Raw genomic sequence first — 55843 nt, 5'->3', positions numbered from 1 at the left:
GTCGGAACACCTGACGCAACTGTTCGGTTAAGGGGTTAACCGAACAGGTAAAAGGTTAACCGAACAGGCAAAGGGCTAACCGAACAGGTAAAGGGTCAACCGAAGAGGTTGATCCCGCCGGAGGTGTAGTAGACGCTGCCGAACGGCGCATCGAGGCGGATCCACCGCCCGGCGGTAGAGATGCGCAGGTGGCGCGGGATCTCCACGGGAGCGGCAGGCCCCGGAATGAGGCCGAGCGAGGTGCACGTGAAGATCATGCGCATCGGCACGTCGACGGGGCTGCCGGCGGTCTTTTCAGTGTCGGCGGTAAGAACGATCTGCTCGAGCAGCGAGCGCGGCGGGCCCATCGGCCCCGAGAACTGTCGGGCAAGGCGGCGGCCCTGGTCGGCGAGGTCGCGTACGACATTGACTGGCACGATATCGCGTTGTACATAGCCTGTTTTCGGGGGCAGTGCGCCGAGCCAATTCGCGTCGCGGGCAGGGCCGATCTCCAGCGTTCCGTTGCTGGAGCCGGAACGGATGTCGGGCACACCGGCGAGCGCATCACGCAGATCCTGCAGCGACACCACTGCCCCGTCGCGGGAGGCCTGCCCCGCCACCCGGCGCGAGGCCACACAACTGAACGGAGTGGTCACGTATACGTCGACGGAGGGGGTGGGGGTGGCAGTAAGCGTCGATAAGCGTGCTGAACCTGTTGCTTCGAGATGAAGCGCACGCTCGACGAGCGCCTTGAGCCCGGCGGCCCCCGACTCGATCGTGAGCGTCTCGGTGGCCACTAGTTGTCGGACTCGCCGGAGCCAGCGTTCAAAATGCCGCGCTCTGCCTGCGTGATCTCGCGCGGGGATGCTGTGGTCAGATCCACGGCGACCAGCACCGTGTTGACCACGCCGCACACGCGGCCCTGGCGGTCCTTGAGATCCTGGCGCGTCTTGAACGACGTGTTGCCGATCTCCGTCACCGTCGTCTCCACCTCGACCGCGGTGGTGTCCGCCATGACCGGGCGCAGGTAATCGATCTCCACGTGGCGGACGAACACCCCGAATTCCTGGTCGCGGTCTGCGAAATTCTCACGCATGAACGCGATGCGCGCCTCCTGGGAAATATCCAGGAACTTGCAGTTATTCAGGTGGTCGTAGCGGTCGAAATCATTCCAGCGCAGCGTGATGTGCTGGATATTGTTCGGGGCGTTGTCAGCCATGAGTCCGTGGATCCTTTCTCTCAAAGCGAGTCCACCCGCGCGATCGTGGGTGCGCGGGTGGGTGAGCTGCGTGGATTAGCGCGTCAGCTTGCGGTGCGTGACGCGGGACGGCTTGGCGGCTTCTTCGCCGAGACGCTCCACCTTGTTGGCCTCGTAGTCGCCGAAGTTACCTTCGAACCAGAACCACTTGCCTTCCTCAATATTGCCCTCCCAGGCGAGGATGTGTGTGCAAGTTCGGTCAAGGAACCAGCGATCGTGCGAAATGACCACGGCGCAACCCGGGAATTTCTGCAGCGCATTCTCCAAAGAGCCCAGGGTTTCGACATCGAGGTCGTTGGTCGGCTCGTCGAGGAGGATCAGGTTTCCGCCCTGCTTGAGTGTCAGAGCCAGGTTCAGGCGGTTGCGCTCACCACCGGAGAGAACCTTGGACGGCTTCTGCTGGTCCGGACCCTTGAAGCCGAACGCGGACAGGTACGCGCGGGACGGCATCTCGTTCTGGCCAACGTGAATGTAATCCAGGCCGTCGGAGACGACCTCCCACACAGTCTGTTCCGGATCGATGTTCTCGCGGTTCTGGTCCACATAGGAGATCTGGACGGTCTCGCCGACCTCGACCGAGCCGGAATCCGGCTCCTCGAAGCCCACGATCGTCTTGAACAGCGTCGACTTACCCACACCGTTCGGACCGATGACGCCGACGATGCCGTTGCGCGGCAGCGTGAACGACAGGTCCTTGATCAGGGTGCGACCGTCGAAGCCCTTGTTCAGGTCCTTGACCTCGACGACCTTGTTGCCCAAACGCGGCGGGGTCGGGATCTGGATTTCCTCGAAGTCGAGCTTGCGGTACTGCTCCGCCTCGGCTGCCATCTCCTCGTAGCGCTCCAGACGCGCCTTATTCTTCGCCTGGCGTGCCTTCGGCGAGGAGCGGACCCACTCCAGCTCGCCCTTCAGGCGCTTCTGCAGCTTCTGGTCCTTCTTGCCGGCGATCTCCAGACGCTCGGCCTTCTTCTCCAGGTAGGTGGAGTAGTTGCCCTCGTACGGGTAGAGCTTGCCACGGTCGACCTCGCAGATCCACTCCGCGACGTGGTCGAGGAAGTAGCGGTCGTGTGTCACGGCCAGGACAGCACCCGGGTAGTCCTGCAGGTGCTTCTCCAGCCACAGGACGGATTCGGCGTCGAGGTGGTTCGTCGGCTCGTCGAGAAGCAGCAGGTCCGGCTGCGTAAGGAGCAGCTTGGCCAAGGCCACGCGGCGGCGCTCACCACCGGAGAGGTTGGTTACCGGCGAGTCCGACGGCGGGCAGCGGAGCGCTTCCATCGCCTGCTCGATCTTGGAATCGACCTCCCACGCGTCAGCCGCATCGAGCTCCTCCTGCAGCTTGCCCATTTCCTCCATGAGCTCGTCGGAGTAATTCGTGGCCATCTCGGTGGCGATCTCCTCGAAGCGCTGCTTCTTCTCGAAGATGTCGCCCAGGCCCTCTTCGACATTCTCGCGGACCGTCTTCTCCTCGTTCAACGGCGGCTCCTGGAGCAGGATGCCTACAGTCGCGCCCGGGTCGAGGAATGCCTCGCCGTTATTCGGCTGGTCAATACCCGCCATGATCTTCAGCAGCGAGGACTTACCCGCGCCGTTCGGACCGACGACACCGATCTTGGCGCCCGGGTAGAAAGCCATCGTGACATTGTCCAAAATGACCTTGTCACCGACGGCCCTGCGAACATTTTTCATCGTGTAGATGAACTCGGCCACTTAAGACCCCTTTACATCCGTGTAGGTGGAACAACGTAAATCACCACAAAGGGTACATCACACAGCCAGCCCCGGAACCGCTCAGTGACAGCGCAGTCACACAGCACCGCGCAGCGCAGCGCGCACCCCGCGCCGAGGCGTGGAAGTGCGCGCGTGAAAGCGACAGTGCTTCTGTGGCGGTGGGTTCGCCTGGGGTTTCATTGCGATTTCGCGGCGGTTTCAATGCGGTTTCGGGCGGTTTCGGGCCCGCCCACTCGATCCGGTTAGTCCCGTTTGAGTTTCGGATCCCACCAGAAACATGAGCAACATTTCACCTGCGGTTTTGCAAGGTGGTTTCAAACGCGACTAACCGGGGCGGCTCCACGCCGGTTCTGCCTTAACCGACGGGCACGGGCGGCGCCTCCTGCTTCGCCTGCTCCTCCTGGGCCGATTCGCGCTGGCGGTCGACGAAGCTCATCTCTTCGGCCGTGCCCTCCCGCTCAATGACGCCGTTGGCAGCCGCAGCCGTCGCTGGCGCCGAGGATGCCGGAGTCTGGCCGGCATTGGTCTTGGTGGTGCCCTGCGCTTCGACGATGTCGTCGCGAGTGGTCTCCTCGACGTCATTCATGCCGTCGACGGTGTGCTTGTGCACGCTGGTGGAGCGGGACGACGCCTGGAAGCGGGTTAGCTCGAGCGCGATCTGGTTGGCCTTGATGATGTGCTTGTAGCGGGAGTTGCCCTCGGCATCGGTCCACTTATCGGACACGAGACGGCCGATCACGACTACAGGCATGCCCTTGGTGAGAGAAACGTGGGTGTTCACCGCGAGCTGCCCCCAACACTCGACATCGATGTAGAGCAGGTCGGTGTCCGCCCACTGGGCGTTGCCGTTGGCATCTTCGGTCTCGGTGCGGACGCGACGGCTAGTAGCCAAGCGCATGCGCGTGAGCGTGGAACCGGTGTCGAAAGTCTTGATCACCGGGTCGTCGGTGAGATTGCCGGACAGGGTAATGGGAAGTTGGGACATGTCGGTTCGAACCTTTCGCTGGTGTGTCAGTGGTGAGAATTGTCCAATTGTCTCGGTGTGTTCTAAACGCCACCTGCCTGCGATAAGGCGGTGACGCTTCAAGCTTTTCCCACTTTTCGCACGAGCGCGAGCACGCAAAAAAGAACCTGTGGATAACTGAAAGTTATCCACAGGCAGAAGGTTCCGTCCCTCCCCTAGCGGGCCCCGTTTGAGCCCTGCTGGGAGCGCGCCGAATACTGCGCGAGCATCTCGTTGTACGCGCGCCATTCTTCGTCGTCGGACTCGTCTTCGCGGCGGTCGATATCCCTGGCATCAGCGCGATCGTCGCGAAGCCAGCCCAGAAGGAGGATGACGAAGACGAGCGCCATCGGGAAACCGCCGGCCGCCCAGCCGATGCCGCCGCCGACCTTTTGGTCGCGCAGCAGATCCGGGTTCCATGGAAGTTCGAGTTCCGTGTAAAAGGTCTCCGCCAAAATGAAATTGAGCTGCATCAGGTACACACCCATGAACAAGTGGATGGGCATGGAGAACACGAACCACGCGAAACGGATCACGGTGGAGCGCCGGTTGGGCACATAGTCCGGCCCGATGAGATCCCAGAAGTAGAAGTAGCCGGACAGCAGGAACACTATGTTCATAATGAGGTGGCCGGCGTGCTCGGAGACCGCGAATTCGTAGAACGACGGGAAGACGTAGAGCACGTAGAAGACCACGAGGAATTGCAGCGTGGACACCGGCGGGTACGTCATCACCTTGAGCAAGGTGGATTCCTCAAACGCTTCGACCCAGGCGCGGGCATTGAATTCGCCTTCCGGGTACGCCTCTTTGACCAAGGTCAGCGGCGCGCCGAGCACGAGGAAGACGGGCACCACCATCGAGAGAATCATGTGCACGACCATGTGCACGGAGAAGCTAGCCGGCATGTACATACCGATGCCCGACGACATGGTCACGACCGTCGTCGCACAACCGGCCAGCCACCATGCGGTGCGCGAGTGCTTCCAGCCATCCACGCGGCGCACGAGGTGCAGGTAGTAGGCGGCGAGCAGAATCGCGATGACGCTGAAGAAGACCTCAAAACGCCACATGCCGAACACGTTGGTCACCGTCGGCGCGACTTGGAGGTTGTAGCCCATCTGGATCTGCATCGGCGTCAGGTCCGGCTCCAACGGGGCCGGCGGCGGGGTGCGGCCCATCGAGACAGCCACGCCCGTGACCGCACCCATTACGAGCGTCTCGACGACCGCGAGGCGGACAAACAGCCCCGGCTTCTTCCCCAGTTGCGGGATAGTGAGTTGGCGGTGAGCGAAACCGAGCAGACCGAGTACGGCCAGCCCGACCACTTTAAGCAGCACTGTCCAGCCGTAGGCGGTGGACGTCAGGTCAGAGAACTGCACGCGGATCAGGGCGTTGACCACACCGGAGACCATCAGCGCGATGAATGCGAACAACGCCACAGACGAATACCGGCGCACCGCACGCGGCATCTCCGGACCAAGCCTGCGGCCATGGGCGATCAGCGCCAAGAGACCGCCGACCCACAGCAGCATGAACACCAGGTGCCACAGGTAGGAGTTCGTGCCGTAATCGTGGTTGCCGCCCGAGGCGGAGTGGCCAGACAAGCCCAGCGGGATCACGGTGATGATCGACCCGATGAATAGCGCGACCTGCGAGGCCCACGACCTGCACGCGAAACCGAAACCCGCCACGACGGCAGCGATCAGCCCCACGATCAGCCAGATCTTCGCTTCCGCGACCCGCTCCAGCGCGGTCGCCCACATCTGCGGGGAGAACATGACGTCGGGCAGCGGGGTGCCTGAGACATCGGAGAGCACCAGCGGAATCATCACCACGGCGATGAGCGCCACACCGGCGCTCGCCCACGACGCGGTGCGGGCGGCGATATGGCCGTCGACGGTGAGGGTGGCGTCGATAAGCTTTGCGCGGTCCGGCGCGATCATGAAGCCCGAGAACATGAACGAGCCCGCCGCCAGCGCGGCGAGCAACCACGCCACCCCACGCAACGCCGGCAGCCCCACCGTCGTCAGCGGACCCGGGTCCGGGATGCCCAGCGCCGCGAGCGAACCGCCCACGAAACTGAACGACAACGCACCGGCCACCACGGCGCCGACCGCCAGCACCGCGAGGTAGACCGGCCACGCCGACTTCACTGCTTGCTTATCCGACATGGCAATCACCCTACTTTCGATGGAGGGCAATATGGAAAGCCGTCCCCCGTACGTTACGATGAGATCCGCCCAAAACGCACGCCACCGTGTGCGAAAGAAGGGCAAGCCTCCATAGCTCAGTGGATTAGAGCATCCGGTTTCTACCCGGCTGGTCGCGGGTTCGAGTCCTGCTGGGGGCGCGTTTGTCATCAGTCGGGACATCGTTGACAGATCAGTCGCGACATGGTGGACAAACCGGTGTCTTGGTTTTTATTTTTCCAAGGCGCCGGTTTTGGTTTTTAGGTCAGTGGGGGTTGGCCTTTTCGCCAGTAGGCTTTTTGGTAATTGCGGGATGTGTCGATGTAGTGCTCGGCGATGGGTTCGCCGGTTTCTTTTAGTGATGTTGTGATGTGGTTGTCGGTGATGATCATCAGGACTTCTTCACCGCTGTAGGCGCGTCCGATTCCTAGGCTGTAGAGCCTGCCGGCGTACGGCTTTGACGATGGCGAGGTTGCGGTTCGGGCTGTTCATTTGTCAACGATGTCCCGACTGATCCCCGCATCGGCACCAGACGCGCGGGGGTAGCGGAAGGTGTCAACGATGTCGCGACTGAGGTGTCAACCATCACCCCAGAATGTTTCCGTCCCCTAAGTGTCAACCATGTCGCGACTGACCTGTCAACCATCAGGAATGATGTCCCAGGCACGCCGTGTCAACTATGTCATGACTTCAGACACTGCTTGGGGGCGCGCTTTGTCATCGGTCGCGATTGCGCACTGCAATGTACATTTGACGTGCGCCAACTACGCCCCGTGAAATTACGATGAGGGCCATGAACAGCATTTTCACAATCACTGCGACTCTCAACGAACTCGAATTTCTCATGGGCACGATCTACCCGCCGGCGTTCATGGCTTTAGGCGACGGGATGGCGCTCGCCGATATCCAGCGCACGGTGAACGCGTACTCACCGGTGCTGGGCAAAGCCGGGGTAGATTTCCCTCCCGAGCTGGTGGAGCTGTACCACTGGCACAACGGCTCGAACGGCGAAGACATCATCGGCCCAGTCCAGCTACTCAGCCTCGAGGAAGCACTAGAGACATGGCGCGCGCTTATCGACGCAATGGCCACCGAATTCCCCTCCGACGACTGGTACTACCCGAGCTGGATCCCCTTCGCTAGATCATGGTCCGACTGTTATCTCTGCATCGACGTCAAAGGCGTGGCCGGCGGCAACCGCGGCCAGATCGTGGAAGTCGACCGCAACCACCCGACACGGACCATTCAGGCGCTCTACATGCGGGATTGGTTCCAATGTGTGGTGGATGATTACTCACTGGAGGAATACACCCGAACCCATGGAATCCCCGCTGGCGAGGAGGGCGAAGACGGGCTCTACGACTACGACCCAGAGGAGCCGCCGGAGGGGCCGAACTGCCACATCAACCACTTCAAGGCGGGAGCATAGCCCCGAGTTACGTGTGGAGTAGCCTTTTTAACCGTGTTCCGCACCATGTTGAAGTCCAAGATCCACCGCGCCACGGTCACCCAGGCAGATCTCCACTACGTCGGGTCCTGCACGATCGACGCCGACCTCATGAAGGCAGCCGACCTCCTCGAAGGCGAGCAGATCGACATCGTCGACATTGACAACGGCAACCGTTTGACCACCTACGCCATCACGGGCGAGGCAGGTACCGGCGTGATCGGGATCAACGGTGCGGCCGCGCACCTGATCAGCCCGGGCGACCTGGTGATCATCATCGGCTACGCCCAGTACTCCGAGGAGGAACTGGGCGACTACAACCCGCGCATCGTCTTCGTCGACGAGAACAACGCACAGGTCGAATACGGCCACGACCCGGCCCACGCCCCGGACGGTTCGGGCCTGAGAGATCCCCGGCACCCCGAGGGGAACTAATTTCGCCGAAATTTTTCGACCCAGCTTTCACCAGCACAAACACTGCCGCCCGCGCTTCTGTGGGACGGCATTTTTCGTGCGCGGTCTTGACGGCTTATCGAATAGCGATATTATCGAATTACGACAACATCGAAAGTCGATAAGAAAGGTCGAAGCCATGAACACACAAGAAACGAACCCGACCAACTCCCCCACCCCGGCACCACAGCCGCGCCCGCCGAAAAAGGACAAGAGCACGAATATTTCGTGGGCCGATGTGCTCACCGTCGCCATCACATTGGCATGGATCCTCCCCGAGATCGTCGCGCTGGCATCGCACGGCATCATCTCCACCCGCCTCTCCCCTGCAGTCGCGGGCGGACTGCACTTCGCCGATCTCGATTCGGGTCCGCAGACCCTCTACACCGTCGCGCTCACACTGAAGTTCATTGGCATACTCGCCGCAGTGTTCTTGGTCACCAACACATTCAGCGACATGTCGAAAGGAGAGTTCTTCACAGAGAAGAATTCGCGTCGCCTCACAGCCGCATGGATCAGCATCCTCGTCTTCTTCATTGCACGCCTCGGCCTGGAGGGCATGGCCAATAACTGGGCCGCAACGCAGCTGGGAATCGACTGGTGGCAGGATCCGGGCACCACGACCCCGCTCTCCGACTTGGCCCCGGCGCTTGTTTTGGCCTGCGTCCTCGCCGCACTGGCAACCGCCCTGCGCCGCGGTGCCAAGCTCGAAGAGGACGTGGACGGCCTTGTCTAATCCGAATACCGAACCCACGGTGGTCTGCCACCTCGACGAACTAATGGCCGAACGCGGAATCACCGGCGCGGCTCTCGCCGAACAAGTGGGCATCACCCCCGTCAACCTCTCCGTTCTGAAAAATAACCGCGCGAAAGCCGTCCGGTTCACCACCCTCGCCGCGATCTGCCGGGCACTCGACTGCCAGCCAGGCGACGTATTCTCAGTCAAATAATCCGGGAGCAGCCCGCAGCGCACCTGTAGGCTCGCAGGCATGACTTTCCCCTCCCCCGCACGAGATTCCTACGCACTGGTCACCGGAGCGAGCCAAGGCATCGGCGAGGCCATGGCCCGCGATTTCGCCGCCGAAGGCCACAACCTCATCATCGTCGCACGCCGCGAAGACGTCCTGACACAGCTCGCAGAGGAGCTTAAGAAGGACTACGGCGTCGATGTCGTCGTGGCGGCGCACGATCTGTCGGTAGCAGGCGACGTCGATAAGCTCCTTTCGCTTATCGACGAAAAGCGCATCTCCATCTGCGTCAACTCCGCCGGAATTGCCTCCTTCGGGCCGTTTTTGGACCAGGACTGGACCTATGAGACGAACCAGTTCAACCTCAATGCCACGGCCGTCTTCCGCATCACTAAAGCTGTGCTCGACCAGATGGTCCCGCGCGGGGAGGGTGCGCTGTGCAATGTCGGTTCGGCGGCCGGCAATGTGCCGATCCCGAATAACGCCACGTACGTGCTCACAAAGGCCGGCGTCAACGCGTTCACTGAGGCCCTGCACTATGAGCTGAAGAAGACCGGCGTCCACTGCACCCTGCTCGCGCCGGGCCCGGTGCGCGATGCTGTCATTCCGGAAGAGGAGCAATCCATCGTGGACAAAGTCGTCCCCGATTTCCTCTGGACCACCTACGAGTCCTGCTCCCGCGAGACCATCGACGCGATGAAGAAGAACCGCCGCCGCATCACGCCCGGCCCGCTGTCCAAGGCTATGGACTTCGTCTCCTCATATGCGCCCCGCGGTGCGCTTGCACCAGTGATGGGCTGGTTCTACGCCAAGATGGGCTAGCGTGGGCCCCATGAGTGAAGCACTGGCAGAAAAAGACGACCGCATTGTCTGGGTCGATTTGGAAATGACGGGGCTGGACCCCGACCGCCACGTCATCGTGGAGGTCGCTACCCTCGTCACCGATGCTGAGCTGAATATTCTCGACGACGGCATCGACCTTGTCGTCCACGCCACCGACGCTGAGCTCGCCGAGATGGACGACTTCGTCACCGAGATGCACGGCTCCTCCGGGCTTACCGAGCAGATCAAGGCCTCCACCGTCACGATTGAGGAGGCGGAGGAAGCGGTGCTGGGGCTCGTCGAAAAGCACTGCGGCGAGCACCGTCCCCCGCTGGCCGGCAATTCCATCGCCACGGACCGCATGTTCATCCGCGCGCAGATGCCGCGCCTGGATGCGGCGCTGCACTACCGCATGATCGATGTCTCCACCGTCAAGGAGCTCACCCGCCGCTGGTTCCCGAAGGCCTACTACAACCAGCCGGACAAGGGCATGGCGCACCGCGCCCTGGCCGACATCGTCGAATCCATTCGCGAGCTCGACTACTACCGCCGCAGCGTGTTCGTCCCCGCCCCGGGCCCCTCCTCCTCTGAAGCGAGCGAGAGCACCAAGGCCGCGACCGCCGCGTACCAGCAGTTTTTGTAAAACCGATTCCGTGAACTAATGTAGAAACCCGCTGCAATTCGCAGCGATGGTGGCTGTAGTTCAGCTGGTAGAGCACCAGGTTGTGATCCTGGGTGTCGCGGGTTCGAGCCCCGTCAGCCACCCCAAAATGTCATCAGTCGCGACATCGTTGACATTTAAGTCGCGACATGGTGAACAAACCGGCGTCTTGGTTTTCATTTTTCCAAGGCGCCGGTTTTTGTCACTTAACCCGATTAGTCGCAATGGGCGCAGGAGGTTGGGCGTCTGGCCCTGAGGATTTAGGAGCGGACGAGGCGGGCGATGGCGTCGGCGGCTTCGGCGAGTTTTTCTTCAGCTTCCGGCCCGTCGGTTTGAGCTGCACGGACGACGCAGTGGCGCATATGGTCATCGAGAAGGCTCAGCGCGACGTTGTTCAGAGCTGAGGTGATGGAACTGATTTGGGTGAGGATATCTATGCAGTAATTCTCTTCATCGATCATGCGATGAATCCCGCGGGCTTGGCCTTCAATGCGCTTCAATCGGGCCAGGTAGCGGTCTTTGTCACTGATATATCCCTGATCGGCGGGTTCAGCATGTGGGGTGGTGGTCATGGGCCTGCTTTCTTCGTGCACCAGCGTTGTCACAATATTTTCTCATGCTAGGCGTCTACGGTTTCGGGTGTTCGGTCCAGGGACCTAGCAACACTGGCAGCCGGGGTCAGATCCAAGCGGCGCAGCAGCTGGGCATTGAGGGCGACTACCACGGTGGAGGCCGACATCAGAATTGCACCCACGCTCATCGGCAGCATGAACCCGATCGGAGCCAGCACTCCAGCGGCCAGGGGGACGGCTGCGATATTGTAGCCAGCAGCCCACCACAGGTTCTGTTTCATTTTCCGGTAACTGGCCTCGGAGAGCTCAATTACGGATAAGACCGAGCGGGGATCCGAGGAAGCCAGAATGACCCCGGCCGAGCCGATGGCCACATCGGTGCCGGCACCAATGGCGATGCCCACATCGGCCTGAGCCAGAGCTGGCGCGTCATTGACCCCGTCACCGACCATGGCCACTTTGCGGCCTTCAGCTTGAAGTTCTGCGACCTTGGCGGCCTTATCTTCGGGCCGGACCCCAGCAAAGACTCGGTCAATACCCAGCTCTTCGGCCACGGTCTCGGCCACGGCTTGGGCATCACCGGTGATCATCACGACCTGGACGCCGTGGGCATGCAGGGCATCCACGGTGTCACGGGATTCGGGTCGGATTTCATCGGCTAGACGCAACGCGCCAATAACTTGGCCATCGGCCAGCACGTGAAGAATGATCGCGCCTTCGTCGCGCCACCGCTCAGCAATCGCTATCTCATCTTGGGAGTGTTGTTCTAACAGGTAAGGGCCACCGACTTCAATGACCGTGCCATTGACCGTTGCTTTGACGCCCACAGCTGGGGAAGATGAAAAATCACTGGTGCCAGGTACGTCGAGGTTGCGGGCCCGGGCCGCGCCGACAATGGCCTGCGCTAAGGGGTGTTCGCTGTCGGTTTCAGCAGCAGCGGCCAAGGCTAACACCTCATCTTTGGTCCGATCACCCACAGGGTGGATAGCGGTGACGGTGGGCTCACCTTTGGTCAGGGTGCCGGTTTTATCGAATAGTACCGAATCCACGTTGCGCATCGATTCCAGTGCCAAGCGATCTTTGATCAACACCCCACCACGAGCCGCACGCTCGGTGGCAATCGATACCACCAACGGAATTGCGAGGCCCAAGGCGTGAGGGCAGGCAATGACCAGCACCGTAATGGTGCGTACTACGGCGGCGTCGGGCATACCCAGTATGGACCACACCAGCGCAGTAATTACCGCAGCCCCGAAGGCGAACCAGAACAACCAACCGGCGGCGGTGTCGGCAATGCGTTGGGCTTTGGACGAGGAGGATTGGGCATCGGCGACCAGTTTCTGGATCCCCGCCAGCGCGGTGTCATCTCCAATGGCGGTGACTTTGACCCGCAGCCCGGAATCCGTGGCCACAGTACCGGCCACGACGTGGTCGTCCGGGCCGCGTCGGACGGTTTTGGATTCCCCGGTGACCATGGATTCATCCATGGAGGCACTACCATCGACGATCTGGCCATCGGCCGGGACCGCAGATCCAGGACGGACAATGACGACATCTCCAACGACCAGCTCCGCCGGAGCGACGGTGACAACGTCATCGCCGTCGACCTTCTCGGCTTCATCCGGCAGCAAGGCGGCCAGGGAGTCTAAGGCGGAAGTGGTTTGGGCCAAGGACCGCATTTCAATCCAGTGGCCTAACAACATAATGACCACCAGTAGCGCCAGTTCCCACCAGAAGTTCAGCTCGTAATCCAAGATGCCCAGGGTCGCACCCCAGGAGGCAATGAAGGCCACCGTGATTGCTAACCCGATAAGCAGCATCATGCCGGGTTGTCGGGACCGGATCTCGGAGACGGCCCCCGTCAAGAAAGGCCGGCCACCCCAGAAATAGATGATTGTGCCCAGGATCGGCGACACCCACCGCACCCAGGCCGTGTCAGGTAATTGATAGCTCAACAGGTCGGCGAACATCGGGTTGAACGCGACCACTGGAATTGCCAGCACCAACATGATCCAAAACAACCGCCGGAACTGTCCGACATGATCCCCATGGTCCCCGTGGCCATGTCCGGCATGGCCGCCGTGTATCTCGTGGCCGGAATGGTGTTGGCCCTCCTGGCCGTGCCCGCCCGCGCCGTGTTCGTGATGCTCATGCCCGTCGTGCCCCATGGCGCCAGCTTGGATGGCTTGATGATCCCCATGGTGGACGGCGGTTTCAGTAGCGCGCGCCTGTTGATGCGCAATGTGGTGTTGGGGGTGATGGTGGTCGCGTTCAACCATGTCAGAAGCCTTTCCGAGGAGGTGATTGTGAAATATTTCCGCGTCCGAAGAGCTGGGCGATATCCATCGAGCGTGTAGCGCCTCGCGAGAACTTGCGGGCTCATGCACTCGTCGGACTGGGTGGTGGTTTCGCACTAGACACGCGACGCACGTTAACCCGCCGCCTCGACAGCCCATCTTAGTCCGCTTGCTATATACCCTATACCCCTATAGGGTTCGGTTTCAATGGGTGGCATCCCCGTCCACCCCGGAATGCCAGGAGCACTGATGAACAAACTGACCCAGATAACTCGACTTACTCTCGTAGCTGCAATAGGTACCTTGGCTCTGACGAGCTGTGCCGGAGCCGGTGACGACGAGGTCGCCACCGACCCCACAACCACCAAGAAGCAAGCGCAGACCGATGCCGCTAGCCCCCACACGCAAGCCCACGATCATGACGCAGATGGCGGCCTACCACCATCGGGAATCGAGGAAGCCACCGATCCCACATATGCCGTCGGCGACTCTGTGATCCTCGACGCCGACCATATGCCAGGTATGGATAATGCTGAAGCCACTATCTCTGGCGCATTTGATACGACCACTTATTCTGTGAGCTACACGCCCACTGATGGCGGCACCCCTGTGACGGACCACAAGTGGGTCGTCCACGAAGAACTCGAAGGCCACGGCGAAGCGCCGCTTGAAGCAGGCAGTCAAGTCATTTTGAACGCCGATCACATGCCTGGAATGAAGGGAGCAGAAGCCACCATAGATAGCTCCACCGACGAAACCGTCTACATGGTCGATTTCGAGATGGACGGCATGGAGATGACCAATCACAAATGGGTCGTGGAAAGCGAAATCCAACCCCGCAACTAAGACACCGATATAAAAGCACCTGTGATAAAAGCACCCTGTGCAGTTCCTCTCCGCGAGGATCCGCACAGGGTGTTTGCGTTGGCCTGGCGGCGCTAGCCTTCGTCGACGTTGCCGGCCTTGATCGTCTCCCAATCGAGGTTCCAGTAACCGAGGCCATCCAGGCCCGACAGCGTTTCACCGGAAGTGTTGACCACCTCGACCGGGTCGCCCTGCTTGACGTAGTTCATGAACCACTGTGCGTCCTCCGGCGTGGCGTTGATGCAGCCGTGGGACTGGTTGTAGCTGCCCAGCGCACCGATCGCCCACGGCGCCGAGTGGACGTAGATGCCGGACCAGGACAACTGCGTGGCGTAGTTGACGTTCGTGCGGTACCCGCCGCTGTCGAGGGACAAGCCGAACGTGGTGGAATCCATCGTCATGGACTCGTTCCGGTCACCGACGACGTACATGCCGTTCGGGGTAGCGAATTCGCCGTCGCGGCCGAGGGAGACCGGGAAGGACTTCACCTCTTCGCCGTTGCGGTAGACAGTCAGCGTCTTCGTGTTGTCGTCCACGAGCGTTTCCACCAGGTCGCCGACGGTGAAGGTGGACGAGGCGTCCTCCGCGCCGTAGATGCCGCCGCCGAGGTCCTTGCCGTAGATATCGGACTTCACGGTCACCTCAGTGCCGGGCTCCCAGTATTCCTTCGGACGCCACACCAAGTGATCCGGGTCGATCCAGTAGAACGCGCCCTCAGTATCGTTCGACGTCTCGATGGTGATGGCGTCCTGCGCCGCCTGGCGGTCGCTCGGCGCGATATCGAAGTAGAAGTTGACCGCGTGGGCAACACCGACCTCAGTCCCGTCCATCGGCCCGATATAGGAGTGGGTCTGTCCGTCCGGCACGACGGTGGTGAACACCGACTGCGAGGTCTCCCCATGCGCAGTGACAGCCTCCACCGTGTATTCGCGGCCGTAGCCGAGCGGCTCCGTCGTGGTCCACTCCGTCTTATCCTCGTTGAGTTCGGCCTCGACTTCTTTGCCTTCCTCATTCGTCATCGTCACGGATTCCAGGCCGTCCGGCGCACTCACTGTCACCGACTCACCCGGCTGCACACCCTCTGCGCCGTCTTCGACGGAGATGACCGCCGGGTCATGCTGCTCCGGCTCCTGCTCCGTCGTTTCCACAGACTCCGCAGCGGTTCCCGGACGGTCGATCGTGCACGCGGCCAACGCCCCGCCTGCTAGTACGACAACCGCCCCAGCAGCGATGATCCGACGCACCCGCGCCACCGTGTTCTCAGTCATTGTGCAACCACGCAACCCTTGAATCCGCTATGAAGATGCCATATTCCCCAACGCAATGTGTTCTCACCCTATAGGTCGCACTGACCCTAAAGCCAGTTACACACGCCGAGGTCGGGGGCAAGATTAAGCACCCCTGCGCCCCACTGCAACGCACATTGCGCCATGGGTGTTCCATTACGCTATACCCCACCATGAACCAGCCCTATGACCAGGCGATTTCACCCATTAGAAACAAGCTGCTATATTTTCTTCTCGTTGCCTTCCACGGCAAGGCGCCATTAGCTCAATTGGCAGAGCAACTGACTCTTAATCAGTGGGTTCGGGGTTCGATTCCCTGATGGCGCACAGTACAGCCAGGTCATACGGTGAAAACCGGGACCTGGCTTTTAGTTTGCGCGCATGTCTCCGACGGCTACATTGGAAAAGCGTGATCACTACGCCGCACTCCCCCATTACCGCAGTCACGGTCTTCGCCGGCGCGCGCGAGGGCGTAGACGACTCCATGACCACGGCCGCGTACGGCTTCGGTACGACGCTGGCACGCCACCGGATTGCGCTTGTCTACGGTGGCGGCAGGCTGGGCATGATGGGCGCGGTCGCCCAGGGGGCGATCGATGCGGGCGGAGAGACCATCGGCATTATGCCGGAGCATCTGTCGCAGCACGAGATCGCGCACACGGGCCTTTCAGAGCTCGTCATCGTGGACACTCTCGCGGAGCGCAAACGCCTCATGAACCAGCGCTGCGACGCATTCGTCGCGCTTCCCGGTGGTGCGGGCACGCTCGACGAGCTTTTCGACGAATGGACCAACCAGCAACTCGGCCTCCACCAAAAACCGATCGGGCTTCTTGGGGCAGACTTCTGGAAACCGCTGACGGCGATGATCGACCACATGGTCGCGGCGGGCTTCATCCGGCAGGCCGACCGGGACAGCCTGATCGTCGCCGACGATCCGGATGAGCTCATCAGCGCGCTGGGACAGTGGACCCCGCAACCGCCCCGCTGGGGCTAGAAAACGCTGTACGCTGGGATTTATGGATACAGAGAACCCAGCTGACACCGATGACAGCACCAACGAGAACAGAGCGCTCGTCGTCGTCGACGTGCAGAACGATTTCTGCCCCGGTGGTGCACTCGGCACCGCCCGCGGCGATGAAGTCGCCTCCAAGATTGCGGCGCTCATCGCTGAGGGTGACAACCGCGGCTGCGACTACAGCCACATCGTGGCAACGCAGGACTGGCACATCGACCCGGGCGCGCATTTCTCCGATGACCCCGATTTCGTGGACTCATGGCCAGTCCACTGCGTCGCTGAGTCGGAGGGCGCGGCGCTGCGCGGACCGATCGCGGACATCGCCTTCGACGAGTTCTTCCGCAAAGGCGAGTACGAGGCGGCATACAGCGGGTTCGAGGGCGCGTCGATAAGCGAAAAAGCTCTTCTCGCGGATTGGCTACGTGCGCGCGGTGTCAGCGACATCGATGTCGTCGGTATCGCGACCGACCACTGCGTGCGCGCGACTGTTCTCGACGCGCTGAAGGAAGGCTTCGGTGTACGCGTGCTGCGCGGCATGTGCTCGCCTGTCGACGACGCGCGTGGCTCCGCCGCTCTCGACGAGATACAGTCCGCCGGCGCTGAACTGGTGTAAAACGAAACGCGCTGCCCCTTTACCCGGGAACAGCGCGCACATCCGCGGGCCGCTTAGCGCTGCGACAGCAGACGCTGCAGCTCCTTGAGCTCCTTCTTCTTCTTGCGCTTATTCGCAGAGCTGATCACGATGAGCGCCGCGATGGCGACACCCACGCCCGCGAGAATCTTCTGCACGTTGTCATCCTGCAGCTTCGCGGTAGCCTGCTTCTTCGCGTCATTGACCAGATTCTCCGGACGGGTGCGGTCCGCCAACTCGTCGATGGTGGCGGCGAGGTTGCCGCGGGTGCGCTCAATATCGCGCTGAATGTCGTTGATGTCTCGTGCCACTTTTACTCCCAGATCGAACTGTTTGAACGGTAATGAAGCTGATAAAGCTTTTGTCTCGCTCCCACAGTACTTGATGTCGCTACAGTGGCGTGCATGACCGAAGCAACACGTTTGAACGAAGGCGACAAAGCCCCCGCATTCTCCCTGCCCAACGACAAAGGCGACACCGTTTCGCTGGCGGACTATGCCGGCAAGCGCGTCATCGTGTACTTCTACCCCAAGGCCAACACCCCGGGCTGCACCACAGAGGCATGCGATTTCACGGAGAACCTCTCTGAATTCGAGGACGCTTCCGTCTCCGTGGTGGGCATCAGCCCCGATTCGCCCGAGAAGCTGGCCGCATTCCGCGCTGACCACGATCTGACCATTGAGCTGCTCAGTGACGAGTCCAAGGAAGTCATGACCGCCTACGGCGCCTTCGGCGCGAAGAAGAATTACGGCAAGATCGTCCAGGGTGTCATCCGCTCGACCTTCCTCGTCGGTGCCGACGGCACCATTGAGTCGGCCCAATACAACGTCAAGGCCACGGGCCACGTCGGGCGCCTTCTGCGCGACCTCGACCTCTAGTTCGCGCAGTCTGTTTTTCTGCGCTGGCGGGCAAGCGGTACACTGTGAACCGCTTTAAGCGCCCGTGGCGGAATTGGCAGACGCGCTGGATTTAGGTTCCAGTGCCGTAAGGCGTGTGAGTTCAAGTCTCACCGGGCGCACCAATCAAACTTTTGGGGGATTCGGCGCGCTTGCTAGAATGCGGAGCGTGAGCAACGCAGCGGCAGACCCCCACGGCGGGGAGACGACCAGCGGCGCCGACACCTTGCACGACGCCCCGAAACGGGAGCGCCGGCGGGTCCGCGCCTGGCATGTTCTGCTGCTCGTCGCCGCCGTCATCACCACCCTGCTGCTCGCCCGCTGGCAGTGGATGCGGTTCCAATCCGGCACCGGGTCGCTCCAGAACCTCGGCTACGCGATGCAGTGGCCGTTCTTCGGTGCCTTCCTCGTCTTCATCTACCGCGCCGGTATGCGGATGGAAAACGAGAAGATCGACGCGGAGAATTCCGGCGACAAGATGCAGGCGCTCTACGAGGCTGACAAGGCTGCATTCGGCGACCCCGGCGAAGTGACCGAGATCGACGAGGATTTCCTGCCCAGCCGGCCCACGATGGACATTGACGAATACAACGCACGCTTCGCTCCGCGGCGCGGCACGACAGATCCGGACGGATCAGAGAGAGGACACGCACTATGACTGATAAGCCCGCAAGCGCCTCGGCACCGACGAGTGCTCCCGGGGGTGCAGCTTCACCGCGCGTCCACCCGGAGCGTCAGCGCCGCGTGCGCACCGCCCTGCGGCTGTTCTCCGTCGCGGCGTGGGTGACGGGTGTGCTTCTGCTTCTGCTGTGCACCCGCATGATCATGGAGTACGGCTTCCACATGGATGTGAGCCTGCTCAGTTGGGTGGCAATCCTTCACGGCTGGGTCTACGCCCTGTTCCTGCTGGCCACGCTCAACCTGGGCATGAAGGCCCGCTGGTCTACCAGCCAGTGGATCATCACCGCCATCGCCGGTGTCGTGCCGTTCCTCTCCTTCTTCGTCGAGGCGTGGCGCCGCAAGGAAGTCACCGAGGAATTCGACCTCTAGGGAGGAGTGCCGGCCTGCTCTATGCCGAGTCCCCTATGCGATGTTGAAACTCAGTCGACTGCGACCTGGGCTTTTCTACATCGCATAGTGCCTAGCGCATAGTGCCTACCGCATAGGGGACCCAGCCGCCAGCAGCCACCGGCCACCACCACCGCCCCAGCGCGGTTACTCGGATACGCGGGTGAGAACGAGGATGTCCTTGGCGTCGCCGCCATCCGGGGTCAGGGTGAGCGACTCATCGGTCTGCTCCATGTCGTACTTCAGGTCCTTGCCCGTGTCGACATCCGCGAGCTTGATGGAATCGCCGCTTTCTTCACAGCGCGCGGTCTTGGTCTCGCCAGTCGCGGTGTCGGTCACCGACCACTTGCAGTCGCCGCCATCAATCTCCAGGGAGACATTGCCTGCAGCCGCACCGGTCTCGGAGTCCTGACCAGTGCCCTCCCACGTACCATCGAGGGAATTGCCGCAAGCGGTCAGCAGACCAGCGGACATGACGGCGGTAGCAGCAAGGACGAGTTTCTTATTCATATTCGGTAGGGCTCCTTCTAAGCACGCTTATCGACGTTTACGTTCAGCCCTACCGACCCTACCCCTATTCCGTCTGCGCCAGTTCTGCGATGCGCGGTGCCAGCTCACGCAGAGCTTTCCCGCGGTGGGAGCGGAAGTTCTTCTCCTCCGGGGTGAGCTGCGCAGCGGAACGTCCCGGTGCATCAGCGGGCGCGAAGAGCGGATCGTAGCCGAAGCCGCCTTCGCCGCGTGGTTCGCGAAGCAGTGTGCCTTCCCAGCGTCCCTCCGCGGTGAATTCTTCGCCGTCGGGTGTGACGAGGGCGCAGCAAGACACAAAAGCCGCACCGCGGTGCTCATCGCCGATATCGCTCGTCTGGGCGAGCAGCAGCTCGTTATTGGCGTCGTCGTCGCCATGACATCCGCACCAGCGAGCGGAGAGAATCCCCGGCATGCCGTTCAACGCGTCGACGGCGAGGCCAGAATCATCAGCCACGCACACCAGTCCTGTCTGCTGCGCGCCTTCACGGGCCTTGATGAGGGCGTTTTCCGCGAAGGTCAGACCGTTTTCCACCGGCTCGTCATAAGAAGGAACATCCTTGAGGGAGACGAGCTCGACACCGGAGACCCCGAGCTCGCTCAGGACGGTCTCGAGCTCTTTCAGCTTCTTCGCATTGCCGGAGGCGACAAGGACTTTCAGCCTGCCAGCTACCATCCCAGCGCCGCCTTCTGCGCCGCGATCAATTCGCTGCAGCCCTTCTCCGCCGCATCCAGCATGGCGTTCAGCTGCTCCCGTCCGAACAGGCCGTGCTCGCCCGTGCCCTGCACTTCGACGAAATTGCCGGGTTCATTCATGACCACGTTCAGGTCGACTTCGGCACGGGAGTCTTCCTCGTAGGGCAGGTCGAGGCTCACGCGGCCGTCGACAATGCCCACGGAGACCGCCGCTACGGGCGGCAGCAGTGGCTTGCCGGGGACGAGGTCACGCTCCTTCAGGTGCGCGATCGCATCCGCCAGCGCGACGTAGGCGCCGGTGATGGACGCAGTGCGGGTTCCTCCGTCAGCCTGCAGCACGTCGCAGTCGAGCTGAATCGTGTTCTCCCCCAGCTGCGACAGGTCCACCGCGGCGCGCAGGGAACGGCCCACCAGGCGGGAGATCTCGTGCGTACGTCCTTTGACCTTGCCCTTCATCGACTCACGCGGCATGCGCTCATGGGTCGCGGAAGGCAGCATGGCGTATTCGGCGGTGAGCCAGCCTTCACCCGAATCCTTCTTGAAGCGGGGCACGCCCTCCTCCGCGCTCGCGGTGCACATGACGCGGGTGTTGCCGAATTCGACGAGCACACTGCCCGCCGGGTTCGAGGTGAAACCGCGGGTGATGCGCACCGGGCGCATCTCGTCGAGGGCGCGGCCGTCCGCGCGGACAAAAGGTTCTTGCGGGGTATTCGCTTCAGTCATGGAACCGAGCCTACCGCCCCCGCTACTTAGACCTCGTAGACGTCCTTCGCGTCACCGATCACGATCTCGCCGTCGAATTCCTCGGCGGCGGCGTGCATTGTCGCTTCCTTGTCGCTCCACGGCTGGATGTGGACGAGCACCAGCTTTTTCACCCCTGCTTCGTGGGCGATGCGGCCGGCTTCGCGGCCGGACATGTGCATCCCGGCAGGAGTGTTCTCAGTCGTCTCCGGTCCCCAGGCGGCTTCGCAGAGGAAGAGGTCGGCGCCGCGTGCTGCGTCGATAAGCGTCGGCGTGAACGCGGAATCGCCGGAGAAAGCGATGATCTTGCCCGACTCCTTGTGCTCGACACGCAGCGCCTGCGACTCCGCGGCCGGGTGGACCACGGGGAACGGGGTGACGGTCACCGCATCGATCTCGAGGGGCTGACCGGTCCACGCGTGGACATCAAAAGTGTCCGAAATATCATCGACATCGTCTGGGCCATTCGAACCCAAGCGGCCGAGGTGCTCCGCCGCATAGCTCGGGCCAGCGAGAATGTGGCGACGGCGAGCTGGAGCCGTGGGGTGAAAACGGCGCCAAATGATCAGCGACGCCGTGTCAGAGCAGTGATCGGCATGCAGATGGCTAAACACCAGATGCGCATCCGACGGGTCCGCGACCTCCTGGAGGGCAGCCAGCGCGCCCGGGCCGAAGTCCATCAGAATGCCAGGCTGTCCTTCTTCCGCGTTGATCAAGTAGGACGAGCCGGGATTGCCAGGGGCAGCGAGCGACCCTGTGCAGCCGAGAACTGTCAACTTCATGGCCTTACTCTGCCACGAAAACGGGGGAAAATCGAAACAAAAGTGAGGATTTAGATACCGTGTCGGGCGTGGTGTTTCTCACCACTTATTGGGCGTCATGCGTGACGGCGGACATCTGCGGGCCGAGGAAACGGGAGGCGAGACGCTCGAATGTCTCCGGGTCGCCGGTGGACTCGAATGTGCGCGTCGGCGTGTGGTCCGGGTCGGCGAACATGTCCTTTTCCGTGAGCACGCGCAGCACATCCTTCGCGGTCTCCTCCGCGGACGAGACGAGCGTGACGCCGTCGCCTATCGCCAGCTGGATCACGCCAGACAACAGCGGGTAGTGGGTACAGCCGAGCACGAGCGTATCGACGCCCGCTGCCTGCAACGGCTCCAAATACCCCTGCGCCACCCCGAGGATCTGGCGCCCCGAGGTGATGCCACGCTCCACGAATTCGACGAAAGCCGGGCAGGCAGCGGCACTCACTTCGATGCCGGATGCGATGGAAAACAAGTCTTGGTATGCGTGGGAGCGGATCGTGGCCTGGGTGCCGATGACCCCGACCTTGCCATTGCGCGTTGTGGCGATCGCACGGCGCACAGCCGGCTGAATCACCTCAATAACGGGGACGTCATAACGCTCGCGCGCATCGTGTAAAAACGCGGCGGACGCGGTGTTGCACGCGATGACGATCATCTTGCAGCCGCGCTCCACCAGCTCATCCGCAATGGCGGTGGCATGCTGCCTGACATCCGCGATCGGCTTCGGGCCGTACGGTCCGTTCGCGCCGTCGCCGATATACATGATGGACTCGCCGCCCAGCTGGTCCATCACCGCGCGCGCCACCGTCAGGCCCCCGAAGCCTGAATCGAAAATGCCGATGGGCGCGTTATTGTACTCACTGTTCAACTCAACCACGGTGAGGAATTCTACCGCGGCAGCCAACCAGTGGCGAGGCCCCTAGGCTGCGCCCGTGGCGGTCAGCTCAGCGCGATTGCGAGCACTCGGCGTGGTCTCTCCCGCCAGTGCGGCGTTAATGCGCTCGAGCGCGGACGAGAAAACCTCAAGCTCACTGTCGGTCAAGTTGTCGAAGAAAATGCGGCGCAGCTCCTCGATATAACCCGGGTGGCCCGCCTGGACAGCACGCTGGCCGGCCGGGGTGAGCGCCGCGAAGGTGGCACGGCCGTCATTCGGGTCCGGGATACGAGCGACGAAACCCTTCTTCTCCAGGCGCGTGATCACACGCGACAGGTGGGACAGAGACATCGCCGTTGCCTCAGACAGGTCCGTCATGCGGCGGGACGCATTCGGGCTTTCGCTAATCTTCAGCATCGCCTGGAATTCGAAGTAGGTGACGTCCGCGTCGCGCTTCAACGTGGCGTCCAGAGTGATCGGCAGCTGCATATGGCACGCCCACATGCGCGCCCAGGTATCCGCCTCGCGGGCAGTGAGAGTCTCCATGTTTTCCATGGAACTTAGATTAACTTAAGGTTTAAGAATTTCCTAACGCAACACGGAGAAGTACCCCAAGCACCCCCGCTGACCCGTACTGACTCGATTCAGATCACACCCGTGGCATTAAGGAATCACTTAGGTTGCCCGGAAAGTGATAGCGGTAGTTTTATTTCTCCTGGAAGCGAGACGCACAGAAAAGGGGGGCGCTGGCGACTTCTCCACGCACCAGCGCCCCCTTGGCTCGTTACTGTTACGAGCCTGGCGGGCCGTAGAACGGCCCCGGCTGAGAGCCGGACCCCGGCGGGTTGAAGGACGACTGCGACTGCGACCCAAACTGGACACCGGTGGAATGCGTCCCGGGCTGCGGTGCGGACTGCTGTGGCGAGCCCGGTTGAGGCTGGGACTGCGGCTGCGGCTGTGCCGTCTGAGCAGCCTTGGCCTTGGCTGCCTTCTTTGCCTCGCGCTTGGCGCGCAGGTGTGGCGGATCATCGGAGGTGATAATCATGCCCGAGGCGATTCCGCCGATGGCACCGAAGAGGTGGGCCTGCCAGCTGATGCCTTCATCGATGGGCAGTACGCCCCACACCAGACCCGAATACATCAGACCCAGCACCACACCAATGGCGATCTGGCCGCCGGAACGGTTGAAGATGCCGCGGACCAACAGGTATGCCAGCCACCCGTAGACCAGCATCGATGCACCGACGTGATTCGTGCCGGGGCCGCCGAAGAGCCATGTGCCCAATCCGCCGATCATCACTACGAAAGCGGTGACCTCCCAGAACACGCGGTGCCCCGAGCAGCCGATCAGGAACGCGAAGATCGCACCCGGCAGTGTATTGGAGATCAGGTGCTCGAAATTCACGTGCAGGATCGGCGACGAGAAGATGTACGGCAGGCTTGCCGGTTCGAGCGGGTGAATACCGAAGTAGACGAGGTTGCCGCCGAAGATGACCAGGCTGATCAAGTGGACGAGCCAGATGACTCCGACGTACCCTACCGCGTACAACAAGCCGCGCTTCAACTGCGCGCGACGCGTGTGTTGCGACGGGCGCGGCTGGGTGGCCGTGCTGAAGCCACCGGGCTGCCCCGGTTGGCCGAACGACCCGAACTGGCTGGACTGGCCGGGCATACCGGATTGACCAGCCTGCGCGTAGGGATTGTGCGACGGTTGCTGGTTCGAGGAGTTCTGCGATGAGGAATACGGGTTGTAGCTCATGGTTCCGTTCAGCTTAATTGGCTCCAGCGGCAATGTCGCTCCACGCCGCGATATCGTGCCCGGGTGAAGCGGCGGCGACGGCATCGACGATGGCGCCCTCCACGCAGCGTGCAGAGGCGTCGCACAAAGCGTAATACAGGTCGGGGTCGCGATCAGCGGGACTCATGGCGGAGTATTTCTCGGCCACGGCTGTCGACACCGCGAAAAGCGTGTCGCCGTCTAGGGGCGAATGCGACGGCCGCACTGCCCGGGCAATACCGTCGTGCCCGGTCATGGCCAAGCGTTCTAACTGTGCCTGCGGGAGCGGACAGTCAGTGGCGATGAGGCCGATCGTGGTGTTCAGCTTCGGCTTCGGACGCTCCAGGACAGTGAACCGCTCCAGATCCACCGGCGGGCGGGACGGGTCGCCATAGAAACACCCGTTCACCGGATCAATGACGCTGCCGAGCGGATTCGCCACCACGAGCGCCGCGACTGTGTATTCAGTCCCGTCTTCACCAGCAACTGCCATCTGCGCAGTGCCCACTCCCCCACGCAACACGCCGGCTGTCGCGCCGCACCCGGCGCCGACACTGCCGGATTGGGCTGCCTGCTCACCGTCGAGCGCCGCACGCACAGCCGCAGCACCGTCTTCCGGGCCGGGCCGGTGATGAGGATCGCCGACCACCAGGTCGAAGATCACGGCGGCGGGAACGATCGGCACGCGCGGGCCAGGCTGGTCGTCCCCGAAGACGGCGAAGCCGAGGCCGCGCGATTCCAGTTCACGCATCGCGCCGTCGGCCGCCGCGAGACCGAATGCGGAACCGCCGGAAAGCACCACGGCGTGAATGCGCTGAACGGTGTTGTGCGGATCGAGCAGGTCCGTCTCCCGCGTGCCGGGACCGCCGCCGCGCACGTCCACGGCACCCACCATTCCAGCACCATCAGCGGAGACGAGGGCTGTCACGCCAGTGTCGTCCAGGGAGACATGCCCGACACGGAGACCGGGGATGTCGAACACTCCGTGAGCCAGTGGCGCTGGTTTCTCCGCCACGTTATTCCCCCATCAGGGCTTGCAGCAGAGAGTCTTGGCAAAACGCCAGCCATTCGACGAGGTTGTCGCGGTCCTGTTCCGCAGCCTCGTTCTTCGCTTCAGCAGATGCAACGAAGAGGCGCATGTCGTTGAGCGCGGCGATAACGCGGTGGGCATCTTCTTCCTCAATGGTGACAGCGACGCCGCCAGTGGGGCCCAAGGCTTCGTTGATCACCTGGAGGTTGGTCAGCTTCGCCTTGATGATGTCGTTTTCGTGCAGGCTGCGCAGCAAAGAATTATCGCCGTCGAATTCCTCGTCGCCTTCCCGCTCGAAATCGGGCAGCAGGCGCGCCAGGGAGGGATCCTCCGGTGCCTCACTGTGGCCGGCCGGCATGTCCATCATCGCGGCCAGCTCGTCCTTCGGTGCGGACTGCGCGCGCTGGATCAGGGTCTCGGAGACCGTGGCAGTTAGGTCGCCAATGACTTCGCGCTCCATCGGGTCGAACACGGTGCTGTAACGCGGGCCGCGCATGAGCCCTTTCTTCCGCCGCCACGGCTGCATTTATTCGCCTCTTCCTCGAACCAAATCGTTGTCTCTTGCCAGGTGCCGTTCCTAAGCCGGGAGCTAGCCGGCCTGCTGCATCGTGGCCCACAGGCCTGCGGTGTGCAGCTTCTTCACGTCGCCTTCGACTTTGTCTTTTTCGCCGGAGGAGACGACGGCCTTGCCTTCGGTGTGCACCTGCATCATCAGCTCTTGGGCGCGCTTGCGGCCATAACCGAGCACAGTCTGGAAGACGTAGGTGACGTAGCTCTGCAGGTTCACCGGGTCATCCCACACAATGCACATCCACGGCAGGTTCTCGGCGACATCGACATCGACGTCGATATCCTCGTCGAGCTCAGGCGTTGCCATTGGGGAGCCCATCCGAATCTCGCGTGTGACACCAGTCATAAGCCCAAGGGTACTAGACTTCCGCAGCCCGCTGCACCGACTAGTGTTGTCCCCATGACTACGCCCGAGTCGGATATCACGTCCACCGACCACCAGACCTCGACCGCCTTTTTGACGGATATGTACGAGCTGACCATGCTCGACGCCTCGATGAAGGACGGCACCTATTCACGGGACTGTGTCTTCGAGGTCTTCGGCCGCAAACTGCCGAATGAGCGGCGCTATGGCGTCGTCGCCGGCACAGGCCGCTTGATCGAGGCCGTGCGCAAATTCCGCTTCACAGAGGAGCAGATCGCCACGGCGGATTTCTTGAGCGAGGAGACGAAGGACTTCCTGCGCAATTACCGCTTCAGCGGACAGATCGACGGCTACCGGGAAGGCGAACTCTATTTCCCGTACTCCCCCATCCTGACGGTGCGTGGCACCTTCGCGGAGTGCTGCATTCTCGAGACGGTGATCTTGTCCATCCTCAACTCCGACTCGGCGATCGCCACGGCGGCCTCCCGCATGGTCACCGCAGCAGATGGACGTCCCATCATGGAGATGGGTTCGCGCCGCACGAACGAGCAGTCGGCGGTGACGTCCGCTCGCGCCGCCTACATCGCGGGATTCGACTCCACGTCCAATATGGAAGCCAGCCTGCGCTACGGCATCCCTGCCGCGGGCACTGCGGCGCACGCATGGACGCTGCTCCACACTGACCCGGACGGCACGCCGAATGAAAAGGCCGCGTTCAAAGCGCAGATCGATTCGCTCGGCGTGGGCACGACGCTGCTCGTGGACACCTACGACATCACCCAGGGCGTGGCCAACGCGATCGAGGTCGCCGGTCCAGAGCTCGGCGGCGTGCGCCTCGATTCGGGTGATCTGGGCATCATGTCCCGGCGCGTACGCGCACAGCTCGACGGCCTGGGTGCGTACAACACCAAGATCATCGTCTCGAGCGACCTCGATGAATTCGCCATCGCGGGTCTGCGCGGCGACCCGGTCGACGGCTTCGGCGTGGGCACTTCCGTGGTCACGGGCTCGGGCACCCCGACCGCGGGCTTGGTGTACAAGCTCGTCGAGGTCGACGGCGTTCCTGTGGCCAAGCGTTCTTCCGGCAAGCAGATGAAGGGCGGCGCGAAGAGCGCCGTGCGCACGTACCGCAGCACGGGCGTCGCTGTGGACGAGATCATCTACCCGCAGTCGAATCCGCCGGAGAACCCGACGGCCCTCGACTACCGGGAGCTTGTCATCCCGCTCATGCGCGACGGCGAGATCGTCGACGGCCAGGAAGATTTGGAAGCTTCCCGCGAGCACCTGGCCAAGCAGCGCGAGACTCTGCCGTGGGAGGGCTTGTCCCTGTCCCGCGATGAACCGGCGGTGCGCACCCGACTCATCGGTTTCCCTGAAGAGTGACGGGCGCAGAGGCAAACAGCGGGAAGGAACAGGACGCGGACCAGCCGCTGTCGCTGTCCACCGAGGAGCTTCTCGACGCCGCCGTTGACGCCCTCGGCGGTTCCCGCCGGCCCGGCCAGATGGCGATGGCGCAGGCGGTGTCGACCGCGCTTGATTCGGAGCAGCACCTCGCTGTGCAGGCGGGCACAGGCACCGGTAAATCGCTTGCCTACCTCGTTCCGGCGATCCGCCACGCCCAGGCGACGGATTCGACGGTGATCGTCTCCACCGCGACTCTCGCACTGCAGCGCCAGCTCGTGGAGCGCGACCTCCCCCGCCTCGTCGAGGCGCTCGAACCGAAACTGCCGCGCACGCCGACCTTCGCCATCCAAAAGGGCCGCTCCAATTATCTGTGCCTGAATAAGCTCACGGTCGAGCAAGAAGCGCCGGAAGCACTCATGGATACCGACGAAGTCTCCTGGCTCGGCGGGCACATCAAACGCGTCCACGAATGGGCCGACGAAACGGAAACGGGCGACCGCGACGAGCTCGAGCCGGGCGTGCCGGACATAGCGTGGCGCCAGGTGTCCGTCACCGCGAACGAGTGTCTGGGAGCCACGCGGTGCCCGCACGGCGAGGAGTGTTTCGCCGAGGCGGCACGTCGTCGCACGCAGGACGTCGATATCGTGGTCACCAACCACGCGCTGCTCGCCATCGACGCGATGTCGGACGTGAATATCCTCCCCGAGCACGACGTGGTCATCATCGACGAGGCGCACGAGCTCGATGGCCGCGTCACCTCCGTGGCCACCAACGAACTCTCCGCACGCGCACTCACGCTCGCCGCACGCCGCGCCGGGAAGCTCAAGGCCACGGCCGAGCAGAAGAAGCTAGAAGAGCTTATCGACGACTTCTCCGCCGTCCTCGACCTTGAGACCCCCGGCCGCTGGGAGACGATTTCCGATCCTGCCCGCGCCTCCTTCGCCGCCGTGCGCGATGCCCTGTGGCGCACCCGCGAAGCGATTGCCCGTGCGCCCGAAGGCGAATCGACGAATGACCCTGAGACCTTCGCCGAGCGGGAAAACCTGAAGAACCACCTGCAGGAGCAGCACGATTCGCTCGTGCGCATTCTCGAGGTCTTCGACGAAGAAGACCCGGCGGAGCATTTCGACGTGGTGTGGCTGACCCGCTCGGAGCGCTACGGCGATTCTGTGGCCGTCGCTCCCCTGTCGGTCGCAGGTTTGCTGCGCGAGCGACTCTTCACCGAGCAGACCGTCGTGCTCGCCTCCGCGACACTGGCGGTGGGCGGCAATTTCCGCGCTATGGCAGCCAATTGGGGCTTGCCCGACGGCAGTTGGGACAGCCTCGATGCCGGAACGCCTTTCGATCCGCGCACCAGCGGCATTCTCTACACCGCGAAACACTTGCCGCCGCCGGGCCGCGACGGCCTGCATAAAGAGACGTTGGACGAAATGGCTGAGCTCATCACCGCTGCCGGCGGGCGTACCTTGGGGCTGTTCTCGTCGAAACGCGCTGCGGTCGAAGCCGCCGATGCGCTCCGTGCCCGCCTGCCTTTCGATATTTACGTCCAGGGCGACGACTCCATCGGTGCATTGGTCAAGGAGTTCACCAACAGCGAGAACTCGTGTCTGTTCGGCACGCTGACCTTGTGGCAGGGCGTGGATGTGCCGGGCAGCTCGCTGTCCCAGGTGATCATCGACCGCATTCCCTTCCCCCGCCCCGACGACCCGCTGCTACAGGCACGCAGCAATGCCGCCGATGCCGCCGGGCGCTCGGGTTTCATGGAGGTCTCCGCCACGCACGCTGCCCTTCTCCTCGCGCAAGGCACCGGGCGTTTGCTGCGCAGCACCACTGACCGTGGAGTCGTGTCTGTTCTGGACAGCCGCTTGGTGACGAAGCGCTACGGCCAGTTCCTCCGCGCGTCCCTGCCTGATTTCTGGCAGACCACCGACCCCGAAGTCGTCCGCGGCGCATTGAGGCGGCTGACCGCCCCGCAAAAGGGCGCGAAGTAGAAGGCCCTAGGCGTATTTCCCCGGCAGTGCCACGACGGTGACCGAGCCGGGTGCGACCTCAGTGAAGCCGCTGTCCTGCACCGCAACAGCTGCCGGATCAGAAGCGAGCTGCGCGAACTTCTCGTGAGAGACCTCACGCACCTGCAGCGGGAAACCGTCCGTGGCCCACGCAGTTACGCTCTCCGAGGTCATTGCCGCAGCGAGCAGCATCGAGCCATGCCCGGCCTGCGCCGCCGCTTTGCCCGCGGACATCTCCAAGGAAGCATCGATGGCGATGAGAGGAAGTGAGGCATCGAGTACTTCCGGTTCATCGAAAGGTAGGTCCGTGCCGCGGATCTGCAGCTTGGAGATCAGGTGCGGCACTTCGGCCACGGCCGAGGGGATGAATGCGCGCGCGGACGCCGTGCCGACGGTCGCTGTGCAGCCGGGCAACGCCTGCACGTTCTCCCACCCGGCACCACGTGCCCGGCGGGCGATCTTCCGGATGCGGTGGCCGTACCACTGCCCCAGCGCGTCGTGCCACGCACCGTCTTTTCCCGCGCGCGGGTCAAGACACACAGCCACGACCGCCTGCGCAGCTGCGGCGAGCAGGTCTGTCCGCCGCGGGGGCTCCGCTTTCGGCACGTGCAGCGCGATCTGCATCGCCTGCACCGTCTGCGGGTCATCAGGGTCCTCCCCGCCGCGCCCCGGGGAGGAAAGGGAGTGGGAGAGGAACGAGTGGGCGTCGATAAGCTCGCTGCCCATCAATCGAGCGCGACCTTGCCGTCGATCCCCTGCTCTTCATTGAGCACGTCGATCTCGTGGCGCGGAACGCCCATGATGTAAAGCACCGAATCGAGGAACGGGTGCGTCACCGCGGTGTCCGCGACCTCGCGCAGCGCCGGCTTCGCATTGAACGCGACGCCCAAGCCCGCCTCCGTGATCATGTCGATGTCGTTCGCACCATCGCCCACAGCGACCGTCTGCGACATGCGCAAGCCCGAGTCCGCGGCGAATTCCGCGAGGAAATCAGCCTTCGCACGCCTATCGACGACCGCCCCGATCACCTCGCCAGTCAACTTCCCGTCCACGATCTCGAGCGTGTTGGCGCGCACGTAGTCGAGCTGGAGCTCTTCCGCCATCGGCTCGAGCACCTGAATGAATCCGCCGGAGACCACGGCTGTGCGGTACCCCATCTGCTTCAGCGTGCGGATCGTCGTGCGCGCACCCGGCGTGAGCTCGATATCGCGGGCGACCTCGTCGATCACTTTCGCATCCAGCCCCGCCAGCGCCTTGACGCGCTCACGGAGCGACTCCTCGAAATCGAGCTCGCCGCGCATCGCGCGCTCCGTCACCGCAGCGACCTCTTCCTCCCGCCCCGCGTGCGCGGCGAGCATCTCGATGACCTCGCCGGTGATCAACGTCGAATCGCAGTCGAAGCACACCAGGCGCTTTGAGCGGCGGGCCAGACCTGCGCGCTCGATCGCGATGTCCACGCCCAGCCCCGACGACAACTCCGCCAAGGCCTTGCGCACCGTGTGGCTGACCTCGTCGCCCTGGCCCGGAATGGTGATGGAAAGCTCCAGCCCAGTCACCGGATAGTCGGAGATCCCGCGAATGCGGTCGATATTCGCCCCGAAATCCGCCAGTGTGCGGCCAATCTCCGACACAGCCTCCGCCGTCACCGGATCGCCCAGCACCACTACCGCATGGGTAGAACGCTTCCGCTGCGGAGCCAAAGACTCCTCATCCGTCTCAATCAGCACCGAGTGGTCGGACAATTCTAAGGCCGCCTCGAGGTCGCGGCGCAGCACTTCCACCGACGACGGCTTCACACCGGCGAAGGCGGCCAGCGCGAGCCGGCCGCGGAAATTCGCCTGCTCTGCATCGAGCAGTTGAACCCCGTGCTGAGACAAGATGGCGAAGAATGCCGCCGTCACTCCCGGGCGGTCCGCACCCGTTAAGGTGATCACGGCGTAATGGAGACCAGGCTGCAAGGCGACGGCGTAACTCATGGATACAAAATTACAGCACGAAGCCCCGCACCACGTGGTCTGTGGTGCGGGGCTTTCAATCAGGAGCGGCTTTTCGCAGCCGCTGAACCGTTAAACGCTAGTCGGTCACCTTGGTGGAACCCGACGCCGGGCGGACGGTGGTTGCCGTCTCGGTGCGCACGGTCTTAGCGGAGCGGGTCGCACGACCATCGGTCTCGCCCGGGGTCGTCGCCTCGGAACGCGGATCGTGGTGGCCGGTGTGAGCCTCACGGCGCATGGTCTCAACCATGTGCGGGTAGTGCAGCTCGAAGGCCGGACGCTCAGAGCGGATACGCGGCAGGGACTCGAAGTTGTGTCCCGGAGGCGGGCAAGAGGTCGCCCACTCGAGGGAGTTGCCGTAGCCCCACGGATCGTCGACAGTGACGACCTCGCCGTAGCGCCAGGACTTGTAGACGTTCCAGATGAACGGCAGGAACGCGATACCCAGAATCAGGGTGCCGACGGTGGAAATCTGGTTGAACAGCGTGAAGCCGTCCGAATCCAGGTAGTCGGCGTAGCGACGCGGCATACCCATGTTGCCCAGCCAGTGCTGGATCAGGAACGTCATGTTGAAGCCGATGAAGGTCAGCCAGAAGTGCCACTTGCCCAGAGTCTCGTCGAGCATGCGGCCGGTCATCTTCGGGAACCAGAAGTACACGCCAGCGCAGGATGCGAACATCACGGTGCCGAACAGCGTGTAGTGGAAGTGCGCGACCACGAAGTAGGAGTCGTGCAGCTGGAAGTCCAGCGGCGGGGAGGCCAGCATGATGCCGGTCAGGCCGCCGAACAGGAAGGTGGCGAGGAAGCCGAGTGCCCAGACCATCGGGGTCTCGAACGTCAGGTGACCGTTCCACATGGTGCCGACCCAGTTGAAGAACTTCACGCCGGTCGGCACAGCGATCAGGAAGGTCATGAACGAGAAGAACGGCAGCAGGATCGCACCGGTGATGTACATGTGGTGCGCCCACACAGCCATGGACAGGCCACCGATCGCCAGCGTTGCGAAGACGAGGCCGATGTAGCCGAAAACCGGCTTACGGGAGAAGACCGGGACGACCTCGGAGATGATGCCGAAGAACGGCAGCGCGAGGACGTAGACCTCTGGGTGGCCGAAGAACCAGAACAGGTGCTGCCACAGGATGGCGCCACCGTTAGCCGGGTCGAAGATGTGGCCGCCGAGTTTACGGTCGTACAGCACACCGAGAGCCGCAGCGGTCAGCAGCGGGAAGATCATCAGCGCCAGAATCGAGGCAACGAAGACGGTCCACGTGAACACCGGCAGACGGAACATTGTCAGGCCCGGCGCACGCAGCGTCAGGACAGTAGCCACCATGTTGATGGCGGATGCCAGGGTACCGATACCGGTGGCACCCACACCCAGGATCCACAGGTCAGCGCCCACACCCGGGGTGTGGATCGCGTCAGCCAGCGGCAGGTACATGGTCCAGCCGAAGTCAGCCGCACCACCCGGGGTGAGGAAGCCGGACAGCATTGCGAGAACACCGGCCTGGGTGATCCAGAAACCGAAAGAGTTCAGACGCGGGAAGGCCACATCCGGTGCGCCGATCTGGAGCGGCAGCACGAAGTTAGCGAAACCCCAGACGATCGGGGTACCAAACGCCAGCAGCATCACCGTGCCGTGCAGGGTGAACAGCTGGTTGAACTGTTCGTTGGACAGGAATTGCAGACCCGGGGAGAAGAGCTCCGCGCGGATGAGCAGTGCCATCAAGCCACCGACAAAGAACCACACGAAGGACATGATGATGTAGAACACGCCCAGCTGTTTGTGGTCTGTGGTGGTCAGCAGGTCATAAAGGCGAGTACCTTTACGCGCCTTTCCGGTCGGCTCCGGCCGGACCGGGGCGACAACATCGGTACCAGCCGTGTTGTCGAGCCGTGGTGCCACAGCAGTCATTCTTTCCTCCTGATTGAGACTCAGCTGTGCCTCGCCTCCGGCGATCCGATGACCCCCGGTGGCACCCCAAGCAGGCGCATGGGTAGGCGCAACTAGTACCGCTTCATCTTAACGGTCGCCCCAGCCAAAATCCAGACATCACAGGCCACACCCATAATGACCATGACTCCTGCTTGGTTCGGCCTTTTCTGATTGACCCCGGATTGGGGAGAGCGGGCCGCGCGACCACGCGACCCGCTCTTGTCAATGCGAATTGATGTATGAAATTTGAGGCTGGGCGATTAGAAGTCCCAGTCGTCGTCCTGGGTGTCCTCGGCCTTGCCGATGACATAGGACGAACCGGAGCCGGAGAAGAAGTCGTGGTTCTCATCGGCATTCGGGGACAGGGACGCCAGGATCGCCGGGGACACGCGGGTCTCGTCGACTGGGAAGAGCCCCTCGTATCCCAAGTTGTTCAGCGCCTTATTCGCGTTGTAGCGCAGGAAGCGCTTCACGTCCTCGGTCCAGCCCAGCGGATCGTAGATGTCCTCGGTGTACTGGCACTCGTTGTCGTAGAGGTCGTAGAGCAGATCGAAGGTGTATTCCTTCAACTCGTCCTTGCGCTGCTCGCTCTCCCCTGCCAGTGCGCGCTGGTACTTGTAGCCGATGTAGTAGCCGTGCACCGCTTCGTCGCGGATGATCAGACGAATAATGTCGGCGGTATTGGTCAGCTTGGAGTGCACCGACCAATTCAGCGGCAGGTAGAAGCCGGAGTAGAAGAGGAAGGACTCGAGCATCACAGAGGCGATCTTGCGCTTCTGCGGATCGTCGCCCTCGTAGTAGCTCAAGATGATCTTCGCCTTGCGCTGGAGGTTGTCGTTCTCCTCCGACCAGCGGAACGCGTCGTTGATCATCGGGGTCGACGCCAGGGTCATGAAGATATTGGAGTAGCTCTTCGCGTGGACGGACTCCATGAACGCGATGTTCGTGTACACGGCCTCCTCGTGCAGGGTCGTGGAATCCGGCAGCATTGCCACAGCTCCGACGGTGCCCTGGATGGTGTCCAGCAGCGTCAGGCCAGTGAACACACGCATCGTGGCCTGCTTCTCATCGTCGGTAAGCGTGTTCCAGCTCGGGATGTCATTGGACACCGGAATCTTCTCCGGCAACCAGAAATTGCCCGTCAGGCGGTCCCAGACTTCCAGGTCCTTGTCATCGGGAATGGAATTCCAGTTGATCGCCTTGATCGGCTTGTCGTGGGCGGCCAGGTACGAGTCGTATTCATGCGGGTCAGTCACGCAGATCATCCTATCTATTTGCAGGGAAAACGTCGGGGTGGGGTGAACGCTTCGTCGATAAGCTCCTGCTTACAGCATGCAGGACACGCAGCCCTCAATCTCGGTTCCTTCCAGGGCCATCTGGCGCAGGCGGATGTAGTACAGCGTCTTGATGCCCTTGCGCCACGCGTAGATCTGCGCGCGGTTGAGATCGCGGGTGGTCACCGTGTCCTTGAAGAACAAGGTCAGCGACAGACCCTGGTCGACGTACTTCGTGGCCACAGCGTAGGTATCGATGATCTTCTCGTAGCCGATCTCGTAGGCATCCTTGAAGTAGTCGATATTCTCGTTGTCCATGTGCGGCGCCGGGTAGTAGACGCGGCCGATCTTGCCTTCCTTGCGGATCTCGATCTTGGACGCGATCGGGTGGATCGACGAGGTCGAGTTGTTGATGTAGGAGATCGAGCCGGTCGGCGGAACAGCCTGCAGGTAACGGTTGTAAATGCCGTCGCGCGCGACGACCTTCTTGAGCTGTTCCCACTGCTCCGCGCTCGGCGGCTGCGCCGTCGAATTAGCGAAGATCTCCTTGACCTTCTCCGTCTTCGGCTGGAAATCCTCCGGATTGTAGCGGTCGAAGAACTCGCCGGTGGCGTACTCGGAGCGCTCGAAGCCTTCGAAAGCCTCGCCCTTTTCCACTGCGATCTTGTGGGAGGCCTTGAGGCACTCGTACAGCACGGACGCGAAGTAGACGTTGGTGAAGTCCAAGCCCTCCTCGGAGCCGTACTCAATGTGCTCGCGGCCAAGGTAGCCGTGCAGGTTCATCTGGCCGAGACCGATAGCGTGCGATGCGTCGTTGCCCTCACGGACGGACGGGACGGAATCGATGGAGGTCTTATCCGCCACCGCGGTCAGGCCGCGGATCGCGGTCTCCACCGTCGTGGAGAAGTCATCAGAATCCATCGACATCGCGATATTCAGCGAGCCGAGGTTGCACGAAATATCGTTGCCCAGCTCGGCGTAGGTCAGGTCATCGTTGAGTACCGACGGGGTGTTGACCTGGAGAATCTCGGAGCACAGGTTGGACATGTTCACGCGGCCGATCTTGACCGGGTTCGCCTTATTCGCGGTGTCCTCGAACATGATGTACGGGTAGCCGGACTCGAACTGGATCTCCGCGATCGTCTGGAAGAACTGGCGGGCGTTGATCTTGGACTTGCGGATGCGCGGGTCCTCGACCATCTCCTCGTACTTCTCGGTGACCGATATGTCGGCGAACGGGACGCCGTAGACGCGCTCGACATCGTACGGGGAGAACAGGTACATATCGTCGTTGCGCTTAGCCAGCTCGAAGGTGATGTCCGGGATGACAACGCCGAGCGAGAGCGTCTTGATGCGGATTTTCTCGTCCGCATTCTCGCGCTTGGTGTCCAGGAAGCGCAGGATGTCCGGGTGGTGCGCGTTAAGGTACACCGCGCCAGCACCCTGGCGTGCGCCGAGCTGGTTGGCGTAGGAGAAGGCATCCTCCAGCAGCTTCATCACGGGAATGACGCCGGACGACTGGTTCTCAATGTGCTTGATCGGCGCACCCGACTCGCGGATATTGGACAGCAGCAGCGCCACACCGCCGCCGCGCTTGGACAGCTGCAGCGAGGAGTTGATCGCACGGCCGATGGACTCCATATTGTCCTCGATGCGCAGCAGGAAGCAGGAGACGAGCTCGCCGCGCTGCGCCTTGCCCGCGTTCAAAAACGTCGGGGTGGCCGGCTGGAAACGACCCGTCATGATCTCGTCGACCAGCGCGGAAGCTAGCTGCTCGTTTCCGTCAGCGAGGAACAGCGCGGTCATCGACACACGGTCTTCGAAACGCTCCAGGTAGCGGCGCCCGTCGAAGGTCTTCAGCGTGTACGAGGTGTAGTACTTGTACGCGCCCAAGAACGACTTGAAGCGGAACTTGTAGGAGTACGCGCGCTTGAAGGTAGACTTCACAAAGTCCCAGTCGTACTTCTCGATCGTCTCCGGCTCGTAGTACTTGTTCTCCACCAGATAATCCATCTTCTCTTCCAGATCATGGAAGTAGACGGTGTTCTGGTTGACGTGCTGCAGGAAGAACTGGTTCGCCGCCTCACGGTCTTTGTCGAACTGGATTTGGCCATTCTCGTCGTACAGGTTCAAAAGCGCGTTCAGCGCGTGGTAATCGAGCTGTTCGGTCTGGCTCACCGGCTCAGCAACGGTCTTCCCCACAGTGTCGGTCACGGTTCTTCGGGCCTTTCTCAAGCAGTGATCAAATATGTAATTTCAGGGCTAAATCTTCAGCTTTATTGCCGTACAGCCAGCAGCTATACAGCGTGGTAACGCTCGCGCAGCCGCGCTAGACGCAGCTCGCTTTCCGTCGTCTCCGCGCGACGCGCCTCAAGCACCTCACGGTCGCGCGCGGTCAGCGGTTCAAGACCGAGCTTATCGACGCCCGCCACCAAGTTCTCGCGAACCTTCTCCACGTCCTCTTCCGAGCCCATCAACTCGAAGCGGTACAGATACGGCACACCCATCTTCTCAGCGATGATATTTCCCGCTTTGCAGAAATCCGGGCCGAAATTGGAATTGCCCGCCGCGATGACACCGCGCAGCAATTTTCGGTTCGACCCGTCATTCAAAAACCGGATCACCTGCGGCGGCACCGGGCGGACATTCTCGTGAGTCAGCGACACCCCGCCGCCGTACGTCGGGCACACCAGCACATATGGCTCCTGAACCTTCAGGGGCGCGTCACCCCTCCGGAGCGGAATCCGTGCGCTCGGCAGACCGAGCTTGTCCACAAAGCGGTGGGTATTGCCCGTCGCGGAAGAAAAGTAAACGACCAACATGGCAGATTGCTGACCCTTTGACTTGAAAACAGCTGGTAGGAAGACGAAAAGAACGCGAAAACAGCTACAGCAAAACGTTCAGCCGCCAACAACGTGACGGCTTGAACTTCATGCGGGGCGACTACGCGACGCTCTCAGCGAGGGAACGGATGCGGTCCGGGCGGAAGCCCGACCAGTGCTCCCCGTCGACCTCAACGACCGGGGCCTGCAGGTAGCCCAGCGCCATGACATAGTCGCGCGCGGAGTCATCCATGGAGATATCCACGGTGTTGTACTGCAGACCAGCGCGGTCCAGGGCCTTCTTCGTAGCGTTGCACTGGACGCAAGCTGGCTTGGTGTAGAGGGTGATCGACATAGTTCTCAGGGCTCTTTTCTTCTCAGAGGATGTTCGGGGGCTAGTGAGACTTACCTGGCGGCCCCAGGGGTGCCGCTAGCGCTCGAATCAACTTAAGAGTGGTGCGGCATCGAGCGATGCGCCGCGCCCGCACCCCGTCGGGGGCGAACACCAAGAAACACTATACGTTGTGCCATATTCTGGCAACTAATACTACATATAGTAGTTACACGCGTGGTATTCGCAGGATAGACAAGGGAAATAACCTACATGTAGTTTCACCACAGGCGTTAACACACGAAAAACGGCTTACACGGGTGGAATTCTCTTCGAATTATTTTCATCCGCGCCCAAAATCACACCGAAACCGCGCCGACACACCACACTCTTCCACCACCCACCGACGCGAAGAGCCCCTCCCCGACCAGATCCATCAAAGACGGACCGGCAGGAAAGGGCTCTACCCTACGTCGCCCTGCGGCTACCTCCGACGCAACAGCGCAATGATGCCCGCCAATGCTGCAAGCAACACCACGATGCCGATACCCAGACCCAGCATCAGAATTCCCTTGGCACCAAGCCCGCCGTCATCCGACTCGTCCTGCGCCTGAGTGTCCGTGTCATCAGACTCCTCCTCGCCGCCGTCCTTCTTCTCGCCAGTATCCGGCGGAGTATCACTCGGCTCCGGACCGTTCTCATCGGTCGGACGCCACTTAGGACCATCAGTCTTCTCCCCAACCGCATCAAACGCAATCTCAAACGGCTGCTCAACGCCCATGACATCGTCTTCGTCGCCTTGTGGCATTCCGAGTCCCACGTAGTAGTAGCCTGCGTTCGCCTGCTCTGCACCCGTACTACCGGTTTCCCTGTTACGGAAGCTAATCACGTTTCCGGTCAATGTGTCTTCAGGGCGGGTCGAGTCAAACTTGATGCTTTGGCGAAACGGCGAATACAGCTCCGGAGACAGCCCCCGAGATTTCCCGTCCTGACCATCTATTGTCCGGTAACTGAATACCGGGCGCTGCCCGTATTCGACTGGGATCTTGTAGAAGCGGTACTCACCCGGAACAATCGCGTCCTTGTAAGCACCCGGCTTCACTTCCACCGCCTCAGAGAAACTCGAGCCTCCCTTGATGTCTTGGGGCCCGTCGAAGCTGAGCTCTGGACCTTTATCATCGACTTCCTGCGCATCTGGGTACTGAGAAACTTCTTCCTCGTCGGGAATCGGTTCGAAGTTGATCTCAACCTCAACGTCCACTTCTTCCTCACCGCGGCCAGATGCAGCGCTGGGGTTCTCATACGCGATTTGGTCAGGAATCGTCCAACGCTGGCTGCAGCCTCTGTGTTCGTCGACAGGAACGAACCGCCTGATCAGGGGTGACGGCATCCAGGCAGCGCTACCGCTCGTCTTTCCGTCAACGGATGTATTAACGCCGCCATAGGAGCCGTCGCACATTTCCACTTCGTTTTTGGGCTCAACTCGCTGGACAATGAATCCCGCATCGGAAGCTCGCCCCGACTTCGATCGCTTTGGAAGGACAGTCGTGGAAATGACCGCATTGTGTCCCTCGGGAATGGCGACCTTGTAGTAGCCGGTCTCGACTTTGTCGCCCGCGTTCTTTTTGAGCTTGGCATTCACTTTCGTGTGGTAACGGCCTTCGCCCAGCCACTTGGCGTCTTCCGGGGTATCCGAATACTCGAACTCCGTACCGGCCGTCTGGTAGGTCTCCGCATCACGCTGAGCCAAGAACTTCAACGACTCCGCCAATGAACCAGCATCATCAGCTTCCATGAACTCACCGCCACCGGCCTCAGCAACACACTCCAGCTCCTTGCGGGCTTCCTCATCAGTCTTAAACCCGACGGTGTGAATCGTCAGATCAAAACCATCACCCGCAAGCTCCTTGGCCACCTCACACACCGGCGGCGGCGCACACGTATCAATACCATCAGACACCAGGATGATCGTGCGCTCACCCGAATCACCAAGCTCCTTAGCGGCAGCCTTCAACGCATTACCCACCGGGGTATACCCCTTCGGCGACATCTCATCGATCTTCGAATTCAACTCATCCTTATCAAGCTTGCCCACCGGAACCAGAGTCTCAATATCCCGGCACCCCGCATCACGATTATCCGGCGCATTCGACTCACGCATACCGTAAGCAAGCAGACCAAGGTTGGCCTGCTCCGGCAGAGAATTCACCAAATCATGCGACGCCTTCTTCGCCGCATCCATACGCGTACCACCATCGACATCTTCCTCAGCCATCGACCACGAGGCATCCAACACCAACGCAGCCTTACTATCGACCGTCGCCTCATTCGAACCAGCAGACCCAGCCGACTCCGACGATGACGACGACTCAGTACTCGACTCCGCAGCCGACGATGACTCCGCCGAACTGGACTCACTGCCCCGCTGCGCCACCGCATCACCAGGTGCAACAAGCCCCCACACACCAAGCAACGCGGCAACAAACAACACCGAAACAAAACTCAACGAAAACTTGCGCGACGTATTCATGATCCTCAAAAACTCGGAAACAAGAGGGCAGGTGTCCAAGAAAATAACTTTCCCGAATGAACCTACGGTAAATCCTAAACACAGCCTGTGCCACGCATCACAGGAATTATTGAGGAGTTGAATGACTGACACATAGAGAACGCCCCCGTCGCGAGCATGATGCTCATTGCGACGGGGGCGTTGAAAGCCTTAGCGTTTAGCCCTGACGAGCCTTGAAACGCGGATCCTTCTTGTTGATCACGTAGACCTTACCGCGGCGGCGGACAACCTGAGCGCCCGGCTTGTTCTTCAGCGACCGAAGGGACTTACGGACCTTCATCGGGCGCTCCTTTCTACTCGTTAATGTTCCGAGTGGCCACCGCGACTCCACCTCAATACGAGCAGGTGGCGGCGGACAATCGTTTCTTTCCTCGGCGCACCGTGAAGCGGCGCTGCCGTGCAACGGGAGTCAATGCTACCTGACCGGCCCCGCAGCACCAAAACGGCCGAAACTCACGGTCATCTTTCCGCGCTACGATAGCGGACATGTCTCACGAGTCCGACTCCGCCTCCAACAGCTTGCCCGAGAACCCGTCCCACGACGCGATCGGTGCGACGCAACAAGAGATCATCGCTGCGCTCGGCGTGAAGCCGTTCATCGCGCCCGCCGGCGAGATCGCCCGGCGCGTCGACTTCCTCGTCGACTACTTGGAGAAGACCAGGACGAAGGGGTTCGTCCTCGGCATTTCGGGCGGCCAGGACTCGACGTTGGCGGGCAAGCTCGCGCAGCTCGCGGTGGAGAAGACCCGTGAGCAGGGGCGCGAGGCCACGTTCGTCGCGGTCCGTCTCCCCCACGGCGTCCAAGCGGACGAAGACGACGCGCAGCTCGCGCTCGATTTCATCCAGCCGGACCAGCGCGTCACCGTCAACATCGAGCCCGCAACGACGGCGCTCGCCGGAGAGATCGCGAGCAGCCTTAGCCAAGAGAAGCTCGGCGACTTCAACAAGGGCAACGTCAAAGCACGCATGCGCATGATCGCCCAGTACGCGATCGCGGGCGAACTCGGTTTGCTAGTCATCGGCACCGACCACGCGGCGGAGAACGTCACGGGCTTCTTCACCAAATTCGGTGATGGCGCAGCCGACCTCGTCCCGCTCGCCGGCCTGAACAAACGCCAGGGCGCGCAGCTTCTCGCCCACCTCGAGGCCGATAAGCGCCTCTACGAGAAGGTGCCCACCGCCGACCTCGAAGAGGACCGCCCGGCGCTTCCCGACGAGGAGGCGCTCGGCATCACCTACGCCGAGATCGACGACTACTTGGAGGGCACGCTTATCGACGCCTCCTCTGCCGCCCGCCTCGAGCACCTCTGGGCAGTCGGCCAGCACAAGCGCCACCTACCGCCCGGCCCGGCCGAGACCTGGTGGCTCTAGCGCGGAACTGGCAGTGGATACGAATTAGGGTTGCCGACCCATTAGCTCGTCCATCCAGGACTCGTCCTGCTCTTCCGCACGGAATTCTTCGGGCGTGATCCCGGTTCTCTCGATCGGCTCCCAATCGGCCGAGAAGGGCTTTCCGCACCCTGACACAACACCTTGCTCTATCAGCCGGTCTAATGCCCGCGTCCCCCGAGTCTGATCGTCTCCCATTCCGCCCACCCCTTGTTGGCTTCGATTCCGCAGTTTCTGTTTTCGACGTTAGCCACAGGAAATTTTCCCGTCAACGACGTTAGCCGACGACGCGCAGCGTCTCCTCCGCTGCACGAACCAGTGCAGATCCATAGCTGGGGCCGTGGGTGTAGGCATGGACGGCGAGCGGGTGGAGCTGGTGGATCGGGATGCGCCGCTCCCAGTCGCCGCCGGAAGCATCGCCGAGGGAGGAACCGGCGGCGAGGTAGCCGTCGATAAGCGAGCGGAGGTGCGGTGCACCGAAGAGCGCGAGCATCGCGATGTCCGTCAGCGGGTGACCGCCGTGGGCGGCCGGGTCGATGAACCGTGGGCCGGACGTCGAAAACAACAGGTTGCCTGTCCAGAGGTCGCCGTGAATGCGTGCGAGCGGGGCGTCCTCGTCCTCCGCGAGTAGCGCATCGCACGCACGCTGGACTGTGTCTAAGCCTGCCTCGTCCAGGTTGCCCCGCCTGTGGGCTTTCTCCGCGAACGGCAGGACGCGTTGCTGGGTATAGAACTCCGCCCAGCGTTTCGTCGGCGTGCATTCCTGTTGCGCGCGGCCGATGAAATTGGGGCCGTCCCAGCCATCGGCGGGCGCGCCGAACGCGTCCGCCCCCATCGCGTGAATGGCTGCGAGCTCGCGGCCGGCCTCCTTGGCGGCGTCGGCACTCGGGCGGGCGCTATCGACGCGCTCGATGGTCACCGTGTTGGCATCTTCGTCGAGGTCTACAACCTCCACTACCGCATCAGATCCCTCCCGCAACCAGCGCAGGTACGCCGCTTCCGCTGCTGCCGCGCCCGGCGCGCTGCCCTGCTTGATGAAGACGTCTGCCTTAGACATCGACACCTTCCAATTCGAGGAGGAAACGCTTCGTCTCGGAGCCGTCGCGGTAGCCGCCTAAGCCCCCGTCCGCGCGCAGGACGCGGTGGCACGGGACCAGCAGCGGCAGCGGGTTATTCGCACACGCCCCGCCGACCGCGCGCACGGCCTTCGGATTGCCGACCTTGCCGGCGAGCTCCCGGTACGTCGTGGTCTCCCCGTACGGCACGCGGGCGAGTTCGCGCAGGACACGTCCGCGAAAGTCGGTCGCGAAACGGTAATCCAACGGCACCGTGAACTCGCGGCGGCGTCCCGCGAAATACTCCTTCAACTGGTGTGCGGCGAGCGGGACCACAGCGTGCGCCCCGATTCGGTCGCGTTCGGCCTCGATCCCGTCGGACTCGAACAGCACCTTCGCAACCCCCGCCTGCGACACCACCAACCCGATCTGGCCGATCGGGGACTCGATCTGGTGGAACTGCAGCTCGTCCATGGCCCCCACGGTACTTAGCTTCCCGCTTACGCGCTGCTCATGCACGCTTCCTAATATGCACTCTTCCCAGCCATGTGTCGTATATCACTGTTACGGTGGCGGGTATGAGCACCCCCAAACGATTCTCCGCATTGACCGTCACCGCCATCACGGTCTTGTCAGTATCGGCTTGCAGCATCGAACTCAGTGCGGGCTCTACATCCGAGGAGGAGACCGCCACAGAAGCGCCGACCGACATCGAAACGACCTCCGAGACCAGCTCCACCGAGGAGACGACCTCGTCGAGCTCGTCGTCTTCGTCCTCGTCTTCTTCGTCTTCGTCCACCACTTCGTCCAGTAGCGGGGACGACGAGACTGAGGACTTCAACGAATACGACGGTGTCAGCACCCTCGATTTCTTCGCTGCTCTTGGCGAAGTCGAGGGAATGCACGCTACCGACAGGGAGAGCGACCCGGAGAAGCTCCGTACCTCCGCCAAGCTCTTCAACGAGGACGAGTCCTTGCGGGCGGACGTCTTCATCTTCATTCCGACTCCGGATGGCGAACCCGCCCCAGTGAAGTCCCACTCGGACGAAGGACTCAAAAACGCCTACGAATCTGCCCGTGACGTCTTCGAGGAAGAGGGCCACGACGTCGAAGAGACGGAGATCACGACGAAGAATCTGGAGTGGAAGTGCGTGGAAGCGCAGCAGTCCCAGGGCGACGGCGACATCGACCATGCTATTTGCGACGCGGCTTTCGCCGGCCGCGTCATCGACGTCCAGCGCATCATCCTGCACGATGACCGCGACCAGAAGGATAAGCAGTTGGACACGTTGCTCGAGAAAGTCGACGCTGCCCTAGATACTCTGAAATAGCCACCCACGCTCGCCGCCCCCATCCCACAACCAAGAATCGAGCAGTCCATTGAATGTGCGCACAACCCTGACCGGCATTTCGCTCAGTCTCGCCGCGGCTGCGCTCGTCGCGTGCGGAACATCTGAACCATCGACCATCGAGGGCACCAACCCGCCTATCGACGCCGCTGTCTGCAACGGCGACACCTCGTGCGAGTCCGACATGCGCGAACTGAGCCACAAGCTCGAGCCTTCCGACGACGCGAATGATGACGGAATCATCGACCAGGAAGAGCTGGACGCGGCGCGGAAGAGGCTGGACGAGGAGGAAGCAGCTGCGTCGGCAAGGGAGGCCGCTTCCGCGTCTTCGGCTGCCGCAGCTTCGTCGAGCCGCGCCGAGGCAGAGGCTTCTCAGTCCTCCGAAGCAGAAGCTGAGCGCTCCGAGTCTGAGCGCTCGGAAGCTGAGAGCAAGGAAGACACCGAGAGCGAACCTGCTCACGAACAAGAAGACCAGGAACCCGCCCCGGAGCCACAGGAAGACCAGTCAGAGCAGGCCCCGCAGGAGTCGCCGAAAAACCAAGGTCCGCCGCCACTCGAGTGGGCAACCTTAGGTCCGTACGACAGCCTGTCCGCCTGCGAAGACACCCGCGCCAAGTGGCCGGTCAACTCCCACCCCTGTTACACCGGCCCCGACGGAAAAGCCTACTTCGAAGGCCAGCGCCAAGCTTTGCAGTAAAGCTTGTAGAGGGAAGAGGCAGGGCCCACCGCCCCCAGGTATCCACAACAGTGCGCCGGTATAGAAAGGCCCCTCACGACAGGAGTGCCGTGATGCCGTCGGAGAGAATCTCGCGTGGGCTGATGTGGTGCGTCGCGTGGAGCCGCGCATAGGTAGGAGCTTGGTCAGGGTCAATGGCGACACGCTTCTCGTCAGATGCCACGGGGGAGGTCAGGGAGGCGCCGATCACCAGGTTGGATAATCGGTAGGCAGTTCCCAGCGGATCCGGGGTACCCGCTTGTTCGAGCAGGACGCACATCCGCTCGGAAAGGGCCAGGTACGCCGGGCCCCTGGGAGCGCGCATACCGATGACCTGACCGGCCCACCGGTGGGTCGTGAGGTGCGCGTAGAAGGCGTGCATCAGGGCAGGCAGGTCGGCGTGGCGGATCGACTCGGACATCACGGGATCGTCTGAAAGCGCTGTGTCGAGGGCGAGGTCGAACAGATCGTCGACGGATTCGACGCGGGAGTACAGGCTGGCTGGAGCGACACCCACCTGTTGCGCCACAGATCGCAGGGTGAGGGCCCTCAACCCGCCTTCGTCCAGCAGCCTTACCGATGCCCTCGCAACCTCGACGATGTCCACTGCGCGGAGGCGTTGCACAGGTTTGCGGTGTTCCCAGTAGCTCACCCCACCAACCTAACCAAACACGCTTCAGTTAGCTATCCAATCTATGTTAGGTTTACCGCATGCTGGATGCCACCACCCTCCCGATCACCTTTGAGAACACTCGCCTACGCCCCCTCTCTGAGCTGGACGCAGACGCGTATGCAGCCGGCACTAAGGATGAAGCGGTGCGGCGCTTCGGCCACCTGCCCGAGTCCGACTACACCCCCGAGTCCGTGCGACGGATGATCCGCGAAGAGGTCGCGGCGGGTATGTCGTCAGGCACGCTGGCAGTCCTCGCACTTGCCGACGCCGAGACGGACCGGTTCGTGGGCTCCTTGGTGCTCTTCGACGTCAGCTCCGAGGCTGCCGAGGTCGGGTTCTGGATTCATCCGGATGCGCGGGGAGCAGGGCACGCTCGTCGGGGCCTGGAGTTGGCATCGCGCTTCGCGCGCAACAGTGGACTGCGAACCTTGACGGCACGCACACTCCCGGAGAACAAGGCCTCCCAGCGATGCTTGACGGCCACAGGGTTCCATGAGGTCGAGCGATCCGTCGGGACCACACCCGCAGGACAGCACGAGGAGTTGATCCACTACCGGCGCGATCTCCAGCCCACCGCCCAGTGGCCGTTGGCGACAGAGCGGCTTCTGCTCCGTCCACATAACGCCGACGATGCCGAATGGCTTCACGAGCTGTACTCGCGACCCGATGTTGCCCGCTACCTGCTGGACGAGCCATGGACCGCGGAAGTCACCCGCGAAAAGCTCGCCGAGCGGCTAGCGAAGACTGACATCGATGGCGAGACTGGCGCGCTTGCGCTGGTCATCGAGCATGACGGCCTCCCGATCGGAGACATCGCGTTGTGGCTCACCGATCACGAGCACCGTCAATGCGAGATCGGGTGGGTTCTCGACCCGGCGCACGGTGGGCAAGGTTTCGCCAGCGAAGCCGTCCGAGCAGTACTCGCCCTCGGGTTTGACCACTACCGGCTCCACCGCATCACCGCGCAGATGGATGCCCGAAACAGCGCCTCGGCAGCACTGGCTCGTCGTGTCGGGCTCCGGCTCGAAGCACATCACGTCCAGGACTGGTTCAGCAAGGGCGAATGGACCGACACCCTCATCTTCGCGCGACTTGCCTCCGAGCACATGTGCCAATGATCGGGAGTCTGACTTTCATGCTCCCTGTACGCGGCTCCCAAATCTACCGCGCTCTGACGACGTAGGTGAGTCACTGTGGATCATCAACATGTACCCCCTGCCATGACTGGCCTACTGCTGGGCACCGGGACGCTCCGACACCGCCGAAGGCGAGTCACCGCAGAAACAAAACTGCCCCGCCATCAGGCGGGGCAAGTTTCGATTTTCTCATCTTACGTGGAGCTAACGGGATTCGAACCCGTGACCCCCACACTGCCAGTGTGGTGCGCTACCAACTGCGCCATAGCCCCGTTGCTTCAGCGGTGATTCCCGCGAAGCGACTTCGATAAATATACACCGGGCTGCGAGCGAGACCAAAATCGCTCGCAGCCAGCGGTTTTAGCTAGCGAGGAGATCGTCGATCCAATTATCGAGCGGATTGGATTCGACGTCCTTGTCGTCGACAAGCACGCGCGGGGAGGAAAGGTCGCCGGTCTTGTCGATGAGGTCCTTCTCGTTGGCCTCGCCGAGCTCCTTAGCCTGATCCATGTACTCACTGTTGCGAATTGCCTCGACCGCGCCCTTGGAGGCACCGACGCTCTTCGCCATGTCAGCAAGCTGATCCGGGGTGACACCAGCCAGGTTCTGCTGCTCCTCGAGCAGCGCCTTACGCAGGTTCCAGTACGGCTCGACCTCGCCCTTATCCGCGAGTGCCAGGGCCGCTGCAAGGGTGTTGGTGGAGTGACCGGCCTCGTACCTCTCACCGGTGCCGTCGAGGAAGACCATCGGGTGAATGTGAACCTTCAGCTCGCCGGCCTTGATCTTCTCCAGCATCTGCTCGTCGGTCTTCTTCGCCAGCTCGCTGCAGAAGTGGCAGGCGAAGTCCTCATAGAGGGAGGCTTCCTTCGCATCGTCGCTGTTCTCGCCGGACAGCGTGACGGTGTTGTCCGTGAGCTCCATGGTCACGCCGTCGACGGGCTCGACATTCTCGGCAATGCGGTCAGCGATCGCACCGCGGCCGTTGTACACGATCAGGCCGATCACCAGAGCGCCGACGAGCAGCAGCGCGAGGATCGCCCAAAGGAAGCCCTTGCCGCCGGAGGAATTCGGGTTGACCACCTTGGTGGATCCCTTAGCGGATTTCTTGGTGGTCGACTTAGAAGAGGAAGTCACAGTGCATCACCTTATGTATTCGAGGTCGAGCTGTTTCACCGGAAAAGCTTACGGGTACAGCGCGAATTTCTTAAACGGGCGGTAGATCATGAACAACGTCACGGCAATCAGGCCAATATCGCGGGCGATGGCCCACAACAGGTCGCCGCCGGTGCTGTTCGGGTCTGGCGCGAAGCAGCCGCAGTCGATCTGCAGCCCGCGGGCATACGCGGACGTGAGGCCGATGACAAAGAGAACGAGCACACCGAACGACACCCAACCAGTGGGACGAATTTTAATGCCCAGCAGCAGGATCAAACCGCCGGCGAGCTCGAGCGGGCCGATGAGGTTGGCCAGCAGGCTGGACCAGTACGGCGTGAAAATCTCGTACGCTTCAATGCTTTGTGTCACGACGAAGTGCTTGCCCAGCTTCGTGGTGCCAGAGACAATCCACATCGCGGCAAGCCCGAAGCGCGCGAGCGCGGAGAGCACGTCAAGCACGCGTTCGCTTGACGACGTCTCCCCTGCCCCCGGCTCCCCGTCTTCCCGGGTGTCAGCCTCTGTCACCTGCACATCATGTTTAATTGCCACCTCAACGACCTTAGTCGATGGGCGAAGCGCCGAGAAGCTTCTCGCTGTGAGGTTCCCGTCACCTCCCTGTGCCGGGGACTACTCCCCGAGCACGGCGCTGACGACGTCTTGAGCTTCCTGCTGCACCTGTTTCAGGTGCTCTTCGCCCTTGAATGATTCGGCGTAGATCTTGTATTTATCCTCCGTACCGGACGGGCGCGCAGCGAACCATGCGTTGTCGGTGGTGACCTTCAGGCCGCCGATCGCGGCGCCGTTGCCGGGTGCTTCGGTGAGCTTGGCGGTGATCTCGTCGCCGGCGAGCGTGGTTGCCGTGACCTGGTCCGGGGAGAGCTTCTTCAAGATGGCCTTCTGCTCACGGTTCGCCTCCGCGTCGGTGCGGGCGTAGACCGGAGCGCCGAACTTCTCTTCCAGTTCCGCATAGCGCTGCGACGGCGTCTTCCCCGTCACCGCGGTGATCTCAGCGGCGAGCAGATCCATGATCAAGCCGTCCTTGTCGGTCGACCAGACGGTGCCGTCTTTCCGCAGGAAGGATGCACCGGCGGATTCTTCGCCGCCGAAGCCGACCGAGCCGTCGATAAGCCCGGGCACGAACCACTTGAAGCCGACAGGCACCTCGACGAGCTTCTTGTCCAGCGATGCCACCACGCGGTCGATCATCGAGGATGACACGAGGGTCTTGCCCACGGCGGTGTCGGCGCCCCAGCCGTCGCGGTGGCTGAACAGGTACTCGATGGCCACGGCGAGGTAGTGGTTGGGATTCATCAGGCCTGCATCCGGGGTGACGATGCCGTGGCGGTCCGCGTCCGCGTCATTGCCCGTCGCGATGTCGTATTTCTCGCGGTTCGCGACCAAGCTCGCCATGGAATTCGGCGAGGAGCAGTCCATGCGGATCTTGCCGTCGGTGTCCAGTGTCATGAACCGCCACGTCGCATCCACAGCCGGATTGACCACCGTCAGATCGAGCTTGTGCGCCTCGGCGATCGCTCCCCAGTAGTCGACGCTGGCGCCGCCCATCGGGTCCGCACCAATACGCACGCCAGCTTCCCGAATCGCGTCGATGTCCACGACATTCGGCAAGTCAGCAACATAGTTGTCCATGAACGGATACTTGCCGGCGCGCTCGTCGAGGACGCCTGTCACCGGTGTGCGCTGCACGCCCTCCAACCCATCGGCCAGGTAGTTATTGGCGCGCCCCGCGATCCAGTCCGTGGCATCCGTGTCCGCCGGCCCGCCCGACGGCGGGTTGTATTTGAAACCGCCGTCGCGCGGCGGGTTATGGGACGGGGTGATCACGATGCCGTCGGCACGCTTCGGGTCGGTGCCGGTCACGCCGCCAGCCAGCTTCGCATTGTGCGCCAGGATCGCATGCGAGACGGCGGGGGTGGGGGTGTAGCGCCCCGCGGCGTCGACAAGCACTGCGATGTCGTTCGCGATGAGGACCTCAAGCGCGGAGACCATCGCCGGCTCGGACAAAGCGTGCGTGTCGCGGCCGATGTAGACCGGCCCGCCAATCGAATTCTCGCGGCGGTAATCCACGATCGCCTGCGTCGTCGCCCAAATGTGCTGCTGGTTGAACGCGTTGTCCAAGCTCGACCCGCGGTGCCCCGACGTGCCGAAAGACACCTGCTGGTCCGGGTTCGCCGCGTCGATGTCGCGCGTGTAGTAGGCGGTGACCACCTCCGCGATATCGATCAAATCCTCGGGGCGTGCTGGCTGGCCTGCTCGCTCATGTGCCATGGCGTGAAAGCTCCTTTTTCGGTGTGCGTGCTTGTCAATCGTCGGGGGTCACTATCCATCTTCCCCTGACTTTCACGCGCCCGCCATCTATGCGCCCCCTGCGTGCGGCGCTCCCCCATTCCGCGTGCGCACACACCGTGGGCTACCGTGAAAGCGTGGTGAACACGGCATTCAAGGAAGCTCTCGCGATCGGTTTCGGCGCGTCTTTCGGTGCGCTCGCACGCTTCGCGTTCACCCCGCTGATCGCGCCGGAGCCGCCGTCCGAGATCGTCATCATCTTCGTCATCAACGCGATCGGCTGCTTTCTCATGGGCTTCTTCGACCCGGGCCCGTTCTGGGGCCGCGGCATGATCGGCGGCTTCACCACGTTTTCCGCCGTGTCATTTTTGGCCATGCAGTCCAGCGCGTTCATCGCGTTCATATACATGGTGAGCACCATGCTCGTCGCGCTCGCAGCATGGGAACTCGGCGACGCTTTACGACGCCGCCGCTCCCCCGAGGTCGCCCCATGACCCAGTTGAATCCCCGCACCCCGCAGTACCAGGGCCCCGAAGGCGTTGTCGGCAGCCACTTACTGGAAGCGTTGAGCAGCGGCGAAGGCCTGAAAACAATCGCCCTGCTTTTCATTCTCGTCGGATTCGGCGCATTCCTCGGCGGCATGGCCCGCTCGGCACTCAGCACACTGCTGCCCGGCAGGCCCGGCACCTTCGCCGCGAATGTGGTGGGCTCCGCCGTCGTCGGTTTCTCCGCCGCCCTGCCTGTGCTGTGGCCCGCGTTCCTCGGCGCCGGATTCGCCGGTGCCGTGTCTACGCTGTCGACGATGGCAAAGGAGCTGGGCGCGCTCGTGCGTCAGAAGCAGTGGTGGACGCTCGCCCGCTATGTTCTGCTCACCTGCACCGTCGGCATCGTCGCCGCATGGTTCGGGCTCAAATACGGGTTGCGTATCATCTCCGCGCTCTGACCCCCGCGCTTATTCCGCGATCGCGTCGAGCGGCGGGGTTTTCGCCGCGCGCTGCGCCGGCCACAATGCCGCGACGATTCCGACGAGCACCGAACCTGCGAGCATCCCGCCGATCAGCGTCCACGGGTAGGCGATATTCTCCAGACCTTGGTCAGCCAGCACCGTGAGGAAAGCCCACCCGAGCAACAGACCCGCGCCCACGCCCAACAGGGCACCGAACACAGCGATCTGGACCGACTCCAGGATGATCATGGTGCGCACCTGCCCGCGCTGCGTACCCACCGCGCGGAGCATGCCGATCTCCTGACGGCGCTCAATCACCGACAGAGTCAGCGTGTTGATGATGCCGAGAACCGCGATCACCACCGCCAACGACAGCAGCGCGTAGAGGATATACAGCATCTGGTTGATCATCTGCTGCGCCTCTCCACCGAGGTCCTCCGGGGAGCGGACCTGCACCACGATGTCGTCGTGCACCGCCGCCTCGAGGTTGGCGCGCAGATCGTCCTCGCTGACAGAACCGTCGTTATTCACGCCGACCATGAGCACCTTGAAGCTCTCCGGCGGCATGAGCTGTTCCACCGTCTTTTGAGACAGCACCCACGACGAGAAGATATTCGAGTCCTCGAACAGACCCGTCACCGTGGCTTCCGCCTCGGGCGCACTCTCCCACCCAGGCGCGGCGATGGTCACCGTGTCTCCGAGCGCCACGCCTTTTTCTTGGGCGAGGGAGGCGGGGAGGAGAACGCCGCCGTCGATAAGCGAAGAGCTGCCCTCCGTCATGTTGAGCGTGACGAGCTCGCCCGGGTCCCCCGCGATCACATCTGTGGCTCCCACCGGACCGAATTGGTTGCCGAACTCGCCGTTCACCGTCACTCGCGCCTGCGTGTACGAGACGATCTCTCCAGCTCCATCCACATCCTTCACGCGCTGCGGCAGGTCGTTCGGGATGGGGAACGAGCCCAGCTGCGGGCCGATGAGCACCATGTCCGCGTCGACGTCGTTCTCCAGCACATCGTCGACGGAACGCTCCATCGTCGCGCCCAGCATGCCGATGACGGTCACCAACGCGATACCGAGCATGAGCGCGAACGCCGTCGCCGATGCGCGGCGCGGATTGCGCTTCGAATTCGTCGCCGCCAGCGAACCGACAGAACCGAACGGCGCACCGATAATCCGGCCTAGCACCGGCACCACCGGCAACGACAATGCCGGCCCGGCGAGGAAAAGACCGACGACGATCAGCACCGCTGCAGCGCCAACCAACGCCGCGCGGCGTCCCGTCGAACCGTCGTCCCACATCACGCCCCAGACGAGCAGAGCTCCGCCCGCAGCGAGAAGCAACGTGCCGAATACCGTCCGCGCAACAAGCGGCTGCGGAGCCGCCGACTCGCTCGACCGCATCGCCTCGACCGGCTCAACGCGGCCAGCACGACGAGCAGGAGCCCACGCCGACAGCACCGTCACCAGCGCGCCGACGACGATCGGCACCGCTACCGCGCTCACGGACAGGCCCGATCCGGCGCCGGGCAGACCCATCCCCTTGGCGTCCATCACCGCGCGGATCACCGCCACCAAACCGGCGCCAGCCACGACACCCAGCGCTGATCCGAGCAGACCGATGAGCAAAGACTCCACAACGACGGAACGAGTGATCTGTCCCTTCGACGCGCCGAGCGCCCGCAGCAGAGCGAATTCCTTCGTCCGCTGCGCCACGATCATCGAGAAAGTGTTGGCGATCAAGAACGTGCCCACCAACAGGCCCACGAGACCGAAAGCAGTCAGGAAATAGCTGACGAAGCTCAAGCCTTGACGGATCTGCTTGGAGAGGTCGTCGGCAAGCACGGAGCCCTCTTTGACCGTGAGGTCGCTGTGTTCCTGCGCGATACGTTCCTTCAGCTGCGCCGGATCGGTGCCCTCCGCCGCCTTGAGCGTGAGACCCGGAACATACCGGCCGTTGGTATAAAACTCCACGAACGCGCTCTCCGGCACCTTCACCATCAGCGAAGCTGCCCGGTCGAGCTCATCGGTGTACAGACCCGTCACCGTCATCTCGTGGCGGCCTTCAGCGTCCACGACGATGATTGTGTCGCCCACCGCGATGCCGTAATTCTCCGCGCCCGCCGCATTCAGCAGCGCCTCGCCCGGCTTCGTTGGACCGTTGCCCTCAGTGATATCGAAAGGCGGGCCCACGACAGCGTCGTCCGGGTAGTACAGGCCCACGCGCGATTCGCCGCCGCCAGTCTGGATCGCATTCGCTTCAGCGTCGGCGACGACCACCGGCTCGGATCCGTCGACCGCAACCCGCGCAACCTGCGGGTCCGCCGCGAGCGACTCCCGCACCTCCTCGGGAACGACCGACTTGCCTTCCGCTGGCTTCACCGCCACGTCGACATCGTCGTACATGCTCGACACAGCCGAATCGAAAGTGCGCTCGAGCATATTCGTGAACATCAGCGAGCCCGAAATGAACGCCGTGCCCAGCACGACAGCGAGCACCGTGAGCGCGAGTCGCAGCTTGTGGGCGCCGATGTTGCGCACCGACACCTTCGTCATCGCGCCCGCCATCAGCCCTCGATTCCGTTCATCGTGGACAGGATCGATTCCATCGTGGGTGCGCGGAGTTCGTCGACGATATTGCCGTCCGCAAGGAACACGACGCGATCCGCGTACGACGCCGCACGCGCATCGTGGGTCACGATCACGACGGTCTGCTCGTCGCCGTCGACCGCCGCGCGCAGAATCTCCAGGACCTCGCGCGAAGAATTGGAGTCGAGGTTGCCCGTCGGCTCGTCCCCGAAGATGATTTCAGGGCGGCTCACCAGGGCACGCGCGCACGCCACGCGCTGCTGCTGCCCGCCGGACAGCTCGCTCGGACGGTGGCTCAAACGCTTCGCCAGGCCGAGACGCTCGGTGATCTCGTCGTACCACGCGTCGTCGACCTTCCGCCCCGCAATATCAGCCGGCAGCGTGATATTCTCCGCCGCCGTCAGCGTGGGCACCAGGTTGAAGGACTGGAAAATGAAGCCCAGACGGTCGCGGCGCAGAGCAGTCAGCTCCTTCTCGCTCAACGTCGACAGCTCCGTCCCGCCGATCTCCACGGAGCCGGCGTCGAAAGAATCCAGGCCCGCCATCGTGTGCATCAGCGTCGATTTGCCGGAACCACTCGGCCCCATGATCGCCGTGAACTCATTGCGCGCGAACTCCACGCTCACGCCATCCAGCGCGGTGACCTTCGTATCGCCTGCGCCATACGACTTCACCAAACTCACGGCGCGAGCAGCAGGAGCATTTCGCTTATCGACGACACCCTCCCCCACCGAATGCTTCCCCATCTCCACACTCTCCTTGTCCGACGCAGGTTTATTGCAACCCGGATTAGTTTACGGAATATATCCGGGCATAGCGAAAGACCCCTAAGGATCGTCATTGTCCTTAGGGATCCTGCTTGAATTAAGTTTTTGGTCGGCGGTAACTTACTCTCCCACACCCTCCCGAGTGCAGTACCATCAGCGCGGGTGGGCTTAGCTTCCGGGTTCGGAATGGGACCGGGCGTTTCCCCACCGCTATCAACCACCGACACACCTGTGGGGGTTTGTCGTCATGGTCGCAACACTGGTTGGTGTGTTGCGGTGTATGTAGTTATCTGTGGGCCACCACTGGTGTGGTGTGTCAGATACTGCATAGTGGACGCGGCAGTTGTTGTTTGCTGCATTGTTGTGTTTCGGTTGTTGTTGGAAACATGTGGTTTGTTGGTTGGTGTATTAGTACCAGTCACCTTCGCACATTGCGGTGCGTCCAGATCTGGCCTATCAACCCAGTAGTCTGCTGGGAACCTATGAAACCTCATCTTGAAACAGGCTTCCCGCTTAGATGCTTTCAGCGGTTATCCCTTCCGTACGTAGCCAACCAGCGGTGCTCCTGGCGGAACAACTGGCACACCAGAGGTACGTCCGTCCCGGTCCTCTCGTACTGGGGACAGCCTTTCTCAAGTTTCTGCGCGCGCGGCGGATAGAGACCGAACTGTCTCACGACGTTCTGAACCCAGCTCGCGTGCCGCTTTAATGGGCGAACAGCCCAACCCTTGGGACCTACTCCAGCCCCAGGATGCGACGAGCCGACATCGAGGTGCCAAACCATCCCGTCGATATGGACTCTTGGGGAAGATCAGCCTGTTATCCCCGGGGTACCTTTTATCCGTTGAGCGACACCACATCCACAAGTAGGTGCCGGATCACTAGTCCCGACTTTCGTCCCTGCTCGAC

Annotated in this window: 57 protein-coding genes, 5 tRNA genes, 2 rRNA genes and 2 pseudogenes (1 of these 66 cut by a window edge); 26 read left to right on the top strand and 40 right to left on the bottom strand. The window is 62.3% G+C overall.

Features of this window, described 5'->3' with window-relative positions; all coding sequences use genetic code 11:
- Positions 1-31 carry the 3' portion of a D-arabinono-1,4-lactone oxidase gene (locus ACUY2Y_RS01730; RefSeq protein WP_448324547.1) on the top strand. It extends 1316 nt beyond the left edge of the window, so only the last 31 of its 1347 coding nucleotides appear in the window; the start codon falls outside the window, past its left edge; the stop codon is at positions 29-31.
- 64 nt (positions 32-95) lie between these two features.
- Here the strand turns inward: ACUY2Y_RS01730 and ACUY2Y_RS01725 are convergent, their stop codons facing one another.
- From ACUY2Y_RS01725 to ACUY2Y_RS01705, 5 genes are all read right to left on the bottom strand, one after another.
- A complete protein-coding gene (locus ACUY2Y_RS01725; protein ID WP_448324546.1) occupies positions 96-776 on the bottom strand; it encodes a hypothetical protein in 681 nt (226 codons plus the stop codon).
- Positions 776-1198: an acyl-CoA thioesterase gene (locus tag ACUY2Y_RS01720; RefSeq protein WP_210572352.1), complete on the bottom strand. Its 423-nt coding sequence runs from the start codon at positions 1196-1198 to the stop codon at positions 776-778. Before ACUY2Y_RS01720 ends, ACUY2Y_RS01725 begins: the two co-directional genes overlap by 1 nt.
- Before the next feature lie 75 nt (positions 1199-1273).
- Entirely contained in the window at positions 1274-2944 is a 1671-nt protein-coding gene (gene ettA / locus ACUY2Y_RS01715) for an energy-dependent translational throttle protein EttA (protein ID WP_210572350.1), read from the bottom strand.
- A gap of 376 nt (positions 2945-3320) precedes the next feature.
- The gene (locus ACUY2Y_RS01710) at positions 3321-3950 is read right to left on the bottom strand and encodes a single-stranded DNA-binding protein (RefSeq protein ID WP_448324545.1); all 630 of its coding nucleotides are present in this window, start codon (positions 3948-3950) and stop codon (positions 3321-3323) included.
- A 194-nt stretch (positions 3951-4144) separates the two neighbouring features.
- Positions 4145-6139: a bifunctional copper resistance protein CopD/cytochrome c oxidase assembly protein gene (locus tag ACUY2Y_RS01705; protein ID WP_448324544.1), complete on the bottom strand. Its 1995-nt coding sequence runs from the start codon at positions 6137-6139 to the stop codon at positions 4145-4147.
- A gap of 105 nt (positions 6140-6244) precedes the next feature.
- Between ACUY2Y_RS01705 and ACUY2Y_RS01700 the strand changes: the two genes are divergently transcribed.
- Positions 6245-6318, top strand: a tRNA-Arg gene (locus ACUY2Y_RS01700).
- A gap of 99 nt (positions 6319-6417) precedes the next feature.
- Here the strand turns inward: ACUY2Y_RS01700 and ACUY2Y_RS01695 are convergent.
- Positions 6418-6609, bottom strand: a pseudogene (locus ACUY2Y_RS01695) (IS481 family transposase); the annotation flags it as partial.
- Between the two features lie 341 nt (positions 6610-6950).
- Here ACUY2Y_RS01695 and ACUY2Y_RS01690 point away from each other — a divergent pair.
- The 7 genes from ACUY2Y_RS01690 (at position 6951) to ACUY2Y_RS01660 (ending at position 10615) form a co-directional block, all read left to right on the top strand.
- Positions 6951-7586: an SMI1/KNR4 family protein gene (locus tag ACUY2Y_RS01690; protein WP_448324543.1), complete on the top strand. Its 636-nt coding sequence runs from the start codon at positions 6951-6953 to the stop codon at positions 7584-7586.
- Between the two features lie 33 nt (positions 7587-7619).
- A complete protein-coding gene (gene panD / locus ACUY2Y_RS01685; protein WP_448324542.1) occupies positions 7620-8039 on the top strand; it encodes an aspartate 1-decarboxylase in 420 nt (139 codons plus the stop codon).
- Between the two features lie 157 nt (positions 8040-8196).
- Positions 8197-8793, top strand: coding sequence for a DUF2975 domain-containing protein (locus ACUY2Y_RS01680; protein ID WP_448324541.1), 597 nt, complete (start codon positions 8197-8199; stop codon positions 8791-8793).
- A gap of 19 nt (positions 8794-8812) precedes the next feature.
- Positions 8813-9007 (top strand): helix-turn-helix domain-containing protein, encoded by a 195-nt coding sequence (locus ACUY2Y_RS01675; protein WP_448324702.1) that lies wholly within the window; start codon positions 8813-8815, stop codon positions 9005-9007.
- Between the two features lie 39 nt (positions 9008-9046).
- Complete coding sequence (cmrA, locus tag ACUY2Y_RS01670) at positions 9047-9847, top strand: mycolate reductase (RefSeq protein ID WP_448324540.1); 801 nt, start codon at positions 9047-9049, stop codon at positions 9845-9847.
- Between the two features lie 10 nt (positions 9848-9857).
- On the top strand, positions 9858-10490 hold the full coding sequence (gene orn / locus ACUY2Y_RS01665) for an oligoribonuclease (protein WP_448324539.1): 633 nt from the start codon (positions 9858-9860) through the stop codon (positions 10488-10490).
- Between the two features lie 49 nt (positions 10491-10539).
- Positions 10540-10615: transfer RNA gene (locus tag ACUY2Y_RS01660), tRNA-His, on the top strand.
- A 153-nt stretch (positions 10616-10768) separates the two neighbouring features.
- Here the strand turns inward: ACUY2Y_RS01660 and ACUY2Y_RS01655 are convergent.
- Both ACUY2Y_RS01655 and ACUY2Y_RS01650 read right to left on the bottom strand, forming a co-directional pair.
- Positions 10769-11080 carry a metal-sensitive transcriptional regulator gene (locus tag ACUY2Y_RS01655; RefSeq protein WP_448324538.1) on the bottom strand — a complete coding sequence of 104 codons (312 nt, stop codon included), beginning with the start codon at positions 11078-11080 and terminating at the stop codon, positions 10769-10771.
- A gap of 47 nt (positions 11081-11127) precedes the next feature.
- Positions 11128-13089, bottom strand: a complete 1962-nt coding sequence (locus ACUY2Y_RS01650) for a heavy metal translocating P-type ATPase (RefSeq protein WP_448324537.1) — start codon at positions 13087-13089, stop codon at positions 11128-11130.
- 30 nt (positions 13090-13119) lie between these two features.
- Between ACUY2Y_RS01650 and ACUY2Y_RS01645 the strand changes: the two genes are divergently transcribed.
- Both ACUY2Y_RS01645 and ACUY2Y_RS01640 read left to right on the top strand, forming a co-directional pair.
- Entirely contained in the window at positions 13120-13437 is a 318-nt protein-coding gene (locus ACUY2Y_RS01645) for a hypothetical protein (RefSeq protein ID WP_448324536.1), read from the top strand.
- A 189-nt stretch (positions 13438-13626) separates the two neighbouring features.
- On the top strand, positions 13627-14223 hold the full coding sequence (locus tag ACUY2Y_RS01640; protein ID WP_448324535.1) for a YdhK family protein: 597 nt from the start codon (positions 13627-13629) through the stop codon (positions 14221-14223).
- Positions 14224-14315: 92 nt separating this feature from the next.
- On the opposite strand, the gene ACUY2Y_RS01635 is transcribed toward ACUY2Y_RS01640, so the two are convergent.
- Positions 14316-15509, bottom strand: coding sequence for a L,D-transpeptidase (locus ACUY2Y_RS01635; RefSeq protein ID WP_448324534.1), 1194 nt, complete (start codon positions 15507-15509; stop codon positions 14316-14318).
- A gap of 272 nt (positions 15510-15781) precedes the next feature.
- Between ACUY2Y_RS01635 and ACUY2Y_RS01630 the strand changes: the two genes are divergently transcribed.
- From ACUY2Y_RS01630 to ACUY2Y_RS01620, 3 genes are all read left to right on the top strand, one after another.
- A tRNA-Lys gene (locus tag ACUY2Y_RS01630) sits at positions 15782-15854 on the top strand.
- 82 nt (positions 15855-15936) lie between these two features.
- A complete protein-coding gene (locus ACUY2Y_RS01625) occupies positions 15937-16521 on the top strand; it encodes an LOG family protein (RefSeq protein ID WP_448324533.1) in 585 nt (194 codons plus the stop codon).
- A gap of 22 nt (positions 16522-16543) precedes the next feature.
- Positions 16544-17155, top strand: a complete 612-nt coding sequence (locus ACUY2Y_RS01620) for an isochorismatase family protein (protein ID WP_448324532.1) — start codon at positions 16544-16546, stop codon at positions 17153-17155.
- Between the two features lie 53 nt (positions 17156-17208).
- Here the strand turns inward: ACUY2Y_RS01620 and ACUY2Y_RS01615 are convergent, their stop codons facing one another.
- On the bottom strand, positions 17209-17484 hold the full coding sequence (locus ACUY2Y_RS01615) for a DUF3618 domain-containing protein (RefSeq protein ID WP_448324531.1): 276 nt from the start codon (positions 17482-17484) through the stop codon (positions 17209-17211).
- A 93-nt stretch (positions 17485-17577) separates the two neighbouring features.
- Between ACUY2Y_RS01615 and bcp the strand changes: the two genes are divergently transcribed.
- From bcp to ACUY2Y_RS01595, 4 genes are all read left to right on the top strand, one after another.
- Entirely contained in the window at positions 17578-18051 is a 474-nt protein-coding gene (gene bcp, locus ACUY2Y_RS01610; RefSeq protein ID WP_448324530.1) for a thioredoxin-dependent thiol peroxidase, read from the top strand.
- A gap of 58 nt (positions 18052-18109) precedes the next feature.
- Positions 18110-18194 (top strand) — tRNA-Leu (locus tag ACUY2Y_RS01605).
- Positions 18195-18238: 44 nt separating this feature from the next.
- Positions 18239-18727 (top strand): hypothetical protein, encoded by a 489-nt coding sequence (locus tag ACUY2Y_RS01600; protein ID WP_448324529.1) that lies wholly within the window; start codon positions 18239-18241, stop codon positions 18725-18727.
- Positions 18724-19119: a DUF3817 domain-containing protein gene (locus tag ACUY2Y_RS01595; protein ID WP_448324528.1), complete on the top strand. Its 396-nt coding sequence runs from the start codon at positions 18724-18726 to the stop codon at positions 19117-19119. Before ACUY2Y_RS01600 ends, ACUY2Y_RS01595 begins: the two co-directional genes overlap by 4 nt.
- Positions 19120-19284: 165 nt before the next feature.
- Here ACUY2Y_RS01595 and ACUY2Y_RS01590 read toward each other — a convergent pair whose 3' ends face one another.
- The 10 genes and pseudogenes from ACUY2Y_RS01590 to clpS form a co-directional block, all read right to left on the bottom strand.
- Positions 19285-19647, bottom strand: coding sequence for a hypothetical protein (locus ACUY2Y_RS01590; protein WP_259902624.1), 363 nt, complete (start codon positions 19645-19647; stop codon positions 19285-19287).
- A gap of 64 nt (positions 19648-19711) precedes the next feature.
- The gene (gene rdgB / locus ACUY2Y_RS01585; protein ID WP_448324527.1) at positions 19712-20338 is read right to left on the bottom strand and encodes an RdgB/HAM1 family non-canonical purine NTP pyrophosphatase; all 627 of its coding nucleotides are present in this window, start codon (positions 20336-20338) and stop codon (positions 19712-19714) included.
- On the bottom strand, positions 20332-21081 hold the full coding sequence (gene rph / locus ACUY2Y_RS01580) for a ribonuclease PH (RefSeq protein ID WP_448324526.1): 750 nt from the start codon (positions 21079-21081) through the stop codon (positions 20332-20334). Before rph ends, rdgB begins: the two co-directional genes overlap by 7 nt.
- 26 nt (positions 21082-21107) lie before the next feature.
- Complete coding sequence (locus ACUY2Y_RS01575) at positions 21108-21881, bottom strand: MBL fold metallo-hydrolase (protein WP_448324525.1); 774 nt, start codon at positions 21879-21881, stop codon at positions 21108-21110.
- Between the two features lie 85 nt (positions 21882-21966).
- Positions 21967-22782, bottom strand: a complete 816-nt coding sequence (murI, locus tag ACUY2Y_RS01570) for a glutamate racemase (RefSeq protein ID WP_448324524.1) — start codon at positions 22780-22782, stop codon at positions 21967-21969.
- A 42-nt stretch (positions 22783-22824) separates the two neighbouring features.
- Positions 22825-23334 (bottom strand): MarR family winged helix-turn-helix transcriptional regulator, encoded by a 510-nt coding sequence (locus tag ACUY2Y_RS01565; RefSeq protein ID WP_259902629.1) that lies wholly within the window; start codon positions 23332-23334, stop codon positions 22825-22827.
- Positions 23335-23767: 433 nt separating this feature from the next.
- A pseudogene (locus ACUY2Y_RS01560) lies at positions 23768-24451 on the bottom strand (rhomboid family intramembrane serine protease); the annotation flags it as partial.
- Between the two features lie 100 nt (positions 24452-24551).
- The gene (locus tag ACUY2Y_RS01555; RefSeq protein WP_448324523.1) at positions 24552-25571 is read right to left on the bottom strand and encodes a P1 family peptidase; all 1020 of its coding nucleotides are present in this window, start codon (positions 25569-25571) and stop codon (positions 24552-24554) included.
- A 1-nt stretch (position 25572) separates the two neighbouring features.
- Positions 25573-26112, bottom strand: a complete 540-nt coding sequence (locus tag ACUY2Y_RS01550; protein ID WP_448324522.1) for a DUF2017 domain-containing protein — start codon at positions 26110-26112, stop codon at positions 25573-25575.
- Between the two features lie 63 nt (positions 26113-26175).
- Positions 26176-26502, bottom strand: coding sequence for an ATP-dependent Clp protease adapter ClpS (gene clpS / locus ACUY2Y_RS01545; protein ID WP_234958999.1), 327 nt, complete (start codon positions 26500-26502; stop codon positions 26176-26178).
- A gap of 54 nt (positions 26503-26556) precedes the next feature.
- On the opposite strand from clpS, the gene ACUY2Y_RS01540 reads away from it, so the two are divergent.
- On the top strand, positions 26557-27903 hold the full coding sequence (locus tag ACUY2Y_RS01540; protein ID WP_448324521.1) for a nicotinate phosphoribosyltransferase: 1347 nt from the start codon (positions 26557-26559) through the stop codon (positions 27901-27903).
- Positions 27900-29915, top strand: coding sequence for an ATP-dependent DNA helicase (locus ACUY2Y_RS01535; protein WP_448324520.1), 2016 nt, complete (start codon positions 27900-27902; stop codon positions 29913-29915). The genes ACUY2Y_RS01540 and ACUY2Y_RS01535 overlap by 4 nt, the downstream gene beginning before the upstream one ends.
- A 6-nt stretch (positions 29916-29921) precedes the next feature.
- On the opposite strand, the gene ACUY2Y_RS01530 is transcribed toward ACUY2Y_RS01535, so the two are convergent.
- The 9 genes from ACUY2Y_RS01530 to ykgO form a co-directional block, all read right to left on the bottom strand.
- Positions 29922-30659, bottom strand: coding sequence for a peptidyl-tRNA hydrolase (locus ACUY2Y_RS01530; RefSeq protein ID WP_448324519.1), 738 nt, complete (start codon positions 30657-30659; stop codon positions 29922-29924).
- On the bottom strand, positions 30659-31909 hold the full coding sequence (gene serB, locus ACUY2Y_RS01525; protein ID WP_448324518.1) for a phosphoserine phosphatase SerB: 1251 nt from the start codon (positions 31907-31909) through the stop codon (positions 30659-30661). Before serB ends, ACUY2Y_RS01530 begins: the two co-directional genes overlap by 1 nt.
- A gap of 97 nt (positions 31910-32006) precedes the next feature.
- Positions 32007-33842, bottom strand: a complete 1836-nt coding sequence (gene ctaD, locus ACUY2Y_RS01520; protein WP_448324517.1) for an aa3-type cytochrome oxidase subunit I — start codon at positions 33840-33842, stop codon at positions 32007-32009.
- A 281-nt stretch (positions 33843-34123) separates the two neighbouring features.
- On the bottom strand, positions 34124-35128 hold the full coding sequence (gene nrdF / locus ACUY2Y_RS01515) for a class 1b ribonucleoside-diphosphate reductase subunit beta (protein WP_448324516.1): 1005 nt from the start codon (positions 35126-35128) through the stop codon (positions 34124-34126).
- Between the two features lie 60 nt (positions 35129-35188).
- Positions 35189-37351, bottom strand: coding sequence for a class 1b ribonucleoside-diphosphate reductase subunit alpha (gene nrdE, locus ACUY2Y_RS01510; RefSeq protein ID WP_296147287.1), 2163 nt, complete (start codon positions 37349-37351; stop codon positions 35189-35191).
- A gap of 83 nt (positions 37352-37434) precedes the next feature.
- Positions 37435-37959: a class Ib ribonucleoside-diphosphate reductase assembly flavoprotein NrdI gene (gene nrdI / locus ACUY2Y_RS01505; RefSeq protein WP_448324515.1), complete on the bottom strand. Its 525-nt coding sequence runs from the start codon at positions 37957-37959 to the stop codon at positions 37435-37437.
- Between the two features lie 121 nt (positions 37960-38080).
- Positions 38081-38314: a glutaredoxin-like protein NrdH gene (gene nrdH / locus ACUY2Y_RS01500; protein WP_210575513.1), complete on the bottom strand. Its 234-nt coding sequence runs from the start codon at positions 38312-38314 to the stop codon at positions 38081-38083.
- A 460-nt stretch (positions 38315-38774) separates the two neighbouring features.
- Positions 38775-40820, bottom strand: coding sequence for a vWA domain-containing protein (locus ACUY2Y_RS01495; protein WP_448324514.1), 2046 nt, complete (start codon positions 40818-40820; stop codon positions 38775-38777).
- A 196-nt stretch (positions 40821-41016) separates the two neighbouring features.
- Complete coding sequence (ykgO, locus tag ACUY2Y_RS01490) at positions 41017-41139, bottom strand: type B 50S ribosomal protein L36 (RefSeq protein WP_003852698.1); 123 nt, start codon at positions 41137-41139, stop codon at positions 41017-41019.
- 206 nt (positions 41140-41345) lie between these two features.
- Between ykgO and nadE the strand changes: the two genes are divergently transcribed.
- The gene (gene nadE, locus ACUY2Y_RS01485) at positions 41346-42230 is read left to right on the top strand and encodes an ammonia-dependent NAD(+) synthetase (protein ID WP_448324513.1); all 885 of its coding nucleotides are present in this window, start codon (positions 41346-41348) and stop codon (positions 42228-42230) included.
- A gap of 295 nt (positions 42231-42525) precedes the next feature.
- On the opposite strand, the gene ACUY2Y_RS01480 is transcribed toward nadE, so the two are convergent.
- Both ACUY2Y_RS01480 and ACUY2Y_RS01475 read right to left on the bottom strand, forming a co-directional pair.
- Complete coding sequence (locus ACUY2Y_RS01480) at positions 42526-43305, bottom strand: fructosamine kinase family protein (protein WP_448324512.1); 780 nt, start codon at positions 43303-43305, stop codon at positions 42526-42528.
- A complete protein-coding gene (locus ACUY2Y_RS01475) occupies positions 43298-43777 on the bottom strand; it encodes a methylated-DNA--[protein]-cysteine S-methyltransferase (protein WP_210575531.1) in 480 nt (159 codons plus the stop codon). Before ACUY2Y_RS01475 ends, ACUY2Y_RS01480 begins: the two co-directional genes overlap by 8 nt.
- 104 nt (positions 43778-43881) lie before the next feature.
- Between ACUY2Y_RS01475 and ACUY2Y_RS01470 the strand changes: the two genes are divergently transcribed.
- On the top strand, positions 43882-44634 hold the full coding sequence (locus ACUY2Y_RS01470) for a hypothetical protein (RefSeq protein ID WP_448324511.1): 753 nt from the start codon (positions 43882-43884) through the stop codon (positions 44632-44634).
- A 49-nt stretch (positions 44635-44683) separates the two neighbouring features.
- Positions 44684-45349 (top strand): hypothetical protein, encoded by a 666-nt coding sequence (locus ACUY2Y_RS01465; RefSeq protein WP_448324510.1) that lies wholly within the window; start codon positions 44684-44686, stop codon positions 45347-45349.
- Positions 45350-45422: 73 nt separating this feature from the next.
- On the opposite strand, the gene ACUY2Y_RS01460 is transcribed toward ACUY2Y_RS01465, so the two are convergent.
- Positions 45423-46019: a TetR/AcrR family transcriptional regulator gene (locus ACUY2Y_RS01460; protein ID WP_296149617.1), complete on the bottom strand. Its 597-nt coding sequence runs from the start codon at positions 46017-46019 to the stop codon at positions 45423-45425.
- 59 nt (positions 46020-46078) lie between these two features.
- Here ACUY2Y_RS01460 and ACUY2Y_RS01455 point away from each other — a divergent pair, with 59 nt between their 5' ends.
- Positions 46079-47158 carry a GNAT family N-acetyltransferase gene (locus ACUY2Y_RS01455; RefSeq protein WP_448324509.1) on the top strand — a complete coding sequence of 360 codons (1080 nt, stop codon included), beginning with the start codon at positions 46079-46081 and terminating at the stop codon, positions 47156-47158.
- A gap of 217 nt (positions 47159-47375) precedes the next feature.
- Here ACUY2Y_RS01455 and ACUY2Y_RS01450 read toward each other — a convergent pair.
- The 4 genes from ACUY2Y_RS01450 to pgm all read right to left on the bottom strand — a co-directional run bounded on the left by ACUY2Y_RS01450 (position 47376) and on the right by pgm (position 50617).
- Positions 47376-47448: transfer RNA gene (locus ACUY2Y_RS01450), tRNA-Ala, on the bottom strand.
- Between the two features lie 88 nt (positions 47449-47536).
- Positions 47537-48310, bottom strand: a complete 774-nt coding sequence (locus tag ACUY2Y_RS01445; RefSeq protein ID WP_448324508.1) for a DsbA family protein — start codon at positions 48308-48310, stop codon at positions 47537-47539.
- A 48-nt stretch (positions 48311-48358) separates the two neighbouring features.
- Positions 48359-48880: a MauE/DoxX family redox-associated membrane protein gene (locus ACUY2Y_RS01440; RefSeq protein WP_448324507.1), complete on the bottom strand. Its 522-nt coding sequence runs from the start codon at positions 48878-48880 to the stop codon at positions 48359-48361.
- Positions 48881-48958: 78 nt separating this feature from the next.
- Entirely contained in the window at positions 48959-50617 is a 1659-nt protein-coding gene (gene pgm / locus ACUY2Y_RS01435; protein ID WP_448324506.1) for a phosphoglucomutase (alpha-D-glucose-1,6-bisphosphate-dependent), read from the bottom strand.
- Positions 50618-50772: 155 nt separating this feature from the next.
- Between pgm and ACUY2Y_RS01430 the strand changes: the two genes are divergently transcribed.
- Complete coding sequence (locus ACUY2Y_RS01430; RefSeq protein ID WP_448324505.1) at positions 50773-51129, top strand: CrcB family protein; 357 nt, start codon at positions 50773-50775, stop codon at positions 51127-51129.
- A complete protein-coding gene (locus ACUY2Y_RS01425; protein WP_210575550.1) occupies positions 51126-51578 on the top strand; it encodes a fluoride efflux transporter FluC in 453 nt (150 codons plus the stop codon). The genes ACUY2Y_RS01430 and ACUY2Y_RS01425 overlap by 4 nt, the downstream gene beginning before the upstream one ends.
- A 9-nt stretch (positions 51579-51587) precedes the next feature.
- Here ACUY2Y_RS01425 and ACUY2Y_RS01420 read toward each other — a convergent pair whose 3' ends face one another.
- The 4 genes from ACUY2Y_RS01420 to ACUY2Y_RS01405 all read right to left on the bottom strand — a co-directional run.
- Positions 51588-54134, bottom strand: coding sequence for an ABC transporter permease (locus ACUY2Y_RS01420; protein ID WP_448324504.1), 2547 nt, complete (start codon positions 54132-54134; stop codon positions 51588-51590).
- 11 nt (positions 54135-54145) lie between these two features.
- A complete protein-coding gene (locus ACUY2Y_RS01415) occupies positions 54146-54913 on the bottom strand; it encodes an ABC transporter ATP-binding protein (RefSeq protein WP_448324503.1) in 768 nt (255 codons plus the stop codon).
- Between the two features lie 128 nt (positions 54914-55041).
- Positions 55042-55159 (bottom strand): 5S ribosomal RNA (gene rrf / locus ACUY2Y_RS01410).
- Between the two features lie 163 nt (positions 55160-55322).
- Positions 55323-55843 (bottom strand): 23S ribosomal RNA (locus ACUY2Y_RS01405); the annotation flags it as partial.

The organism is Corynebacterium sp. 20-84, from assembly GCF_053479455.1.
This window is presented reverse-complemented; position numbering and strand designations above follow the sequence as displayed.

Excerpts from the sequence above, each read along its gene's own strand:
- ACUY2Y_RS01720 (WP_210572352.1), bottom strand. The coding sequence starts at position 1,198 with ATGGCTGACAACGCCCCGAACAATATCCAGCACATCACGCTGCGCTGG.
- ACUY2Y_RS01710 (WP_448324545.1), bottom strand. The coding sequence starts at position 3,950 with ATGTCCCAACTTCCCATTACCCTGTCCGGCAATCTCACCGACGACCCG.
- ACUY2Y_RS01705 (WP_448324544.1), bottom strand. The coding sequence starts at position 6,139 with ATGTCGGATAAGCAAGCAGTGAAGTCGGCGTGGCCGGTCTACCTCGCG.
- ACUY2Y_RS01690 (WP_448324543.1), top strand. The coding sequence starts at position 6,951 with ATGAACAGCATTTTCACAATCACTGCGACTCTCAACGAACTCGAATTT.
- ACUY2Y_RS01680 (WP_448324541.1), top strand. The coding sequence starts at position 8,197 with ATGAACACACAAGAAACGAACCCGACCAACTCCCCCACCCCGGCACCA.
- cmrA (WP_448324540.1), top strand. The coding sequence starts at position 9,047 with ATGACTTTCCCCTCCCCCGCACGAGATTCCTACGCACTGGTCACCGGA.
- orn (WP_448324539.1), top strand. The coding sequence starts at position 9,858 with ATGAGTGAAGCACTGGCAGAAAAAGACGACCGCATTGTCTGGGTCGAT.
- ACUY2Y_RS01655 (WP_448324538.1), bottom strand. The coding sequence starts at position 11,080 with ATGACCACCACCCCACATGCTGAACCCGCCGATCAGGGATATATCAGT.
- ACUY2Y_RS01650 (WP_448324537.1), bottom strand. The coding sequence starts at position 13,089 with ATGTTGGTGCTGGCAATTCCAGTGGTCGCGTTCAACCCGATGTTCGCC.
- ACUY2Y_RS01645 (WP_448324536.1), top strand. The coding sequence starts at position 13,120 with ATGATCCCCATGGTCCCCGTGGCCATGTCCGGCATGGCCGCCGTGTAT.
- ACUY2Y_RS01640 (WP_448324535.1), top strand. The coding sequence starts at position 13,627 with ATGAACAAACTGACCCAGATAACTCGACTTACTCTCGTAGCTGCAATA.
- ACUY2Y_RS01635 (WP_448324534.1), bottom strand. The coding sequence starts at position 15,509 with ATGACTGAGAACACGGTGGCGCGGGTGCGTCGGATCATCGCTGCTGGG.
- ACUY2Y_RS01620 (WP_448324532.1), top strand. The coding sequence starts at position 16,544 with ATGGATACAGAGAACCCAGCTGACACCGATGACAGCACCAACGAGAAC.
- bcp (WP_448324530.1), top strand. The coding sequence starts at position 17,578 with ATGACCGAAGCAACACGTTTGAACGAAGGCGACAAAGCCCCCGCATTC.
- ACUY2Y_RS01595 (WP_448324528.1), top strand. The coding sequence starts at position 18,724 with ATGACTGATAAGCCCGCAAGCGCCTCGGCACCGACGAGTGCTCCCGGG.
- ACUY2Y_RS01590 (WP_259902624.1), bottom strand. The coding sequence starts at position 19,647 with ATGAATAAGAAACTCGTCCTTGCTGCTACCGCCGTCATGTCCGCTGGT.
- rdgB (WP_448324527.1), bottom strand. The coding sequence starts at position 20,338 with ATGGTAGCTGGCAGGCTGAAAGTCCTTGTCGCCTCCGGCAATGCGAAG.
- rph (WP_448324526.1), bottom strand. The coding sequence starts at position 21,081 with ATGACTGAAGCGAATACCCCGCAAGAACCTTTTGTCCGCGCGGACGGC.
- ACUY2Y_RS01575 (WP_448324525.1), bottom strand. The coding sequence starts at position 21,881 with ATGAAGTTGACAGTTCTCGGCTGCACAGGGTCGCTCGCTGCCCCTGGC.
- ACUY2Y_RS01565 (WP_259902629.1), bottom strand. The coding sequence starts at position 23,334 with ATGGAAAACATGGAGACTCTCACTGCCCGCGAGGCGGATACCTGGGCG.
- ACUY2Y_RS01550 (WP_448324522.1), bottom strand. The coding sequence starts at position 26,112 with ATGCAGCCGTGGCGGCGGAAGAAAGGGCTCATGCGCGGCCCGCGTTAC.
- clpS (WP_234958999.1), bottom strand. The coding sequence starts at position 26,502 with ATGACTGGTGTCACACGCGAGATTCGGATGGGCTCCCCAATGGCAACG.
- ACUY2Y_RS01540 (WP_448324521.1), top strand. The coding sequence starts at position 26,557 with ATGACTACGCCCGAGTCGGATATCACGTCCACCGACCACCAGACCTCG.
- ACUY2Y_RS01530 (WP_448324519.1), bottom strand. The coding sequence starts at position 30,659 with ATGGGCAGCGAGCTTATCGACGCCCACTCGTTCCTCTCCCACTCCCTT.
- serB (WP_448324518.1), bottom strand. The coding sequence starts at position 31,909 with ATGAGTTACGCCGTCGCCTTGCAGCCTGGTCTCCATTACGCCGTGATC.
- ctaD (WP_448324517.1), bottom strand. The coding sequence starts at position 33,842 with ATGACTGCTGTGGCACCACGGCTCGACAACACGGCTGGTACCGATGTT.
- nrdF (WP_448324516.1), bottom strand. The coding sequence starts at position 35,128 with ATGATCTGCGTGACTGACCCGCATGAATACGACTCGTACCTGGCCGCC.
- nrdI (WP_448324515.1), bottom strand. The coding sequence starts at position 37,959 with ATGTTGGTCGTTTACTTTTCTTCCGCGACGGGCAATACCCACCGCTTT.
- nrdH (WP_210575513.1), bottom strand. The coding sequence starts at position 38,314 with ATGTCGATCACCCTCTACACCAAGCCAGCTTGCGTCCAGTGCAACGCT.
- ACUY2Y_RS01495 (WP_448324514.1), bottom strand. The coding sequence starts at position 40,820 with ATGAATACGTCGCGCAAGTTTTCGTTGAGTTTTGTTTCGGTGTTGTTT.
- ykgO (WP_003852698.1), bottom strand. The coding sequence starts at position 41,139 with ATGAAGGTCCGTAAGTCCCTTCGGTCGCTGAAGAACAAGCCGGGCGCT.
- nadE (WP_448324513.1), top strand. The coding sequence starts at position 41,346 with ATGTCTCACGAGTCCGACTCCGCCTCCAACAGCTTGCCCGAGAACCCG.
- ACUY2Y_RS01480 (WP_448324512.1), bottom strand. The coding sequence starts at position 43,305 with ATGTCTAAGGCAGACGTCTTCATCAAGCAGGGCAGCGCGCCGGGCGCG.
- ACUY2Y_RS01475 (WP_210575531.1), bottom strand. The coding sequence starts at position 43,777 with ATGGACGAGCTGCAGTTCCACCAGATCGAGTCCCCGATCGGCCAGATC.
- ACUY2Y_RS01470 (WP_448324511.1), top strand. The coding sequence starts at position 43,882 with ATGAGCACCCCCAAACGATTCTCCGCATTGACCGTCACCGCCATCACG.
- ACUY2Y_RS01455 (WP_448324509.1), top strand. The coding sequence starts at position 46,079 with ATGCTGGATGCCACCACCCTCCCGATCACCTTTGAGAACACTCGCCTA.
- pgm (WP_448324506.1), bottom strand. The coding sequence starts at position 50,617 with ATGGCACATGAGCGAGCAGGCCAGCCAGCACGCCCCGAGGATTTGATC.
- ACUY2Y_RS01425 (WP_210575550.1), top strand. The coding sequence starts at position 51,126 with ATGACCCAGTTGAATCCCCGCACCCCGCAGTACCAGGGCCCCGAAGGC.
- ACUY2Y_RS01420 (WP_448324504.1), bottom strand. The coding sequence starts at position 54,134 with ATGACGAAGGTGTCGGTGCGCAACATCGGCGCCCACAAGCTGCGACTC.
- ACUY2Y_RS01415 (WP_448324503.1), bottom strand. The coding sequence starts at position 54,913 with ATGGGGAAGCATTCGGTGGGGGAGGGTGTCGTCGATAAGCGAAATGCT.